At 71.7% G+C, this 56,717-nt stretch carries 51 protein-coding genes (2 of these 51 cut by a window edge); 29 read left to right on the forward strand and 22 right to left on the reverse strand.

The genetic code is table 11. The annotated features are described in order from the left end of the window. On the reverse strand, positions 1-403 hold the beginning of the coding sequence (locus tag LO931_RS08230; RefSeq protein WP_229052894.1) for an NADPH-dependent 2,4-dienoyl-CoA reductase. The gene continues 1,637 nt to the left of window position 1, outside the view; the window shows 403 of its 2,040 coding nt (coding positions 1-403); it begins with the start codon at positions 401-403; its stop codon lies beyond the left edge, outside the window. Between the two features lie 44 nt (positions 404-447). On the opposite strand from LO931_RS08230, the gene LO931_RS08235 reads away from it, so the two are divergent. Then, a complete protein-coding gene (locus LO931_RS08235; RefSeq protein ID WP_229052896.1) occupies positions 448-699 on the forward strand; it encodes an SCO4848 family membrane protein in 252 nt (83 codons plus the stop codon). Here the strand turns inward: LO931_RS08235 and LO931_RS08240 are convergent. Further along, positions 672-1,229: a PadR family transcriptional regulator gene (locus tag LO931_RS08240; RefSeq protein ID WP_229052898.1), complete on the reverse strand. Its 558-nt coding sequence runs from the start codon at positions 1,227-1,229 to the stop codon at positions 672-674. The genes LO931_RS08235 and LO931_RS08240 overlap by 28 nt on opposite strands. A 104-nt stretch (positions 1,230-1,333) precedes the next feature. Between LO931_RS08240 and LO931_RS08245 the strand changes: the two genes are divergently transcribed. From LO931_RS08245 to LO931_RS08265, 5 genes are all read left to right on the forward strand, one after another. Then, a complete protein-coding gene (locus LO931_RS08245; RefSeq protein ID WP_229052900.1) occupies positions 1,334-2,002 on the forward strand; it encodes an EcsC family protein in 669 nt (222 codons plus the stop codon). Between the two features lie 70 nt (positions 2,003-2,072). After that, positions 2,073-3,032, forward strand: a complete 960-nt coding sequence (locus tag LO931_RS08250) for a phosphotransferase (RefSeq protein WP_229052902.1) — start codon at positions 2,073-2,075, stop codon at positions 3,030-3,032. After that, positions 3,025-3,690: a leucyl/phenylalanyl-tRNA--protein transferase gene (gene aat / locus LO931_RS08255; RefSeq protein ID WP_229052903.1), complete on the forward strand. Its 666-nt coding sequence runs from the start codon at positions 3,025-3,027 to the stop codon at positions 3,688-3,690. The genes LO931_RS08250 and aat overlap by 8 nt, the downstream gene beginning before the upstream one ends. Positions 3,691-3,799: 109 nt before the next feature. Beyond that, positions 3,800-4,072, forward strand: a complete 273-nt coding sequence (locus tag LO931_RS08260; RefSeq protein ID WP_229053115.1) for an HU family DNA-binding protein — start codon at positions 3,800-3,802, stop codon at positions 4,070-4,072. Between the two features lie 254 nt (positions 4,073-4,326). Then, positions 4,327-4,737, forward strand: a complete 411-nt coding sequence (locus tag LO931_RS08265; protein ID WP_229052904.1) for an ATP-binding protein — start codon at positions 4,327-4,329, stop codon at positions 4,735-4,737. Between the two features lie 3 nt (positions 4,738-4,740). On the opposite strand, the gene LO931_RS08270 is transcribed toward LO931_RS08265, so the two are convergent. Then, positions 4,741-5,907, reverse strand: coding sequence for a nucleotide sugar dehydrogenase (locus tag LO931_RS08270; RefSeq protein WP_229052906.1), 1,167 nt, complete (start codon positions 5,905-5,907; stop codon positions 4,741-4,743). A 187-nt stretch (positions 5,908-6,094) separates the two neighbouring features. On the opposite strand from LO931_RS08270, the gene LO931_RS08275 reads away from it, so the two are divergent. Genes LO931_RS08275 through LO931_RS08285 form a run of 3 tightly spaced genes read left to right on the forward strand, consistent with a single transcriptional unit; the run spans position 6,095 to position 8,676 of the window. Next, complete coding sequence (locus tag LO931_RS08275; RefSeq protein ID WP_229052908.1) at positions 6,095-7,588, forward strand: MFS transporter; 1,494 nt, start codon at positions 6,095-6,097, stop codon at positions 7,586-7,588. Positions 7,589-7,615: 27 nt separating this feature from the next. Next, the gene (locus tag LO931_RS08280) at positions 7,616-8,464 is read left to right on the forward strand and encodes a DUF5926 family protein (protein ID WP_229052910.1); all 849 of its coding nucleotides are present in this window, start codon (positions 7,616-7,618) and stop codon (positions 8,462-8,464) included. A gap of 14 nt (positions 8,465-8,478) precedes the next feature. After that, entirely contained in the window at positions 8,479-8,676 is a 198-nt protein-coding gene (locus LO931_RS08285) for a hypothetical protein (RefSeq protein ID WP_229052911.1), read from the forward strand. A gap of 1 nt (position 8,677) precedes the next feature. Here the strand turns inward: LO931_RS08285 and LO931_RS08290 are convergent, their stop codons facing one another. Beyond that, positions 8,678-10,093, reverse strand: coding sequence for a hypothetical protein (locus tag LO931_RS08290; RefSeq protein ID WP_229052913.1), 1,416 nt, complete (start codon positions 10,091-10,093; stop codon positions 8,678-8,680). Between the two features lie 84 nt (positions 10,094-10,177). Further along, positions 10,178-10,795 (reverse strand): TetR/AcrR family transcriptional regulator, encoded by a 618-nt coding sequence (locus LO931_RS08295; protein ID WP_229052915.1) that lies wholly within the window; start codon positions 10,793-10,795, stop codon positions 10,178-10,180. Positions 10,796-10,882: 87 nt separating this feature from the next. Between LO931_RS08295 and LO931_RS08300 the strand changes: the two genes are divergently transcribed. From LO931_RS08300 to LO931_RS08320, 5 genes are all read left to right on the forward strand, one after another. Continuing rightward, a complete protein-coding gene (locus LO931_RS08300; RefSeq protein WP_229052917.1) occupies positions 10,883-11,857 on the forward strand; it encodes an ATP-binding cassette domain-containing protein in 975 nt (324 codons plus the stop codon). After that, positions 11,854-12,696: an ABC transporter permease gene (locus tag LO931_RS08305; RefSeq protein WP_229052922.1), complete on the forward strand. Its 843-nt coding sequence runs from the start codon at positions 11,854-11,856 to the stop codon at positions 12,694-12,696. The genes LO931_RS08300 and LO931_RS08305 overlap by 4 nt, the downstream gene beginning before the upstream one ends. 153 nt (positions 12,697-12,849) lie before the next feature. Then, positions 12,850-13,491, forward strand: coding sequence for a histidine phosphatase family protein (locus tag LO931_RS08310; protein WP_229052924.1), 642 nt, complete (start codon positions 12,850-12,852; stop codon positions 13,489-13,491). 26 nt (positions 13,492-13,517) lie between these two features. Next, on the forward strand, positions 13,518-14,333 hold the full coding sequence (locus LO931_RS08315) for an SDR family NAD(P)-dependent oxidoreductase (RefSeq protein WP_229052926.1): 816 nt from the start codon (positions 13,518-13,520) through the stop codon (positions 14,331-14,333). A gap of 1 nt (position 14,334) precedes the next feature. After that, complete coding sequence (locus tag LO931_RS08320; RefSeq protein WP_229052928.1) at positions 14,335-15,093, forward strand: SDR family oxidoreductase; 759 nt, start codon at positions 14,335-14,337, stop codon at positions 15,091-15,093. Positions 15,094-15,223: 130 nt separating this feature from the next. Here LO931_RS08320 and LO931_RS08325 read toward each other — a convergent pair whose 3' ends face one another. Further along, positions 15,224-16,114 (reverse strand): NAD-dependent epimerase/dehydratase family protein, encoded by an 891-nt coding sequence (locus tag LO931_RS08325; RefSeq protein WP_229052930.1) that lies wholly within the window; start codon positions 16,112-16,114, stop codon positions 15,224-15,226. Between the two features lie 122 nt (positions 16,115-16,236). Here LO931_RS08325 and LO931_RS08330 point away from each other — a divergent pair, with 122 nt between their 5' ends. Continuing rightward, positions 16,237-16,923, forward strand: a complete 687-nt coding sequence (locus tag LO931_RS08330) for a TetR/AcrR family transcriptional regulator (protein ID WP_229052932.1) — start codon at positions 16,237-16,239, stop codon at positions 16,921-16,923. A 142-nt stretch (positions 16,924-17,065) separates the two neighbouring features. On the opposite strand, the gene LO931_RS08335 is transcribed toward LO931_RS08330, so the two are convergent. The 7 genes from LO931_RS08335 to LO931_RS08365 all read right to left on the reverse strand — a co-directional run bounded on the left by LO931_RS08335 (position 17,066) and on the right by LO931_RS08365 (position 26,744). Further along, positions 17,066-18,178 (reverse strand): homoserine O-acetyltransferase, encoded by a 1,113-nt coding sequence (locus tag LO931_RS08335; protein ID WP_229052933.1) that lies wholly within the window; start codon positions 18,176-18,178, stop codon positions 17,066-17,068. Further along, on the reverse strand, positions 18,175-19,464 hold the full coding sequence (locus LO931_RS08340) for a bifunctional o-acetylhomoserine/o-acetylserine sulfhydrylase (RefSeq protein WP_229052934.1): 1,290 nt from the start codon (positions 19,462-19,464) through the stop codon (positions 18,175-18,177). The genes LO931_RS08335 and LO931_RS08340 overlap by 4 nt, the downstream gene beginning before the upstream one ends. Positions 19,465-19,579: 115 nt before the next feature. Further along, positions 19,580-20,263, reverse strand: coding sequence for a response regulator transcription factor (locus LO931_RS08345; RefSeq protein ID WP_229052935.1), 684 nt, complete (start codon positions 20,261-20,263; stop codon positions 19,580-19,582). Positions 20,264-20,273: 10 nt separating this feature from the next. Continuing rightward, the gene (locus LO931_RS08350) at positions 20,274-21,410 is read right to left on the reverse strand and encodes a sensor histidine kinase (protein WP_229052936.1); all 1,137 of its coding nucleotides are present in this window, start codon (positions 21,408-21,410) and stop codon (positions 20,274-20,276) included. 40 nt (positions 21,411-21,450) lie between these two features. Beyond that, a complete protein-coding gene (locus tag LO931_RS08355) occupies positions 21,451-23,550 on the reverse strand; it encodes an MMPL family transporter (RefSeq protein ID WP_229052937.1) in 2,100 nt (699 codons plus the stop codon). Positions 23,551-23,745: 195 nt separating this feature from the next. Then, positions 23,746-25,065, reverse strand: coding sequence for an ATP-dependent 6-phosphofructokinase (locus tag LO931_RS08360; protein ID WP_229052942.1), 1,320 nt, complete (start codon positions 25,063-25,065; stop codon positions 23,746-23,748). A 146-nt stretch (positions 25,066-25,211) separates the two neighbouring features. After that, the gene (locus LO931_RS08365; RefSeq protein WP_229052944.1) at positions 25,212-26,744 is read right to left on the reverse strand and encodes an NAD(P)/FAD-dependent oxidoreductase; all 1,533 of its coding nucleotides are present in this window, start codon (positions 26,742-26,744) and stop codon (positions 25,212-25,214) included. Positions 26,745-26,890: 146 nt separating this feature from the next. On the opposite strand from LO931_RS08365, the gene LO931_RS08370 reads away from it, so the two are divergent. Further along, positions 26,891-28,111 carry an alpha/beta hydrolase gene (locus tag LO931_RS08370; protein ID WP_229052945.1) on the forward strand — a complete coding sequence of 407 codons (1,221 nt, stop codon included), beginning with the start codon at positions 26,891-26,893 and terminating at the stop codon, positions 28,109-28,111. A gap of 69 nt (positions 28,112-28,180) precedes the next feature. On the opposite strand, the gene LO931_RS08375 is transcribed toward LO931_RS08370, so the two are convergent. After that, a complete protein-coding gene (locus LO931_RS08375; protein WP_229052947.1) occupies positions 28,181-30,025 on the reverse strand; it encodes a DUF3352 domain-containing protein in 1,845 nt (614 codons plus the stop codon). 158 nt (positions 30,026-30,183) lie between these two features. On the opposite strand from LO931_RS08375, the gene LO931_RS08380 reads away from it, so the two are divergent. From LO931_RS08380 to LO931_RS08415, 8 genes are all read left to right on the forward strand, one after another. Beyond that, positions 30,184-30,816 (forward strand): TetR/AcrR family transcriptional regulator, encoded by a 633-nt coding sequence (locus LO931_RS08380; protein WP_229052949.1) that lies wholly within the window; start codon positions 30,184-30,186, stop codon positions 30,814-30,816. A gap of 2 nt (positions 30,817-30,818) precedes the next feature. Beyond that, positions 30,819-31,604, forward strand: coding sequence for a TIGR03084 family metal-binding protein (locus tag LO931_RS08385; protein WP_229052951.1), 786 nt, complete (start codon positions 30,819-30,821; stop codon positions 31,602-31,604). Positions 31,605-31,727: 123 nt separating this feature from the next. Further along, positions 31,728-33,470 (forward strand): acyclic terpene utilization AtuA family protein, encoded by a 1,743-nt coding sequence (locus LO931_RS08390; protein ID WP_229052953.1) that lies wholly within the window; start codon positions 31,728-31,730, stop codon positions 33,468-33,470. After that, entirely contained in the window at positions 33,467-34,621 is a 1,155-nt protein-coding gene (locus tag LO931_RS08395) for an acyl-CoA dehydrogenase family protein (protein WP_229052954.1), read from the forward strand. Before LO931_RS08390 ends, LO931_RS08395 begins: the two co-directional genes overlap by 4 nt. Positions 34,622-34,685: 64 nt before the next feature. Beyond that, complete coding sequence (locus tag LO931_RS08400; RefSeq protein ID WP_229053116.1) at positions 34,686-36,221, forward strand: acyl-CoA carboxylase subunit beta; 1,536 nt, start codon at positions 34,686-34,688, stop codon at positions 36,219-36,221. A 43-nt stretch (positions 36,222-36,264) separates the two neighbouring features. Then, on the forward strand, positions 36,265-38,241 hold the full coding sequence (locus tag LO931_RS08405) for a biotin carboxylase N-terminal domain-containing protein (protein WP_229052955.1): 1,977 nt from the start codon (positions 36,265-36,267) through the stop codon (positions 38,239-38,241). Further along, positions 38,238-39,431 (forward strand): acyl-CoA dehydrogenase family protein, encoded by a 1,194-nt coding sequence (locus LO931_RS08410; protein ID WP_229052956.1) that lies wholly within the window; start codon positions 38,238-38,240, stop codon positions 39,429-39,431. Before LO931_RS08405 ends, LO931_RS08410 begins: the two co-directional genes overlap by 4 nt. A gap of 109 nt (positions 39,432-39,540) precedes the next feature. Then, positions 39,541-40,293: an enoyl-CoA hydratase-related protein gene (locus tag LO931_RS08415; RefSeq protein WP_229052957.1), complete on the forward strand. Its 753-nt coding sequence runs from the start codon at positions 39,541-39,543 to the stop codon at positions 40,291-40,293. Here LO931_RS08415 and LO931_RS08420 read toward each other — a convergent pair. Continuing rightward, complete coding sequence (locus LO931_RS08420; RefSeq protein ID WP_229052958.1) at positions 40,274-41,482, reverse strand: RNA polymerase sigma factor; 1,209 nt, start codon at positions 41,480-41,482, stop codon at positions 40,274-40,276. The two genes, LO931_RS08415 and LO931_RS08420, sit on opposite strands and share 20 nt — an antisense overlap. Further along, positions 41,464-41,841 (reverse strand): YciI family protein, encoded by a 378-nt coding sequence (locus LO931_RS08425; protein ID WP_229052959.1) that lies wholly within the window; start codon positions 41,839-41,841, stop codon positions 41,464-41,466. Before LO931_RS08425 ends, LO931_RS08420 begins: the two co-directional genes overlap by 19 nt. A 265-nt stretch (positions 41,842-42,106) precedes the next feature. On the opposite strand from LO931_RS08425, the gene LO931_RS08430 reads away from it, so the two are divergent. The 3 genes from LO931_RS08430 to LO931_RS08440 all read left to right on the forward strand — a co-directional run bounded on the left by LO931_RS08430 (position 42,107) and on the right by LO931_RS08440 (position 46,512). Next, positions 42,107-42,685, forward strand: coding sequence for a Uma2 family endonuclease (locus tag LO931_RS08430; RefSeq protein WP_229052960.1), 579 nt, complete (start codon positions 42,107-42,109; stop codon positions 42,683-42,685). Between the two features lie 87 nt (positions 42,686-42,772). Beyond that, a complete protein-coding gene (locus LO931_RS08435) occupies positions 42,773-44,872 on the forward strand; it encodes a UvrD-helicase domain-containing protein (protein ID WP_229052961.1) in 2,100 nt (699 codons plus the stop codon). Further along, positions 44,869-46,512 (forward strand): metallophosphoesterase, encoded by a 1,644-nt coding sequence (locus tag LO931_RS08440; RefSeq protein ID WP_229052962.1) that lies wholly within the window; start codon positions 44,869-44,871, stop codon positions 46,510-46,512. Before LO931_RS08435 ends, LO931_RS08440 begins: the two co-directional genes overlap by 4 nt. Positions 46,513-46,593: 81 nt before the next feature. On the opposite strand, the gene LO931_RS08445 is transcribed toward LO931_RS08440, so the two are convergent. After that, positions 46,594-47,391, reverse strand: a complete 798-nt coding sequence (locus LO931_RS08445) for a hypothetical protein (protein ID WP_229052963.1) — start codon at positions 47,389-47,391, stop codon at positions 46,594-46,596. Between the two features lie 343 nt (positions 47,392-47,734). Continuing rightward, positions 47,735-48,934 (reverse strand): ArgE/DapE family deacylase, encoded by a 1,200-nt coding sequence (locus LO931_RS08450; RefSeq protein WP_229052964.1) that lies wholly within the window; start codon positions 48,932-48,934, stop codon positions 47,735-47,737. A gap of 135 nt (positions 48,935-49,069) precedes the next feature. Between LO931_RS08450 and LO931_RS08455 the strand changes: the two genes are divergently transcribed. Further along, entirely contained in the window at positions 49,070-52,393 is a 3,324-nt protein-coding gene (locus tag LO931_RS08455; protein WP_229052965.1) for a putative Ig domain-containing protein, read from the forward strand. Positions 52,394-52,432: 39 nt separating this feature from the next. On the opposite strand, the gene LO931_RS08460 is transcribed toward LO931_RS08455, so the two are convergent. Together LO931_RS08460 and LO931_RS08465 are read right to left on the reverse strand one after the other, a co-directional pair. After that, positions 52,433-52,804, reverse strand: a complete 372-nt coding sequence (locus LO931_RS08460) for a type II toxin-antitoxin system death-on-curing family toxin (protein ID WP_229052966.1) — start codon at positions 52,802-52,804, stop codon at positions 52,433-52,435. After that, complete coding sequence (locus LO931_RS08465; RefSeq protein ID WP_229052967.1) at positions 52,801-53,004, reverse strand: hypothetical protein; 204 nt, start codon at positions 53,002-53,004, stop codon at positions 52,801-52,803. Before LO931_RS08465 ends, LO931_RS08460 begins: the two co-directional genes overlap by 4 nt. A gap of 183 nt (positions 53,005-53,187) precedes the next feature. Here LO931_RS08465 and LO931_RS08470 point away from each other — a divergent pair, with 183 nt between their 5' ends. Next, positions 53,188-55,083, forward strand: coding sequence for an anthranilate synthase family protein (locus LO931_RS08470; protein ID WP_229052968.1), 1,896 nt, complete (start codon positions 53,188-53,190; stop codon positions 55,081-55,083). Here LO931_RS08470 and LO931_RS08475 read toward each other — a convergent pair. Next, positions 55,080-56,000, reverse strand: coding sequence for a DMT family transporter (locus LO931_RS08475; protein WP_229052969.1), 921 nt, complete (start codon positions 55,998-56,000; stop codon positions 55,080-55,082). The genes LO931_RS08470 and LO931_RS08475 overlap by 4 nt on opposite strands. Positions 56,001-56,078: 78 nt before the next feature. Further along, positions 56,079-56,717 carry the 3' end of a S1C family serine protease gene (locus LO931_RS08480; RefSeq protein WP_229052970.1) on the reverse strand. Its footprint extends 882 nt past the window's final position, so 639 of the gene's 1,521 nt are visible here — the last part of the coding sequence; the start codon falls outside the window, past its right edge; the stop codon is at positions 56,079-56,081.

Here is a 56,717-nt window from a genome sequence, read left to right on the forward strand (position 1 = left end):
TGCTCAGCGCCCGCGGCTTGAACGGGGAGATCGGCGACTTGCGGGTCGAGGCCCCCTTGACGAAGGGGTGGTAGCCGTAGCGCCCGGCGTGCAGCACCTGCATCGCGATCTTGCCTCCGTGCTCGTGCACCGCCTCCGTGACGGGCTTGTGGCGGTCGGCGATGCGCGTGGAGTTCATCGTGCCGCCGAACGGCAGCAGCCAACCCGTGCGATTGGGCGAGATGCCGCCCGTGATCGACAGCGCGACCCCGCCCTTGGCGCGCTCGGCGAAGTACGCCGCCCACTTCGGGACGTCCTTCGCGCGGTCCTCCAGCTTGGAGTGGATCGAGCCCATGATGACGCGGTTGCGCAGCGTGGTGTGGCCCAGGTCGAGGGGGCTCAGCAGGTGGGGGTACTCGTTCATCGGGTCGTCTCCCGGCTCTGGGTGGGGTGCTGTTTCATGGGGGCGTGATCTCGAAGCTCTCGGCCTGGCTGCTGGTGGTGGCCGGCGTGTTCAACGTGGTGATCTGGCCGCGGTTCGCGAAGGCGATCGTCGACGACGACCGCGCGTGGGCCGGCGAGGCCTGGTCGAGCACGCCGCAGGCGTTCTTCTGGGTGCACGCCGTGCTGATCGGCACCGCGATGACGCTGGGCGTCATCGTGCTCGTGGTCGGCGTGCGCGCGCTGCGGAGTCATCGGGTCTCCTCCCCCGGCGCCTGAGGCACGAGCGCCTGAAGGATCTCCTCGCACCACTCGATGCCGCCGCGCTCGGCGCGCATGCCCCCGCTGAGCACGAGCCACGCGCCCAGCTGCTCGGCGGGCACCGCCGAGGGATCGGGGTAGTACCGAGCGGCACTCGCCTCGTAGCCGGCCAGGGTCGCGAGGTGGTCGGCCCGTCGCTGGCGCACGGTCGCGACGATCGCGTCGCGGTCACCGAACGGCAGGGCCCGCAGCTTCACCGCGAGGTCGCTGCGGAGCACCTCGGGGCCGGTGGGCGTGGTCGTGAAGGCCGCGAGCTCGTCGCGCCCCTCCCCCGTGATGGCGTAGACCTTCTTGTCGGGCCGACCGTCCTGCGCCACGAGGTGCGACTCGACGAGCTTGTCGGCCTCCATGCGGCCGAGCACCTTGTAGATCTGCTGGTGGCTGGCCTTCCAGAAGTGGCCGATCGAGGCGTCGAAGCGTCGCGCCAGCTCGTAGCCGCTGGCGGACCGTTCCGCGAGCGACACCAGGATCGCGTGCTCGAGGGCCATGGCGGCACGGTAGTACGCAACTCGATGCATGTGCAACCAGTTGCACATGCATCCCGCCGTCCGGTCACAGAGCGCCGTGGTGGTCCCGCTCCTAGACTCGCGGCATGGGAGTCGGGAAGAAGATGGCTGCGGCCGCCGGAGCACAGGCCGCGCCGAAGATCGGCTGGAGCTTCGTGCGCCAGGCACTCGACAAGGCCATCGACGGCGTCGGGCCCCTGAGGTCGGCCGCCGAGTCGGCCACGAGCCACATGGTCGACGCGCGCGGCGACGTCGAGCAGGCGATCACCACGCTGACCCGCACCCACGTCGCCCTCGCCGGCGCCCAGGGCTTCGTCACGAACCTCGGCGGCATCGCCACGGTGCCCGTCTCGGTGCCCGCGAACGTCGCCGGCGTGACGCTGCTCCAGGCCCACCTGGTGGCCGGCATCGCCCACCTGCGCGGTTACGACCTCGACGACCCCCGCGTGCGCAACGCGATCCTCGCGGCGATGCTCGGGGATGACAAGGTGCGTGACCTGGTCAAGCGCAAGAGCCTCCCGTCGCCGCCGATGGGTCTTGCGACCGCGCCGACCCACGACCCCGAGCTCGACCGACTGATCGCCGGGGAGCTGACCGGGGAGCTCATCGCCCGCACGGTCGGACGCCGTGCCGTCACCTTGATGGCGCGCCGCATCCCGGGCGTCGGCGGCGTCGTCGCGGGTGGCACCGACGCGTACCAGACCCGCCAGATCGGTCAGTACGCCGCGAAGGAGCTCAAGGACCGCCGCCTGTAGCTCCGCCGGTGGTCGCCGTCCACCTCGGCCAGCGGGGGCACCGAACCGCTCCGGGCAGTAGCGTCAGGGCATGGACCGCGCGTTCTCCGTCGAGGTCGCGCAGGCGCCGTGGCGCCGCGAGGTCGAGGCGTGGATCGCCGAGCACCTGCCCGGCGCGACGATCGAGTCGGTCGAGCAGCCCCGCATCCGGCCGTGGTCGACGCAGCTCCGGATCGAGACGAGCCGTGGCCGCCACTGGTTCAAGGCGCTCCCGCCGGGGGCCGCCTACGAGGCGGGCCTGCACGCGCTCCTGGCCGACCTGGCTCCCGACGACGTCTCGAAGCCCCTCGCGGTCGATGCGGCCCGCGGGTGGATCCTCGACGTCGACCACGGTCCGACGTGGCACGAGCAGCGAACCGCGACGACGGCCGACTGGCAGGCGCTCATGGCCGGGATCGCCCGGCTCCAGCAGCGGCTCGCGCGCCACGGCACGGCGATCCTCGCGACCGGACTGCCCGACTGCCGGCCGACCCGCACGGTCGACCTGTTCGACCGCTTCGTGATGCTGTTCGCCGAGCTCGACGTCGACCACCCGTGCCACCTCGACCAGGGCGTCGCGGCCGAGCTGCGCGAGCAGCGGCCGCGGGTCGCCGCTGCGGCCGGCCGTCTGCTCGACTCCGCCCTCCCGTCGACGTTCCAGCACGGCGACGTGCACACGAACAACGTGTTCGCGACGCCCGAGGGCCTGCGCCTGTTCGACTTCGGCGACGCCCAGTGGGCGCATGCCCTCGAGGTCCTGGCCGTGCCACGCGGCGTCATCGACGCCGACGAGGGCGACGTCGCCTGGGAGCCGGTCCTCGCGGCCTACGCCGCGGAGTGGGACCTGACGCCCGACGACCTGGTCGACGACCTCGCCGCGACGTGGACGACCCAGTCGGTGCACCGCTGCCTCACGTGGTGGCGCGCGCTCTCCAGCGCCTCGGCCTCGGAGTGGGCCGACTGGGGTGACGCGCCGGTGCACCACCTGACCCGCGTGCTGGCCCATGACTGAGCCGCAGCCGCTCCCGCCGTCCCCCTGGCAGTTCCCGGAGCCGGGCGATCCGGTGGAGCTCCCGCCGGTCGACTGCGTGGTCGGCGGGGCCGACCTGGAGCCGTCGACCGTGGTGGCCGCGTACCGGGCCGCCCTGTTCCCCATGGGCGACGACGGCGGTGCGCCCCTGTGGTGGTCGCCGATGCAGCGCGGCATCCTGTGGCCGGAGCAGCTGCACGTCAGCCGCTCCCTGCGCCGGGCGATGGGCCGGTTCACGACGACGGTCGACACGGCGTTCGAGGACGTCATCGACGCCTGCGCCGACCCGAGCCGTCCCGGCGCCTGGATCGACGAGCCGATCCGCGAGGCGTACGTCCGGCTGCACGAGCTGGGCTGGGCGCACTCGGTCGAGGTGTGGTCGGAGGACCAGCTCGTCGGCGGCCTCTACGGGCTCGAGATCGGCGACCTCTTCGCCGGGGAGTCGATGTTCCACCGCGCGACCGACGCCTCGAAGATCGCCCTCGTCGAGCTCTGTCGGCGGATGGCCGGCGGACTCGTCGACGTCCAGTGGCGGACCGACCACCTGGCCACGCTGGGGGTCGTCGAGGTGCCGCGCGAGGAGTACCGCCAGCTCGTCGTGCGCCACCGCGACCGCCGCTCACCGGACCGGTGGACCTGAAAAAGGCCGAAAATTCGGGCAACACGCAGGGCCCGGTGGTTGGCAGGGCCCACCCGCTCCCTAGACTGAGGCCGATCCAGATCCACCTTTTCTAGGAGCAGTTGTGGCTATTTCCCGCAGTGACCTCGTCGCGGCCCTCGCCGAGAAGTCCGGCACCACCAAGACGGTCGCCGACTCCGTGCTGTCGTCGTTCACCGACGTCCTCCTCGAGGCCGTCGCCGCTGGCGACAAGGTCTCGATCCCGGGCATCCTCTCGGTCGAGCGTGTCGAGCGCGCCGCCCGCACCGGTCGCAACCCCTCCACGGGCGAGACCATCGAGATCCCCGCCGGCTTCGGCGTGAAGGTCAGCGCCGGCTCGAAGCTCAAGGCCGCCGCCAAGTAACACCGCTTCACCGCACTGACGACGCCGCCGCACCCCCTGGGGTGCGGCGGCGTCGTCGTCCCGACCGGTTTTCAGGCGTGCACCGCCCGCTTCTCGCCCTGAGGACCCGGCACGCGGTATCGTTGAGCGATCAACATGGGGGTCCCCGACTTTCCATATGTCCAGGGCATGGCTAACTTGGACTATGGACAGGGAGCCCAACGGGCCATCCGCGAAGCTGCGGGTGACTCAGAAGACGAGGAAGCGAGGACCGGATGCAGCGTTCGCATGACGTGCTCCGCTTCCCCTTCGCGCGCTCCACTCCTGGCATCGCGCGCACGAAGCTCGCCGGGTTCCTGACGGTCAACCAGGTCCCGTCCGAGCGCATCGACGACGCGCTGATCGTGCTGAGCGAGATGCTCACCAACGCCGTGAGCCACGGCAAGCCCGGTGAGGACGGCACTATCGAGGTGACCTGGTCCATCGCCAAGGGGCTCCTGGAGATCAGTGTCCGCGACTACGGCATGGACTCCCGGCTGGAGCCGATCGACTTCGACCACGACTCGCTCAGCGGTCGCGGGCTCTCGATCATCAGCAGCATCGCCGACCGCTGGTGGGTCGACATCGCCGACGGCACCCGCGTCAACGCCGAGATGACGATCGACGCGGCCGCCGGCCGTTCCTGATCGTCAGTCCGACCCGAACAGGTCGCGGGTGTAGACCTTCTCGTCGACGTCGGCCAGCTCGCTCGTGCGACGGTTCACGACGATGACGTCGCTGCGGCGCTTGAACTCCTCCAGGTCCCGCAGCACCTCGGAACCGAAGAACGGCTCGTCCGGCAGCAGCGGCTCGAACACGACGACCTCCACGCCCTTGGCCTTGAGCCGCTTCATGACGCCCTGGATCGACGACATCCGGAAGTTGTCCGAGCCGGCCTTCATGACGAGCCGGTAGATGCCGACGGTGGTGGGTTCGCGGCGCAGGATGTCGGTCGCGACGAAGTCCTTGCGGGTCGTGTTCGCCTCGACGATCGCACTGATGAGGTTCTGCGGGACGTCGCGGTAGTTGGCCTGCAGCTGCCGGGTGTCCTTCGGCAGGCAGTAGCCCCCGTAGCCGAACGAGGGGTTGTTGTAGTGGTCGCCGATGCGCGGGTCCAGGCCCACGCCCTCGATGATCTGACGCGTGTCGAGGCCGTTGAGCGCCGCGTAGGTGTCGAGCTCGTTGAAGTACGCGACCCGGAGGGCGAGGTAGGTGTTGGCGAACAGCTTGATCGCCTCGGCCTCGGTGGACCCAGTGATGAGCACCGGCACGTTCGAGGCCACGGCACCCTCGACGAGCAGCTGGGCGAACTCCTTGCCCTCGGCGGTCTCGGAGCCGACGACGATGCGCGACGGGTGGAGGTTGTCGTGCAGCGCCCGACCCTCGCGCAGGAACTCCGGGGAGAAGATGATGGTGAGACCGGGGTGCTCGTCGCGCAGTCGCGCGGTGAAGCCGACCGGGACGGTCGACTTGATGACGATCGCCGCCCGCGGGCTCGCGGCACCGGCGGCGGCCACGACGGCCTCGACGGTGCTGGTGTCGAAGTAGTTGGTGCGCGGGTCGTAGTCGGTGGGCGTCGCGACGACGATGAAGTCGGCGTCCGCGTAGGCGGCCTCGGCGTCGAGCGTCGCGCTCAGGTCCAGGGGCCGCTCCGCGAGGTAGCGCTCGAGCTCGACGTCCTCGATGGGCGACTCGCGCCGGTTGATCTGGTCGATCTTGTGCGGATCGATGTCGACCGCGACGACCTGGTGGTTCTGGGCGAGCACCACCGCGTTGGACAGTCCGACGTACCCGGTACCGACGACGCAGATCTTCATGTCTCGAGACGTACCGGGCGGACGTGGAGCCCGTCCGACGAGCGCAACGATGCCGCGCGACCGCGCGGTGAACAGTGGGCGAGCACGTCGCGGGTGACCGTCGACACAATCGCTGGGGGAATAATGGTTGCCCTGCGAGACTTGTTCAGTTCGACACGTCCGCACTTCAGACAGGCTCTCCAGCACCGTGGAAACCGCTCGCCGCACGCCGTACCAGCTGACCTTCGCGATCCTCGCCGTGGCGGTGGGGTCCTTCGCGCTGATGCAGTCGATGACCGTGCCGGTCCTGCCCACGATCGAGGCCAAGTTCGAGGTCGAGCAGTCGACGGCCACGTGGGTGCTGACGGCCTACCTGCTGTCGGCCTCGGTCTTCACGCCCATCATCGGGCGCCTCGGCGACTCGGTCGGCAAGCACCGGATGCTCGTGTTCTCGATGGTGTTCCTGTCGCTGGGCTCCCTCACGGCGGCGCTGGCCCCGACGATCGAGGTCATGATCGCCGGCCGCGTCCTGACCGGCATCGGCGGCGGCGTGCTGCCCATCGCGTTCGGCATCATCCGCGACGAGTTCCCGCGCCAGCGGGTCGCGGGCGCCGCGGGCTTCGTGTCCTCGCTGATGGCCGTCGGCTTCGGCACGGGCATCGTGGTCGCCGGCCCCATCTCCGACGGTCTCGGGTTCCGCTGGCTCTTCTGGATCCCCTTCATCGTGACCTCCCTGGCGGCCCTGGCCGCCTGGCGCTTCGTGCCCGAGTCGCCGGTGCGCACGCCCGGTCGCATCCCCGTGCTGCCCGCCGTGCTGATGGCCGGTTGGCTCGTCGCGCTGCTGCTCGGCCTGAGCCAGGCCCCGCAGTGGGGCTGGGGCTCGCCCGCCGTCCTCGGCCTGGTGGCCGTCGCCGTCGTGCTGCTCGTCGCCTGGGTCTGGGTCGAGCACCACGAGACCGTGCCGCTGATCGACATGCGCATGATGCGTCTGAAGGGCGTCTGGACCGCCAACCTCGTGGCGCTGCTCGTCGGCTTCTCGATGTACGCGACGTTCGGCTTCCTGCCGCAGTTCCTGCAGACGCCCGAGTCGACCGGCTACGGCTTCGGCGCCACGACGGCCGTCTCGGGCTACCTGATCCTGCCGAACGCGGTCGCCTCGTTCATCTGCGGCATCGCCGCAGCCCCCTTGGCTCGCCGCCTCGGCGCGAAGACCGTGGTCGTCGCCGGTGGCGTCCTCGGTTCGCTCGGCATGGCCGGGCTCGTGGTCATGCACGACAGCGCCTGGCAGATCCTGCTCGTCAACGGCGTGGCGGGCTTCGGCATCGGCTTCGTCTTCTCGAGCCTCGCGCCGCTGATCCTCGCGGCCGTCCCCGCGCACCAGAGCGGCGTGGCCAGCGGCATGAACGCCAACATCCGCACGATCGGCGGCGCCATCGGCACGGCCGTGATGTCGACCATCGTCACGAGCCAGACCGCGTCCACCGGACTGCCCACCGAGACCGGCTACCTCACCGGGTTCGGCGTGCTCGCCGCGATGATGCTCGTCGCCGCGCTCGCGGGCCTGCTGATCCCGACGGTTCGCCGCAGCGCCGACGGTCCGGTCGGCGACGCCGATGCGGCGTCCGGCTCCTCGCAGGGTGACCTCGTCGAGGCTCCGCGCCAGGGGTCGGACAGTGGCGTGCGGGTCCCGGTGACCGCCTGACGGGGGACGGCCCCCTAGGCTCGCCCCATGGGCAAGAAGTCGCGCCGCAAGGGCGAGAAGAAGGCACGGATGCCGTACGTCGCACGCACCTTCGAGGGGCTGGCCGGCGAGCTGGACCTCGTGGCGCTGCGCGAGTTCGTGCCGTCGGCCACCGGCACCGTCACCCTCGCCGAGGGGGTCGAGGGCGCCGGTCGCGAGATCCAGGTGTGCTCGCTGCTCCCCGGCAACGGAGCGGGCCTGGTCCGTCCCGACGGTCAGATCTGGGTCGGCCTGCAGGTCCTGCACAACCACGGTGACATCAGCCGCGACTACGCCGGCATCATCGAGACGGCGCTGACGCTCGAGCCCGGACAGCCCGTCGCCGTGAGCGATCCCGGCGTCGGTCCGCGACTCCAGGAGCTGCTCGTCACCGACGCGCCCTTCGAGGTCACGGTGCATGAGGGCTTCGACTTCTGGCTCGAGGGCGTCGAGGCTGGCGACCAGGCTCGGGCGCTGCTCGAGCAGGCGAACGCGAGCGCCGCCCCCACCGTCAAGCTCGACGGCGTCGAGGCGGCCTACTGGACCCAGATGGGGGAGCGCCGCTTCCTCCGCTGGGTGCAGCCCCACGACGAGTCGACGCTGCTCGACGCGTTCGCCCGCCTGCACGCTGCGGGCGAGGACCACCTGGGCGAGGGTGTCCGTCTGATCGGCATGTTCCGCGCTCACGGTCTGCTCGTGCCGGTGTGGGAGACCGACGGTGAGGCGGCAGCGCTCGAGGAGCCCGCCGTCGCCCTGAAGGCTCGCATCGACGAGGCGCTCGCCGACACCAGCGACCTGACGGCCGAGCAGCGCGACGCCCGCAGCGGGCTCGCCAACCGCCAGCTGACGATCCGCTAGGCGGCGCCCCGCAGATGCGTGTGTGGATCGTGCGGGGCCTGCTGGTGGTCGTCCTGTCCGTCCTGCTCGTCTACGCCGTCGCCGGCAGCTCACGGATCAGTGGTCCCGTGCTGTTCACCCTCGTGGAGAACCGCCACGGCGTGCACGTGGGCGACGTCGTCGCGTTCGTCACGTGGTGCGTCGGCCTGGGGGCCGTCGCCCGCGTGAAGTAGGTCAGCCCCTCAGCGCACCGATGCCCAGCACCGCGGCGAGGCCGAGGGCGCTGCGCGGGTGGTACGCAGCCGTCCAGAGGCCGCCGTGCGCGGCACCCCGGTGCTCGTCCTGCCACGGCTCCTCGGACGGTGCCTGGTCGGCCCGCAGGTCGTGCACGAGCAGCGCCGCCATCAGCACGTTGGACGTGGCGGGGTCGAAGACCTCCACGCCGAAGCGGTGGGCGCCGGAGTAGGCCGCCGCGAGCGCCTTGTTCTTGAGGACGGAGCGCGTGCGGGTGGCCGGGGCGACGTTGAGCGACACGCGTGCGCCGGCCGCGATCGCGTCGGTGGCACGCCAGCGCTGCAGGCGCTTTGCGAGCGCGTAGTTCGGGCCCTGCTGCGGCACGAGCGCGTCGCACGTGCCGATCCGGGCGCCCGGCGCGTAGTGGCGCTGGAGGAGGCGTCCGCCGCTCACGACCCGCAGCGGGGCCCGGGTCAGCGAACGCCGACCGTACTTCTCCTCCGCGAGACGGATCTCGTCCTCCGCCACGACGTACACGTCGGTCGGCGTCGCCAGGAACGAGAGCCCGGTGTCGGGGCGGTGCTTCAGCAGGTGGGCGGCCAGGGCGTCCGCCGCCATCGAGACCAGCACGTGCGTGGCGCCGTCGGCGTAGCAGTAGTTGCCGAGGACGAGCCGGCCCGGCACGTGGTCGAGCCACTCCGCGATCGCCGGGAGGTCGACCAGCAGGTCTGCGCCGGTGTCGGCCGACGACTTCGTGACGATGCGCGCGGGCAGGTGCGTGCGTCCCGCGCCCTCGCGGGCCTGCTCGACGAGACGCTCCTGCAGGTCCTCGCGCGGCAGGTCGATCGCGACGGTCTCGGCGCCCCAGCGCTGCAGCGCGCGCAGCGGCCCCATCTCGGCACCCGCGCCCAGGACGACGACCGTGTCGCCCTCGAGGCGCAGCCACTCCGGGTTGGCCATGACGGTGCGCACGGCGTCCGCGCAGGACGGCGTGATGATGCCGTTGTCGAGCCAGGCGACGAGCTGCGCCTCGAGGGCCGCCCCTCGCAGGCGCTCGCCGCGATACGGGACCGAGAGCTCGGTCTCGGGCTCGGCGCCACCGTCGACGGGCGTGGTCTTGAGCATCTGGGCCAGCGGCGCGGAGTCGATCGCCTCGGTCAGGGGGCCGTCGCCGAAACGCATCTGGTCCTGGGCCGAGCGCAGCCCGTCGTGCGCGATGCGCCGTGCCGCGGCAGCGTCGCCGATGCCCGCCTCGACCGCCCGCACGTAGTGGGCCAGGTAGTTCCGTCGCCAGTTGGTCTCCTGCTCCACCGCGCGGGCGCCGACCGGATCGGCCTTCCTCAACGCGTCCGCCAGCACGTCGCGTGCGGTGGAGGTGGTGCTCTCGGTCGGAAAGCGCAGCCCGGCATCGGTCATGGTCGACTCCTTCTCCTCCAGGCACCGTAAGGAGGCAGTGGAGTTACTCGGAAGTTGAACTCCGTGTGACCGGGCCCACGTGCGTCACGTGGGCCGCTCGCGGCACACCCCGTCGATGATCGCCTCGACGACCCGGCGGGCCTGGCGGCGCACTTCCGCCGGCGGCAGCGCGGCGAGCGGCCCCCGGGTGGCGAGGCCGGCGAACCCGTGGACGGTCGCCCAGCACGCCCACCGCGCCCCGTCGCGGGCTGCGGCGCCGAGGAGGCCCGCCGCGACCATCTCGTCGAGCGCGTCGACCAGCATCCGGTACGGCGGCGCCTCGCGCGGGGCGGCGTCCTCGGGTCGGCTGCCCGGTGCGGGGAAGAACGCGACGGCGAACCACCCCGGCTCGCCGAGGGCGAAGTCGATGTAGCCGAGCCCGACCGCCCGGAGGCCGTCGATCGCCTGCGTGGCCCGGTCGCCCGTTCCGCTGCGGAGGGCGACCATGCGGTCGACCATCAGGTGCTGGATCCGCTGGCCGACGGCGTCCAGCAGCTCGCGTCGGTCCGCGAAGTGGCGGTAGGCCGCGTTGGGCGAGACGCCCACCGCGCGGGTGACCTCCCGCATGCGGAGCGCCTCGGGTCCCTCCTGCCGCGTCAGCGTCAGCCCGGCCTCGATCAGGGCCTCGCGCAGGTCTCCGTGGTGGTACGGGCGATCACCCACCGCCATTGACCTCACCACCCTCGACTCCCTAGGCTGGGTCCATCCTAGTGTGTACGGTGTCCACATTGCCACGCGGAAGGTGTGCCCATGAGTGACTTCGCGATCGAGACCACCGGTCTCGTGAAGGTCTTCGGCGAGCACCGCGCCGTCGACGGCGTCGACCTGCAGGTGGCCCCGGGAGGCGTCTACGGCGTGCTCGGGCCCAACGGCGCCGGCAAGACCACGACGATCCGCATGCTCGCCACGCTGCTCAAGCCCGACGGCGGGTCGGCCCGGGTGCTCGGGCACGACGTCGTCACCGAGTCGCACCAGGTCCGCTCCCGCGTCGCCATGACCGGCCAGTTCGCCTCGCTCGACGAGGACCTGACCGGCCTGGAGAACCTCGTCATGCTCGCCAAGCTCTACGGCTACCGCGGCACGGCGGCCCGCGACCGCGCCGACCAGCTGCTCGACGCCTTCGACCTGACCGAGGCGGGCACCAAGCAGGTCAAGAGCTACTCCGGCGGCATGCGTCGACGCATCGACATCGCCGGCAGCATCGTGGTGCGTCCCGACCTGATGTTCCTCGACGAGCCCACCACGGGTCTCGACCCTCGCAGTCGCAACCAGGTCTGGGACATCGTGCGGGCCTTGGTCGGGGCCGGCACCACGGTGCTGCTCACGACCCAGTACCTCGACGAGGCCGACCAGCTGGCCGACCGCATCGCCGTGATCGACCGCGGCAAGGTCATCGCCGAGGGAACCACGGGTGAGCTCAAGGCCTCCGTCGGCACGGGCGCGCTGCGCATCCGCGTGGCCGACCCGGCCGACCGCGACCGCGCGGGCGTGCTGCTCGCCGAGGCCCTCGGCGGCGAGCCCGTCACGGAGAAGGATCCCTACGCGCTCAGCCTCAACGTCTCCTCGCCCGGTGACGTCCCGGCCGCGCTCGTGCGGGTGCGCGAGCACGGCGTCGACGTCAGCGAGTTCTCGCTCGGCCAGCCCAGCCTCGACGAGGTGTTCCTCGCCCTCACCGGCGAGCACGTGGCCGATGTCGAGTCCACCGATTCGGAGGTCCCGGCATGACCACCACTCCCACGTCCGCAGCAGCGGCGTCGATGGACGCCAAGGTGCGCGAGGCGGTCGGCAGTGCCGACCGGCCCGAGCCCGTCGGCCCGGTCGCGTCGTCGCTGATCTTCACGCACCGCGCGCTGCTCAAGATCAAGCACGTCCCCGAGCAGCTCTTCGACGTCACGATGTTCCCGATCCTGTTCACGCTGATGTTCACCTACATCTTCGGCGGCGCGATCGCGGGCTCCACGGGTCAGTACCTGGAGTACCTGGCGCCCGGCATCCTCGTGCAGACCGTCGTCATGATCACGATGTACACCGCGATGACGATCAACAACGACATCAAGAAGGGCGTCTTCGACCGCATCCGGTCGCTGCCCGTCTGGCGCCCGTCGCTCATGGTCGGCGCGCTGCTGGGCGACACCCTGCGCTACACGATGGCCTCGGCCGTGATCCTCGTCGTCACGATGCTGATCGGCTACCGCCCGCCGGGCGGCGTCGCGGGGGTCGTCACCGCCGTGCTGCTCCTGCTGCTGTTCTGCTTCAGCGTCAGCTGGATCTGGACCCTGCTCGGCATGAAGCTGCGCAGCCCGGAGTCGGTCATGGGCGTCTCGATGATGGTGCTGTTCCCGCTCACGTTCCTGTCGAACGTGTTCGTGCCGATCGACACGATGCCCGACTGGCTGCAGCCGGTCGTCGAGCACAACCCGGTCTCGATCCTGGTCGACGCGGTGCGCAGCCTCATGGTCGGTGACCCGCACGGCGGCTCGATCCTGCAGGTGCTGGTCATCTCCGGCGTCCTCGTCGCGATCTTCGGCCCCCTCACGATGCGCGCCTACTCCCGCAAGAGCTGACCACCCGCGGATTCCCACGAGACCGCTCGAATCCCGCGTCGAGCGCACGAAACTTCGTGCGCCCGACGCGGGATTCGTGGGTGGGGGCACCTCCCAGCACGAAGTGCGAGGGGGACACCCAGGAATCCGCAGGCCCCCCGCTAGCCTCGGGATGTGGGAGCCATTCATCTGATCCGGCACGGGCAGGCCTCGTGGGAGTCCGACGACTACGACCAGCTCTCCGAGCTCGGCTACCGGCAGGCGTCCTGGCTGGGCCAGTCGTGGGAGTCGTCCGGGTTCGCGCCGACGTGGTCGGTCGCGGGATCGCTCAAGCGGCACGCGCAGACCGCGGTCGGCGTCATCGACGCGATCGACGGCGACCTCTACGACGTCGACCCGGGCTGGAACGAGTACGACCACCTCGCGCTGACGGGCGCGTCGTCGACGGCCGACCGACCGAGCGACCCCAAGGAGTTCCAGCGCCAGCTCGACGCATCGCTCGAGGCGTGGGTCGGCGGCACCGGGTCGGCCGCGGGGGAGTCGTTCGACGAGTTCGAGACCCGCGTGCTGGGTGCCCTGGCCGTCGCCGGCGAGAACGCCGGGTCGGGGCAGGCGGTCGCCTCGTTCACCTCGGGCGGCCCCATCGCCCTCGTGGCCTCGCACCTGCTGGCGGGCGACGCGTCGCTGTTCATCACCCTCAACCGCGTCGTGGTCAACGCCTCAGTCACGACCGTCATGGTCGGCCGTGGCGGCACCCGCCTGCTGACCTTCAACGAGCACACGCACGTTCCGAAGGACGGCATCACCTTTCGCTGAGTTCAGATACCGGTAGTATCTGAAACATGACGACCTTCACCACGGGCACGCGCGTGCTCGTCACCGGCGCCTCCTCGGGCCTCGGCCTCGCCTTCGCCCAGCAGCTCGCGGCCTCGGGCTGCCGCGTCCTCGCCACCGACGTCCACGCCGAGGCGCCCGCCGAGCTGGCCGACCTGGACGGCGTCGACTACTTGACGCTCGACGTCACGCAGGACGCGCACTGGGACCGCGCCCACACCTGGGTCGTGGAGAACTTCGAGGGCCTCGACGTGCTGTTCAACAACGCGGGCGTCGCGGCCGGCGGACGCATCGAGCTGTCCGAGATCGACCAGTGGCAGTGGATCATCGACATCAACGTGCTGGGCGTCGTGCGCGGGTGCAAGACGTTCGTGCCGCTGTTCAAGGAGCAGGGTGCGGGGCACATCGTGAACACCGCGTCGGCTGCGGGCCTCGTGCACGCCCCCGGCATGAGCGAGTACAACGCGGTCAAGGCTGCGGTGGTCGCCCTCAGCGAGACCCTGCGGCACGAGCTCGACCCGTTCGACATCAAGGTCAGCGTCGTCTGCCCGACCTTCTTCAAGACCAACCTCGGTGACTCGATGCGCGGCAAGGACGAGGCGGCGCTGAAAGCGGCCTCGAAGCTGATCAACGGTTCCAGCCGCACCGCCGACGGCATCGCCCGCGAGGTGCTCAAGCAGGTGCGGCGCAACGCCTACCTGATCCTGCCCGACCGCGACGCGATCATGGCGTACCACGCGAAGCGCGTGGCCCGTCCGGTCTACGACCGGATGATGTTCAAGGCCGCTGCGAAGCTGGCCGCCCGGACCACCAGGAAGGCCTGACGTGCGTCGCACCATCCTCATCACCGGAGCCAGCTCCGGACTCGGGGCCGAGATGGCTCGCCAGTTCGCCGCGAAGGGTCACGACCTGGCCATCACGGCGCGGCGCACCGACCGTCTCGAGGAGCTCCGCGCCGAGATCGCGGCCGCTCACCCGGAGGTGAAGGTCTCGGTCCACGCGCTCGACGTGAACGACCACGACCAGGTCTTCGCGGTGTTCACGGCGGCCGCCCGCGAGCTGGGTGGCCTCGACCGCGTGATCGTGAACGCCGGTCTCGGCAAGGGCGGGCGCATCGGCACCGGCAAGTTCGAGGCCAACAAGGAGACCGCGGAGACGAACTTCATCGCGGCGCTCGCCCAGTGCGAGGCGGCGATGGAGCACTTCTACGAGCGCAAGGCCGGGCACCTGGTGCTGATCTCCAGCGTCTCGGCGATGCGCGGCATGCCGGGCTCGATGACCTCCTACGCCGCCACGAAGGCCGCCGTCGCGCACCTCGCGGAGGGCATCCGCATAGACCTGGTCAACCGCAAGGGGCACGACATCGCCGTCTCGACGATCTACCCGGGCTACATCGCCTCGGAGATGAACGAGAAGGTGGAGCAGGAGCAGAAGCTCATGGTCGACACCGCCACGGGCGTGCGCGCGATGGTCAAGGCCATCGACAAGGAGGTCGACGACGCCCCGGTGCCCGCCTGGCCCTGGCTCCCGCTGGGACAGGTGCTCAAGCACGCGCCCCGGGGCATTGCCCGCCGTCTGGTCTAGTACGCCCGCGCGGTTTCCCACGAGACCGCTCGAATCCCGCGTCGCGCGCACGAAGCTTCGTGTGCTCGACGCGGGATTGCTGGGTTGACCCAGGAAGTTTCCGACGGTCTCGTGGGAAACCGCGCCGGGGTCAGGCGGCGACCGTCGCCTTGGCGACGACGTCGAGCGGCGTCGCGTCGACACCGAGCTCGTCCCGCGTCGCCGAGAAGTCCATGCGGAGGGGCTCGGTGAACAGGTAGCCGGTCTGCGCGATCGTGCGCGTCTCGCGGTGCACGAGACCGACGGCGCGCATGACGCCCATCGGCACCGGGCTGATCTTCGGGAGGTCGACGCCGCCGGCCGCGGCGTACGCCTCGACCAGCTCGCGCTGGGTCGCGTGGATCGCGGGGGCGACCACGATCGGCGCGCTGGGACGCGCGCCCGTCGCCACCATCGTCGCGGCGAGGTCCGGCAGGTAGGTCCAGGCGTGGACCGTGTCGACGTGGCCCACGGGCCGCACCGTCCTCCCGGCGAGCGTCGGCTCCCACATGCGCGGCCCGGCGTGGGACTGACCGACGCCGGGGCCGATGAAGTCGCCCGCGACCACGCTGACGGTCGTGGCGGGTGACGCGGCGCGCTGGGCGAGCAGCGTCTTCCGCACCTCGCCGAGTGGGCTGCGGGGCGCGATGCGGCTGCTCGCGCTCACGGGGGCAGAGGCATCGAAGGCGTAGAGGCTCTCGGGGAACACGACGGTCGTGCCGGCGGCGGCAGCCGCCTCCAGCACCGTGCGCTCGAGGGGCGGGAGCTCCTTCTTCCAGGCGTCGTCGCGGTAGGCGGAGGCGTGGAGGCAGAGGTACAGGACGTCGACGTCCTCGAGGGCCGCGCGAAGCGCCGTGCCGTCCGTCGCGTCGAGCGGGACGGTCGTGAGGTCGGCAGGTCCGCGACCGGAGCGGGTGGCGACGGTGGCGTCGGCGCCCGCGGCGATGAGCTGTCGAGCAACGTGGGGGCCGATCTGTCCGGCGCCGATGACGAGGTGCTTCATGGTGTCTCCTGGATCAAAGTGTGAGCGGTGCTCTCGGTTTGAGTCTGCACCGATCTCACATAGAAAGCAAGAGCACTGCTCACATTTGTCAGGTGCGGTCTCGGATGCGTTAGCGTGAGGGCATGGAGACGCCCCGCCAGAGAGCCCGCAAGCAGACGATGGACGACATCGTCCGCCTCGGCCGGGAGCAGCTGGCAACGGTCACGCCGACGGAGCTCTCGCTGCGGGGGATCGCCCGCGAGCTGGGCATCGTGTCGTCGGCCATCTACCGCTACGTGAAGGACCGCGACGAGCTGCTGACGCTGCTCATCGTCGATGCCTACGACGAGCTGGGCGCCACGGTGGAGGACGCCGTGGCGGCCGCCTCGCGGCGCTCACCGCGGGCGCGTGCGCTGGTGGCCTGCCAGGCCGTGCGCGCGTGGGCGCTGCGGGAGCCGTCACGGTTCGCGCTGCTGTTCGGCACGCCCGTTCCGGGGTACGCCGCGCCGGCCGACCGCACGGTCGAACCGGGCACCCGGGTGCCGGCGGTGCTGCTCGCGCTCCTGGAGGAGGCGCATCGCTCCGGCGAGCTGGAACCGCCCTCCGGGCCCCTGCCCCGCCCGGTCCGCCGGGACATGGAGGAGATCCGGCGCGAGTACGGCCTCACCGTGCCGTCCGCGTCGCTCGCCCGTGGCATCGGCCTGTGGTCGGCCCTCGTGGGTGCCGTCTCGTTCGAGGTCTTCGACCAGTACGGCCCCGACACCTTCGCCGACCCCGGTGCCTTTTTCGACCTCCACCTGGAGTCCCTCATCACCGCCGTCGGCTTCTAGCCCGTACCCCTCGCGAGAGACCTTGTTACCCCTCGCGAGTGAGCTTGTCTGTGGGCAGGAGGAAACTTCACGCTCCTGTGCACCAACAAAGTCTCTCGCCGGCGGTAACAAAGTCTCTCGCGAGCGGTCATTCGGGGAGGGGTCAGCCGAGGAGCTTGCGGGCGAGTGCTCCGACCTGGGCGGTCTCGACGAGGAAGCCGTCGTGGCCGTGGAGGGAGTTGACGACCTCGAGGCGCTTGCTGCGGGCGATGCCCTCGGAGAGCACCTGCTGCTGACCGAGCGGGTACAGCCGGTCGGAGTCGATGCCGGCGACGACCGTGCGCGCCGTGATCCGGCCGAGGGCCGGCTCGACGCCCCCGCGCCCGCGGCCGACGTCGTGGCTGTCCATCGCCCGGGTCAGCGCGAGGTACGAGCCCGCGTCGAAGCGGCGCACGAGCTTGGCGCCGTGATGGGCCAGGTAGGAGGTGACGGCGAACCGTCCGTCGTCCTGCACCTCTCGGCCGAAGCGCTGCGCGAGCTCCGGCTCGCTGCGGTAGGCGACATGGGCGATGCGTCGGGCCAGCTCGAGGCCGGCGGCGGGCCCTTGCTCCTGGCCGTAGAAGTCACCGCCGTTGAAGTGCGGGTCGGAGGTGATCGCGAGCTGCTGGTTGGACGAGCCGGCGATCTGCTCGGCCGAGGCCCAGGGCGAGGTCGCCAGCAGGAACAGGCGCACGACCCGGTCGGGCACCGTGATGGCCCACTCCAGTGCACGCATGCCTCCGGCGGACCCGCCGATCACGGCCTGCCAGCGGTCGATGCCGAGCGCGTCGGCCACGGCGATCTCGGCGGTGACCTGGTCGCGCACCGTGATCGCGGGGAACCGGCTGCCCCACGGCGTGCCGTCGGGGGAGGTGCTGGCCGGGCCGGTGGTGCCCTGGCAGCCGCCGAGGATGTTGGTGGCCACGACGAACCAGCGGTCGGTGTCGATCGCGAGGCCGGGGCCGACGAGGCCGTCCCACCAGCCCGGCGACGGGTGGCCGGGGCCGACCGGGCCGACGACGTGGGAGTCGCCGGTCAGCGCGTGCTCGACGAGCACGGCGTTGTCGCCCGTGAACGTCCCCCACGTCTCGTAGGCGACCCGCACCGCGGGCAGCTGGTCGCCCGACTCGAGGACGATCCGATCAATGTCGACAAATCGACGTGAACCGACAGGATCTCCCTCCCGCCACGCACCGGTGACGGGAGGGAGATCCAGGGGTGTCGGAGCTGGTGTCACTTGGCGGCGCGGAATCCGGCGTCGAGGTCGGCGAGGATGTCGTCGATGCCCTCCAGGCCGACGGCCAGGCGGATCAGGCCGGGGGTCACGCCGGTGGCGGCGTGCTCCTCGGGCGAGCCCTGCGAGTGGGTCGTGCTCGCCGGGTGGATCGCGAGGCTGCGCACGTCGCCGATGTTGGCGACGTGGCTGAACAGCTCGAGCGAGTCGATGAACGCCTTGCCGGCCTCCAGGCCACCCGGGAGCTCGAACGTCAGCACCGCGCCGGAACCCTTCGGCGTGTACTTGTCGGCGAGCTCCTTGTACGGGCTGCTGGGCAGGCTCGCCCAGGTGACCTTCGAGACGTCCTCGCGCGCCTCGAGCCACTCCGCGACCTTGCGGGTGTTCTCGATGTGCCGCTCCAGGCGCAGGCTCAGGGTCTCGAGGCCCTGGGCCAGCAGGAAGGCGTTGAACGGGGCGATCGCCGCGCCGACGTTGCGCAGGTACTGCACGCGCAGCTTGGCGATGTAGGCGGCCGGTCCGAGGGCCTCGGCGAACACGAGACCGTGGTAGCTCGGGTCGGCGGTCGTGAAGCCGGGGAACTTGTCGCCGTGGGCGCCGTAGTCGAACGTGCCGCCGTCGATGACGACGCCCGCGATCGCGGTGCCGTGGCCGCCGATGTACTTCGTGGCCGAGTGCACCACGGTGTCGACGCCGTGCTTCAGCGGGTTGAGCAGGTACGGCGTCGCGACGGTGTTGTCGACGATGAACGGGACGCCCGTCTCCTTGGCGACGGCCGAGATGGCCTCGAGGTCGAGGATGTCGCCCTTGGGGTTGCCGACGGTCTCGCCGAAGAAGGCCTTCGTGTTGTCCTGCACGGCCGCACGCCAGGCGTCGGGGTTGTTGTTGTCCTCGACGAAGGTCACGGTGATGCCGAGCTTCGGGAACGTGTGCCGTAGCAGGCTGTCGGTGCCGCCGTAGAGGCTGGCCGACGCGACGATGTGGTCGCCGGCCTCGGCCACGTTGGTCAGCGCGCCGGTCGTGGCGGCCTGGCCCGAGGCGAACAGCAGGGCGCCGACGCCACCCTCGAGGGCGGCGAGCCGCTCCTCGACGACGGTCTGGGTCGGGTTGATGATGCGCGTGTAGATGTTGCCCGGCTCGGCGAGGCTGAACAGCGCCGCGGCGTGGTCGGTGTCGCGGAACTGGAACGACGTCGTCTGGTAGATCGGCAGCGCACGCGCGCCGGTCGCGGGGTCCGGCACCTGGCCGGCGTGGATCTGCTTGGTCTCGAACGACCAGTTCTCGCTCATGAAGGCTCCTGTGGGGCTCGGGTGCTGCTAGGTCTCCCTCGACAGTGGCACGCCCTCGCCGAATCGCGAGAGGGTCTCGCATGGTGGACCCGGCGACCGACACGTGAACGGTCGACTACGCGTCGCGACCCACCAGGCCGGACTCGTAGGCCACGACGACGAGCTGCGCCCGGTCGCGCACGCCGAGCTTCTGGAACAGCCGGGCCACGTGGGTCTTCGTGGTCAGCGGCGAGACCACGAGCTGTGCCGCCATCTCGGAGTTCGACATCCCGCGCCCCACGAGGGTGAGGATCTCGCGCTCGCGCGGCGTGAGCGGGGCGATGCGGGGGTCGGCGTCCAGGGCCGCGCCGGCGGCGGACGCCGCCCCGACGGGCGCGGCGGCGAACGCCTCGATCACGGTGCGCGTGACGCTCGGCGCGAGCAGCGCCTCACCGGCAGCCACGAGCCGTACGGCCTCGATCAGGGCGACCGGCTCGACGTCCTTCAGCAGGAAGCCGGACGCACCGGCGCGCAGCGCGCCGAACACGTACTCGTCGAGCTCGAACGTCGTCAGCACCAGCACGCGGGTGCCGGCCAACGCGGGATCGGCGCAGATCTGCGCCGTCGCCTGCAGCCCGTCGAGCACCGGCATGCGCACGTCCATCAGGACGACGTCGGGGCGGTGCGTGCGGGCCAGCTCGACCGCCTGCGACCCGTCGACGGCCTCGCCGACGACCTGCAGGTCGGGCTCGGAGTCGAGCAGTGCGCGGAACCCGGCGCGGACGAGGTGCTGGTCGTCGGCGAGCAGGACGCGGATCACGGGACCCACCTCACGGGGCACCCACCGGGATGCGGGCGGCGACGTGCCAGCCGCCGTCGTCGGCCGGCCCCGCCGTGACGGACCCGCCCAGTGCGGCGGCGCGTGCGTGCATGCCCGTGATGCCGTTGCCGTGTGGGCTGGCGACCGACCCGCGACCGTCGTCGTGCACGTCGACCTCGACGGTGTCGTCGACCGCGCGCACCGTGACCGTCGTGCGCCGCGGACGCGCGTGGCGCAGCACGTTGGTCAGTGCCTCCTGCACGATGCGGAACGCGGCCTCGTCGACCTCGGGCGGCAGCAGCTCGACCCCGGGCTCGACGCTCGTGTCGACGTGGATGCCGGCGGCGCGCAGACCGGTCGCGAGCTCGTCGATGCGGGGGAGCCGGGCCGTGGGGGCGACGGGTGCGTCGAGGTCGTCGCCGCGCACCACCTCCAGGGCCGAGCGGAGGTCGCTGAGCGCCTCGCCGCTCACCCGCTTGATGTCGAGCAGGCTCGCGCGGGCCTGTTCCGTGTCGCGGTCGAGCAGGTGCGCCGCGACCCCGGCCTGCACGTTGATCGCGACCATCGAGTGGGTCACGACGTCGTGGAGGTCGCGGGCGATGCGCAGACGCTCCTCACCGATGCGGCGCATCGTCTCCTCCTCCCGCTTCTGGTCGGCCATGGCGGCGCGCTCCTCCAGCGAGCACAGGTAGGCGCGGTAGTTGCTGACCGCCAGCCCGGCGAGCAGGGGGACGACGACGATGACCAGGTTCTTGACCGTCTCGAAGTGCAGCAGCCCGTGGTCGCTGTGGATCGAGATCGTCGCGACCACGGTCGCGCTCGCGGCGACCCAGGCCGCCAGGACCTGCACCCGCGACCCGCGCAGCGCCAGGGCGTAGGCCGTGACGACGCTCGGGAAGGGGATGGTCTGGTAGATGTCGACCGCGGCGAACAGCGGGAACAGCAGCAGCAGGCAGGCCGCGAACGCCACTCCCGGGGCCCGCCGGCGGAGCATGACCGGTGCCGCGGCGGCGACGATCGCGAAGGCCCCGACCGGCGACAACCCGCCATCCACCTTGGTGGAGATGATGGCCTCGACGAACATCGCGGTGGCGAGCGCGGTCGTGAGGGCCAGGTCGACGGCGACCGCCCGGGCTCGGGTCGTCATGGTTTGACGGTAGTGCCGGGCCCGGGCGGTGTCATCGTCCTCAGGGAGTACGTGCCGGCTCGGGCAGCGCGACCGGGGCCGGGGCCGCGACCACCGGCGACTCGCCCTCGCTGAGCCCGATGCGGTCGTGCAGCCGGCGCAGGGCGGGCGGCGACCACCAGTTCCAGCGACCCATCAGCGCCATGAGGCTCGGCACCAGCAGCGAGCGCACGATGAACGCGTCCACCAGCACGCCGACCGCAGTGGCGACGCCGATCTGCTGGATGAACGAGATCGAGCTCGTGCTGAAGGCTCCGATCGCCACCGCCAGCAGGATGGCCGCGGCCGTCACCACGCTGCCGGTGCGGCCCAGCCCGACGGCCACCGCCTCCCGCTCCGGCACCCCGCTGTCGCGAGCCTCCTTGATGCGTCCGAGCAGGAACACGCCGTAGTCGGTCGAGAGCGCGAAGACCAGGGCTGCGGCGACCAGGAAGTCGGTGGGTTCGATGCCGCCGTTCGACGTGTAGCCCAGCAGCTCGGTGAACCGCCCGTCCTGGTAGACGAAGATCAGGGCGCCCAGCGCCGTGCCGACCGTCAGCACGTTCATCACGACGGCCTTGATCGGCAGGATCACCGACCCGGTCATGAGCCAGAGCACGAGCACGGTGAGCACCAGGAGCATCCCGAGGGCGAGGGGGAGACGGTCGCCGATCGCGGCCTGCTGGTCGACGAACTCCGCCGCCGCGCCACCGACCTCGACGGTGCCGTCCGCGGGCAGGTCCCGCAGCTCGGCCACGACGCCCTGGGCCGTGTCGCCCTGGGGTGGCCCGTCGGCCGTGACCGCGAGCTGCCAGGTGGTGTCGTCGAGCTGGACGGGCTCGGCCACGGCGTCGACGCCCGTCAGGTCGGCGGCCTCCGCGGCGAAGTCCTCGGCGCCTGCCGCCGTGGTGTCCGAGAGGGCGACGACGACCGGGTCGGAGGTGTCGCCGGCGGCGTCCAGGCGGTCCGCGACGGTGCGGGCGCTCTGCCCCTCGGGGATCACGGTGCTGTCGATCGGGGTCCACTCGACGCGCAGCGCCGGCAGGGCGAGCGCCAGCATGACGAGCGTCGTGACGATCGCGATCCCGCCGGGTCGGCGCATGACGGCGTGCGAGAAGCGGTACCAGCGGGTCTCGCCGGCCACGCCGTCCGCGCGCTTCTTCCGTGCGAGCTTCGCGCCCCACAGGGCGAGGAGGGCGGGGGTCACGAGCAGCGCGGCCGCCCCGGCGACGACGGCCACCGCGGCGCCGGCGATGCCCATCGTCACGAGGAACCCGAGCGGGAACACGGTCAGCGTCGCGAGGGCGACGGCGACGGTCGCCGCGGAGAAGACGACGGTGCGGCCGGCCGTGCGCATCGTGGTGCGGATGGCTCCTGCGGTCGGGCCCTGGCGTTCCAGCTCCTCGCGGTACCGGGTGACGAGGAACAGCGTGTAGTCGATCGCCAGACCGAGGCCGAGTCCGATCACGAGGTTGAGCGCGAACACGCTGAGGCCGTAGACCTGGTTGATCCCGGCGAGCACCAGGAACGTGCCGAGCACCGTCGTGAGCCCGACGATGAGCGGGAGCCAGGCGGCGCGGCCTCGGAAGAAGAGGATCGACAGCACGACGAGGATCGGCAGGGCGAGCAGCTCGGCCCGGGCCAGGTCCTCACCGATCGCCTCGCTGATCTGGAAGAACGCGACGTCCGGCCCGCCGACCTCGATGCCGGGCTCGTCGCCGAACAGCTCGACCGCGTCCGCGGCCACGGTGTCGGTGTTCGCGTCACCCTCGAGCGTCGCCAGGACCAGCGCGGTCGAGGTGTCGGGGCCGGCGCCCGGCGGCGCCTCGGCCCGGGCGACCCCTGGAAGGTCGGACAGCCGGGCGGCGACCTCGTCGGCGCTGGTCTGCGCGTCTGCGTCGACCAGCACGACGATGCCGGGCCCGGCGGCCGCGCCGGTCGCGTCGGTCAGGCGGTCCATCGCGGCGGCCGACTCGGCGCCGTCGGGGACGAAGCCGCCGTCGCTGTCCAGGGCGCCCGCGACGGACCCTCCGAACACGCCGGCGACGACCAGGAACAGGACGAGGGCCGCAAGCGTGCGGCGGGGGTGGGCGCTGATGCGCTCGGTGAGTGAGAGTGACATGCGTCGAGCCTGTCGGCGCCGGCTCGACACCGCGTCGCCCCGGGAGACGACCTCTCGCCCCCGTCTGAGCCGGTGGGCGTACACCCGGCGGAGTACCTGCTCCGCCCCGTGAGGTGCGCCCTTCGAGGCTCGTCCCTCGCACCTCAGGACCCGGAACGAGCCTCGAAAGGGGTTCCTCAACGACCCGGTGGAGGCTCAGGTCATGTCGTGGGGCTGCGACGTCGACTCCAGGACGCTGAGCCAGAGGTCGCCGTCGGGGGAGACGCCGTGCGTGCGGTGCGTGACGTAGGCGATCGGCACGTGCACGAAGCGGTGTCGCCGCCGCCCGACGACCAGGTCGGTGCGTCCGGCCATGCCCGCGTGCACCGCGGTCTGCGCGAGGCGGGCGCAGTAGACCGAGTCGGCGGGGTCCGCCGGCACCGAGCGGATGAAGTAGCCCGGGTCGAAGTAGCGGAACAGCGCCTCCGCGCCACGGCCCTCGAAGTCGGCGCCGATCCGCTCGCGCAGGAGGCGGCCGATGTCGGCGAGCCTCTTGTTGCCCGAGGCGTCACGGGCGTCGGCGTCGGGCAGGTGCTCCTGGCCCGCGCCCTCCGCGACGACCAGGACCGCGTGACCCTGGGCCTCGACGGTGCGGCGGACGTGCGCGAGCAGGCCGTTCTCGCCGTCGAGCTCGAACGGCACCTCGGGGATCAGCACGAAGTCGGCGTCGTGGTTGGCGATCGCCGAGTAGCAGGCGATGAAGCCGGCGTGCCGGCCCATGACCTTGACCAGGCCGATGCCGTTGATCGCTGCCTCGGCCTCGATCTTCGCGGCCTTGATCGACTGGGCCGCGCGGGAGTACGCGGTCTGGAAGCCGAAGCTCTGGCCGATGTGCGGGATGTCGTTGTCGATCGTCTTCGGCACGCCGACGACCGCGATCCCGGCGTCACGGGCGAGCGCCTCCTGCGCGATGCGGTGGGCGCCGTGCAGCGAGCCGTCGCCGCCGATGACGAAGAGGATGTCGATCCGGCGGCGCTGCAGCGTGTCGACCATGACGCCGATGTCCTGCGCGCCGCGGGACGTGCCCAGCACCGTGCCGCCGCGCTCGTGGATCGTCTGGACGAACTCGGGCGTGAGGTGGATCGGGGCGAGCCCGTGCTCGGGCACGAGGCCGGCGAACCCGTTGCGGAACCCGGTCACGTCGGTCACGCCGTAGTGCTCGTGCAGCTCCAGCACCAGGGCGCGGATGACGTCGTTGAGGCCGGGGCACAGTCCGCCGCACGTCACGATGCCGACGCGGGTCTTCTCGGGCGCGAAGAAGATGTCGGCGCGGGGGCCACCGGTCTCGAACGAGGGCATCTCGTCGAGCGGCAGGCCGCGGGAGCGCACGAGCTCGACGGTGTCGTCGAACAGGATGCGGTCGTCCTCGCCCACGTAGTACTGGTTCGTGGCCCGACCGCCCACGTAGGACGCGAGCGGCGACGGCACCGTGCACTCGCCGAGCCGGGTCACCTGCAGGTCCGCGAGCGTCACCATGCCCTCGACCCTATCGAGCCCCGGACCGCTCCCGAGAGAGTTCGTTACCCCTCGCGAGTGAGTTTGTTGGTGCACAGGAGCGAGTTCGTCACTCCTGTCCACCAACAAGGTCTCTCGCCACCGGTAACAAAGTCTCTCGCGAGGGGTCAGGCGGCGATGGTGTAGTCGGTGAGGGGGAAGCGGCCGGCCTCGCGGAAGGCGTTGAGGGTCGAGGTCGGTCGCAGCAGCGTGGCCTCGCCGTGCTGGTTGAAGTAGTAGCTCCGCGACGTGCCGCAGCTGCCGTGCGCGAAGACCGACGACCCGACCTGCCGGCGCACCTGGTCGAGGAAGCGCGCGTTGGCCTCCTCGGTGACCTCGAAGCGGGTGGCACCGCGGCGGTCGACCTCGGTCAGCAGCCGGTCGATGTGCTTCATCTGCGACTCGATCGTCGTGAAGTACGACAGCCCCGAGTACGACCACGGCGAGTTCAGGCTGAAGAAGTTCGGGAAGCCCGGGACGCTGACGCCCTCGTACGCCTGGAAGCGCTCGGACCGCCAGAACGCGCCGAGGTCCCGGCCGCCGACGCCCTCGATCGTGAACGCCGGGAAGTTCGCGTCCCACAGGTCGAAGCCCGTCGCGAGCACGAGGGTGTCGATGTCGCGGCGGCGGCCGTCGGTCGTGACGATGCCGCGCTCGTCGACGTGGTCGATCGAGGTCGTCTCCAGCTCGACGTGCCGGGCGTTGAACGTGGGGAAGTAGGTGTTCGAGAACGTGGGCCGCTTGCAGCCGAAGGAGTAGTCGGGCGTGAGCTGGCGACGCAGGTCGGGGTCCCTGACCTGGCGGTGCAGGTGACGGGTGGCGGCAGACGCCGCGGCGCGGTTGAAGGCACTGAACCGCTGGTAGCGCAGCACGCCCGTGACCATGATCGCCTCGAGGATCGCGCTGCCGAACCCGCGAGCGATGCGCTGCGTGAGCGGCACGGAGGCGAACAGCCGCTGCACGGCGCGCGGCACCGGTCCGTCGAGCTTCGGCGTGACCCAGATCGCCGTCCGCTGGTAGACGGTGAGGTGGTTCGCGACGCGGGCCACCTCGGGCACGAGCTGCACGGAGGTCGCGCCGGTGCCGATCACCGCGACGTCCTCGCCGGTCAGGTCGTGGTCGGCGTCCCAGGCCGCCGTGTGGATGACCTTCCCCGCGAACGTCTCGACGCCGGGGATGTCGGGGAGTCGCGGCTGCGACAGGAAGCCCGTCGCCGTCAGGAGCAGGCGGGCCCGCACCGTGACGCCGTCGGTCTGCGTGACGACCCACGTGGAGGTGGCGTCGTCCCACGTCGCGCGCTCGACCGTGACGCCGAAGCGCATGTACGGACGCAGCTGGAACAGCGCCGCGACGTGGTCGGCGTACTTCTTGAGCTCGGCGCCGGGGGCGTAGAGCCGCGACCAGTACGGGTTGGGCGCGAAGGAGTAGGAGTACGTGGCCGACGGGATGTCGACCGCGATGCCCGGGTATCGGTTGACGTGCCAGGTGCCACCGAGGTCGTCCTCGCGCTCCAGGACCACGAGGTCGTGCCGCCCTCGCTCGCGCAGCGCGATCGCGGCACCCATCCCGCCGAACCCCGCGCCGACGATGACGGCGTCGTGGACGTGCTCGGGCTGGGGACGGCGCCGGCGCTTCTTCGTGGTCTGGGTCACGTCTGCCATGGGCCCACCGTCCCAGATACCGTCGGTATCCCGCAAGGGACCAGGCGTGAATGATGCCGCTGACCTGCGGAGACGTCGGCGTGGCGACGTGTGAGATACATCCCTGTATCCGTGCATTTCCGTCAGCGGTGGCTACCGTGGAGGGCATGGCGACTGAGTTCAGGAAGCGGCAGGCGAGCGTGCTCGACCGCACCTCCGCCCCCCGCGACGGAGCCCTGCGCGTCGTGCGCCGCGGACGTGGCCCGATCCAGGTCGTCCACGAGAGCGCGATCGTGCACGAGGCCCCGACCCTGCGGGCCCGGCTGCTGGCGCGCGGGCTGCGTCTGGTCGCGAAGCCGGTCCTCGCCCTGCTGCCGTTCACCGACCGCACCCTGGCCGTGATCCACCGGCTCGACGGGCTGTCCGCCCGCCGGCCGCACTCGCCCCACGTCGAGAGCCGCGAGTACCGCCTGGGCGGGGTGCACGTCGAGGCGATGCACCACCGGTACGGACCCCCGAGCGAGATGACGGTCCTCTACTTCCACGGCGGCGGCTTCTTCTCGGGAAGCATCGAGACCCACCGCCGAGTGTGCGAGCGCCTCGCGCTCGCGACCGGCGCCACCGTGGTCTCGGTCGACTACGTCCAGCTGCCCGACGGTGTCGTGGCCGACTCGGTCGACGACGCCGTCACGGCCTACGGAGCCCTCCTGGAGGAGACCGAGCACCCCGGCAAGGTCGTCGTCGCGGGCGACTCCGCCGGCGGCTACCTGGCGATGAAGGTCGCCGAGATCGCCACGCGCCGCGGATGGGAGCGGCCCGCCGCGATCATCGGCTTCTCGCCGCTGCTCAGCCTCGACCCGGAACGCCTCGACAAGGGCATCGAGCGCGTCAGCCGCATGAACGACGCCTACCTGCCGCTGCGCCGCATTCCTGTGGTGCGCCGGCGGTGGCTGCCCGAGGAGAGCGCGATCGAGGGCTGCGACTCGCCGCTCGAAGCGGCCGAGCTGATCGACTCGCCGACCTTCCTGGTGGCGGTCGAGGACGAGATCCTGCGCCCCGAGGTGGAGGCGATGGCCGTGCAGCTGTCGGCCCGAGGGGTCGAGGTCGAGACGCACCTGTGGCGCGGCCAGGTGCACGCGTTCCCGGTGCTGGCCGACGTGCTCGAGGAGAGCCGCGAGGCCGTGCGGCTCGCCGGACGGTTCGCCCGGCTCGCCGTCGGTGAGGACGTCGCGCCCGAGCCCGACGTGACCGAGCAGGACCACGTCACCGAGGAGCCGATCGACGCGGAGGTCGTCCCGGGCTCGCCCGTCGCGCCGGCCCAGCCGGCCCAGCCGGCGCCGTCACGCCGCCGCTGGTGGCAGTTCTGGCGCCGCACCCACGCGGGTTGAACCGGCCGGGGTCCCGGGGCTCAGGCGCCGGAGCGCCGGCGCACCTCGACCACCGGAGGTCCGGCCCCCTCAGTCCTGCGGCGTGAAGCTGAGCTTCGCGCTGTAGCTCACGACGTTGTCGGACTCGAGCCAGGCCGTCAGGCCGAAGGCCTTCAGGAAGGTCAGGTCGTCGAGCTCGTCGGCGGGCGCCCCGAGGGCCTTGAACGCGTCGAGCAGGGCGTCGATGTCGACGTACGCGCCGCCGAGGGGGCGGTCGTGCTCCTCGATCACGCTCGAGAACTCCTCGGTGCCGCTCAGGCCGTCGTCGTCCTGGAGCTTCTCGGTCGCCTCGTCGTTCGTGCCCAGGACCGCGCCGTCGTCGGTCGGCGTGACCTCCAGCGGGATGCCCGCGTAGTCGACGAGCTTCTCGAGCACGTCGGCCACGTCGCCGTCCGAGCGGAACTCGATGCCGGCCTGGATGATCTCCAGCGCCTCCTCGAGGTCGTCGGCCCGCTGCAGGTCGTCGATGCCCTCGGACCCGAGGTAGACGTTGAGCTCGTTGCCGAGCAGCGTCTCGAGATCCTCGGGCAAGGTCAGGTCGGTCTCGTCCTCGAACTCCTCCAGGAGGTCCTCGAAGGTCGGGCCGGGGACGCACTCCTGGGTGTCGAAGTCCTCCTCGCCCGGCTCGACCGGGTTGGCCGGGTCGGTGGGGTTGGCCGGGTCGGTCGGCTCGAGCGGGTCGGCCGGCTCGACGTCGGGCGTGAAGCACGAGTCGAAGTCGCTGAAGCCGAAGAACAGCTCCCCGAGCGGCAGGATCGTCTCGTAGAGGTTGTCGGCGAGGCGGCCGGCGCCGATCACCGAGAGGCCGATCATCGTGTCCTCCGGCAGCCCGGCGAGGCTCTCGGCCTCGGGCGAGTCGATGTCGCGCGTCAGCGTGGAGGTGCCGGCGGCCTCGAGGGAGTCGTCGCTCGCGCGGATCGTGAACGCGGTCGTGTCCAGGATGCCGTAGGCGTCGAGGAACTCCTCCAGGTCTGCCGGGGCGTCGTCACCGAGCTCCTCGATGGCCTCCTCGGCCTTCATGACCAGGGCGCCCTGGTCGTACCAGGCCGACACGACGCCGTCCTCGCCGAGCGTGTCCATGTCGGAGGCGAACTTGTCGTTGTCGCCCGCGAGGGTGCCCTCGTCGGCCGCGGCGTCGATGGCCTCGGCGCTGTCCTGGCTGATCGTCACGAGCGCGTAGCCGTCGCGGAAGACGATGCCCGGCTCGTCGACGTCCTCGCCGAGCTCGTCGGAGAGGTCCTCGAGGATGCCGCAGTCGGACGCGAGCTTCGTGAGGCCGTCACGCGCCTTGTCCTCATCGGTCACCTGCACGACGAGCACGGCGTTCTCGGCGACGCTGAGGGTCGTCTCGGCCTCGTCGTCGGTGACGTCGAAGCCGCCCACCAGCGCGAGGCCGACGCGCTCCCCGATCCAGGGCTTGACGTCGTCGTCGTAGTCGACGCCACAGGCCTCGTCGAGGCCGAACCACTCGGTGAAGGCGACCTCGCGGAGGTCGGCCTGGGAGTCGACGTCCTCGAGCCCGAGCTCCTGCTTGACCTGCGGCACGCGGTCGATCAGGTCGAGGAGGGCGATCTTCTGGCTGGCGGACGGGTCGAGGTCGAGGCGCGCGTACGCGATCGTGTTCGACGGCAGCACGTCGGCCGGCTGGGGACCACCGCCGCCCAGCGTCTTGTCGTAGACGACCCAGGCGCCGAAGGCGGCACCCGCCACGAGCACGAGGCCGAGCACGCCGAAACCGATCTTGAGGCCGAGCGGCACGCCTCCGCCCGCGCCGCCGGCGCCGGCCGTGGTGCCCGTGCCGGCGCCGGGCGGGGGCGGCACGGTTCCGTACGAGGTCTCGGCGGGAGTGCCAGGCGGCGGAGGCAAGGTGCTCATCGAAAGGGTCCCCACGGTGCGATGGGGGCCGGAGGGCGCCGGCCCGGTCGTGACTGCCTGCCGCGACTGTCCCGCAGGATAGCCAAGTTCGACCTCCTCGCGTGCGAGCAGAAACCGGCACGCTTGACTGTTTCTGCGGCGCTCACCATGCTGTCCTGGTGTCCACCAGCCCTGACCCGGACGGATCCGGCCCCTCGTCGGCCGTGCGCGTGCCGCAGGGGGAGCGGACCCGGCTCATGCGGCTGCGGCTCATGGAGGCCACCGTCGAGTGCCTCGTCGAGCTCGGCTGGACGGGCACCACGACGACCGTCGTGAGCCAGCGTGCCGGCGTCAGCCGCGGTGCCCAGCTGCACCACTTCCCGAGCAAGCAGGACCTCGTCGTGGCGGCGGTCGACTTCCTCACCGAGCGGCGGCGGCTCGAGCTCGGCGTCACCGCGGCCGACCTGCCTGAGCAGGGGCGCACCCGGGCGGCGCTCGACCTGATCGCGGCCCAGTACGTCTCGCCCGTTTTCTTCGCGGCTCTCGAGCTCTGGGTCGCGGCCCGCACCGACGAGACCCTGCGCGAGGCCGTGGTGCGCCTCGAGCGGCGCTTCGGCCGCGACGCCCACGCCAACATGATCGAGCTGCTCGACATCGACGAGCGGCTCGGTCGCAACCGTCAGCTCGTGCAGGCGACGCTCGACCTCGCGCGCGGGCTCGGGCTCGCCGCCTCGCTGACCGACGACAGTGCCCGTCGGGCGTCGATCCTCGACGCCTGGGCCGAGACCCTCGACCGAGAGCTGGAGACCTGACGATGAGCAACCCCGTGATCGCCGACCTCGCCGCCGAGAGCGACCAGCTCGACGGGTGGGTCGCGGGTCTCGACGACGCCGGCTGGCAGACCGTGACGACGCCCGAGGGCTGGACCGTGGCTCACCAGGTCGCCCACCTGCTCTGGACCGACCGGGCGAGCCTCGCGGCCATCGCCGGCGGGGAGGAGTGGGAGCTCCTGGAGCGCGTGGCCCAGCAGGACCCCACGGGGTTCGTCGACAGCGAGACCGAGCGGCTCGTGGAGATCGCGCCGCAGTCGCTGCTGCACCACTGGCGCGACTCGCGGCAGCGTCTCGCCGACGCGCTCGAGGCCGTGCCGGCCGGCTCCAAGATCGCGTGGTTCGGTCCGCCGATGAGCGCCACGTCGATGGCGACCGCGCGGCACATGGAGACCTGGGCGCACGGTCAGGACGTCGCCGAGGCCCTCGGGATCGACGTGCCCCGCACCGATCGGGTCCGCAACGTGTGCCACCTGGGGGTGCGCACGCGCGGGTTCGCCTACCTCATGCGGGGCCTCGAGGCCCCGGACGCGGAGGTGCGCGTCGAGCTCACGGGCCCGTCGGGCGAGCAGTGGACCTGGGGACCGGAGGGCGCCGAGAACCGGGTGACGGGCGACGCGTGGGACTTCGCGCTGCTCGCGACCCGACGACGCCACCGCGTCGACGTCGACGTGCGTGCGGAGGGCGAGGCCGCCGACGGCTGGCTCGACGTGGTCCAGACCTTCGCGGGCCTCCCCGGCAACGACCCGCTCCCTCTGGCCGAGCGCTGACGCGTCAGGGCGCTCGCCGAGCTCGCAGCCACTCGACGAACGGGTGGCCCGGTTCGGGGTGGTTGCTCTTCCCCACAAACAATCAGGGTTGACTGTTTGTTGACGACGGGGCACGATGCGAGCGTGACGATTCGAGTCGGCAACTGCTCCGGGTACTACGGCGACCGCATCTCCGCGATGCGCGAGATGCTCGAGGGAGGCGACCTCGACTACCTGACGGGCGACTACCTCGCCGAGCTGACGATGCTGATCCTCGGCCGTGACCAGCTCAAGGACCCGTCGCGTGGCTACGCCCGCACCTTCCTGCGCCAGGTCACCGACTGCTTCTCGCTGGCGCAGGAGAAGGGCGTGAAGATCGTCGCCAACGCCGGCGGGGTGAACCCGGCCGGCCTCGCCGAGGCGCTCCGTGAGGCCGCGCAGGAACAGGGCCTCGACGTCGCCATCGCGCACGTGGAGGGCGACGACCTGCGTCACCGCACCGACGAGCTCGGCGGCGGCGACTGGGGTGACGTGCTCACCGCGAACGCCTACCTCGGCGCCTTCGGCATCGCCGCAGCCCTCGAGGCCGGCGCCGACGTCGTCGTGACCGGACGCGTCACCGACGCCTCGGTCGTGGTCGGCCCCGCGATCCACGCCCACGGCTGGAAGCGCGACGACCTGGACGCCCTGGCCGGGGCGGTCGTGGCGGGCCACGTCATCGAGTGCGGCACGCAGGCGACCGGTGGCAACTACAGCGGGTTCCGCGCGCTCGACCTGTCGGCACCGCTCGGCTTCCCGATCGCCGAGATCGACGCCGACGGCTCCTCCGTCATCACGAAGCACGAGAGCGCCGGCGGAGCGGTCACGGTCGACACGGTCACCGCCCAGCTCGTCTACGAGATCCAGGGCCCCGCCTACGGCAACCCCGACGTCGTGACGCACCTCGACTCGATCGAGCTGTCCCAGGAGGGCGACGACCGCGTGCGCATCAGCGGCGTCCGGGGCGCCCCGCCCCCGCCCACCACGAAGGTCTGCCTGAACGCGCTCGGCGGCTTCCGCAACACCGTCGCGTTCCAGCTCACCGGCCTCGACATCCCGGCGAAGGCCAGCTGGATCCGCGCCCAGATGGACGCGGCCCTCGCGGCCGACGCCCCCGACGAGGTCGAGTGGCACCTCGACCGCACCGACACGTTCGACCCGGCGACCCAGGCCCAGGCCACGTCGGTCCTGCACTGCCACGTGCGCAGCAGCCGCCCGGAGCCGGTCGGCCGATCCTTCAGCGACGCCGCCGTGCAGGTCGCGCTGGCGTCGTACCCCGGCTTCTACCTCATGGCGCCACCGTCGAAGGGCGCCCCGTTCGGCGAGTACCGCGCGGCCTACGTCCCGCAGGACACCGTTCCGCACGTGGTCGTCCTGCCCGACGGCTCCCACGTCGACATCGCCCCGCCGTCCGAGACGAGTCCGTTCGAGCCGAACGCCCGCGTGGACGAGCCCCCGCTCGCGTCGCCGCCTGCCGACACGGGCGAGACGCGCGCCGTGCCGCTGGGCGAGCTCGCGTACGCCCGCTCGGGCGACAAGGGAGGCAATGCGAACGTCGGCGTCTGGATCCCCGCCGGGCACCCGCAGCGCGACGCCGCCTACGGCTGGCTCGCCGCCGAGCTCACGCCGGAGCGCGTGCGCGAGCTGCTGCCCGAGGCCGCCGAGCTGGAGGTCGAGGTGCACGCACTCCCGCGGATCGCCGCGGTCAACGTCATCATCCACGGCCTGCTGGGCGCCGGGGTCGCGTCGTCGACCCGCCTCGACCCGCAGGCCAAGGCCGTCGGCGAGTGGCTCCGCGCCCGCGTGGTCAGCATCCCCGCCACCCTGATCCCGGTGGTGGGGGCATGAGCACGGTCTGGGAGACGCCCGAGCGCCTGGCGCTGCGTGGCGCGGTCGAGGACTTCACCCGCCGCGAGATCGTGCCGCACCTGCCGCAGTGGGAGGACGACGGTGAGCTGCCGCGCTCGCTGCACGCCACGACCGCGAAGGCCGGCTTCCTCGGCGTCGGCTACGACGAGGCGGTCGGCGGCGAGGGCGGCGACATCCTCGACGCCTGCGTCGTGACCGAGGCGATGCTCGCCGCGGGCGGATCGACCGGCCTCCAGGCCAGCCTCTTCACCCACAGCATTGCGGTGCCCCACATCATCGGCGCCGGAGATCCTGATCTGATCGACCGCTACGTCCGCCCCACGCTCGCCGGCGAGATGATCGGCTCGCTCGGCGTCACCGAGCCCGGCGGCGGCTCGGACGTCGCCGCGCTGCGCACCCGCGCCGTGCGCGACGGCGACCACTACGTCGTCAACGGGGCGAAGACGTTCATCACGTCCGGCGTCCGGTCCGACTTCGTGACCACGGCGGTCCGCACGGGCGGGGACGGCCACGGCGGCATCTCGCTGCTCGTGATCGACAAGGACACGCCGGGGTTCACCGTCAGCCGCAGTCTGCGCAAGATGGGCTGGCACTGCTCCGACACCGCAGAGCTCGCCTTCGACGACGTGCGCGTTCCCGTCGGCAACCTCGTGGGCGAGGAGAACGGTGGCTTCTACCTCGTCATGCAGCAGTTCGTCGGCGAGCGGCTCGGCCTGGCCGTGCAGGCCTACGCGACGGCGCAGCGCGCGCTCGACCTCGCCGTTGCGTACGCCCGCGAGCGGGAGACGTTCGGCAAGCCGCTCATCACCCGCCAGGTCATCCGGCACAAGCTCGTCGACATGCACACGCGCACCGCGGCCGCGCGGGAGCTGACCCGTCGTGCGATCGAGCGCGCGCTCGAGACCGACCGGTCGGACATGTCGCTGATCCTCGACGCGGTCGTCGCCAAGAACCAGGCCGTCGCGTGCGTCGAGTGGGTCGTCAACGAGTCGGTGCAGATCCACGGCGGCATGGGCTACATGCGCGAGTCCGAGATCGACCGGCACTACCGCGACGCCCGCATCCTCGGCATCGGCGGCGGTGCCACGGAGGTCATGAAGGACCTCGCATCCAAGCTCCTGGGCTACTGAGAGGTCACCCGTGAAGACAGCGATCGATCCGACCTCGGCGGCGTACGCCGAGAACCGTCAGGCCATGCTCGAGCGGGTCGACGACCTCGGCGAGCAGCACGCGAAGGCGCTCGCGGGAGGTGGCGAGAAGTACGTCGCTCGCCACCACCAGCGCGGCAAGCTCACGGCGCGCGAGCGCATCGAGCTGCTCGTCGACGAGGACACCCCGTTCCTCGAGCTCGGCGCCCTGGCGGGCTGGGGCACCGACTTCACGGTCGGCGGCTCGATCATCACGGGCATCGGCGTCGTCGAGGGCGTCGAGTGCATGATCGTCGCCAACGACCCCACCGTGAAGGGCGGATCGTCGAATCCCGTCACGGTCAAGAAGGGCTTCCGCGCGGCGCAGGTCGCGCACGATAACGGGCTGCCCACGATCAACCTCGTGGAGTCGGGCGGCGCCGACCTCCCGACGCAGAAGGACATCTTCATCCCCGGTGGTGCCAGCTTCCGCAACATCACCCGCGCGAGCGAGGACCGTCGGCCCACCGTGGCCCTGGTCTTCGGCAACTCGACCGCCGGCGGCGCGTACATCCCCGGCATGAGCGACTACGTCGTGATGGTCAAGGAGGGCGCCAAGGTGTTCCTCGGTGGTCCACCGCTGGTCAAGATGGCCACGGGGGAGGAGTCCGACGACGAGTCGCTGGGCGGCGCCGAGATGCATTCGCGCACCTCAGGCCTGTCGGACTACCTCGCCCAGGACGAGCACGACGCGATCCGCCTGGGTCGCCAGATCGTGCGGCGGCTGAACTGGCGCAAGAAGGGACGGGTCCCGTCGGCCGAGTTCGCCGAGCCGGTCCTCGACCAGGAGGACCTCCTCGGCATCGTGCCGACGGACCTCAAGATCCCGTTCGACCCGCGTGAGGTCATCGGCCGTCTCGTCGACGGGAGCGAGTTCGACGAGTTCAAGCCGCTCTACGGATCGAGCCTCGTGACGGGGTTCGCCGAGCTGCACGGGCACCCCATCGGCATCCTCGCGAACGCCCAGGGCGTGCTCTTCAGCCAGGAGGCGCAGAAGGCCGCGCAGTTCATCCAGCTCGCGAACCAGATCGACACGCCCCTGCTGTTCCTGCACAACACGACGGGCTACATGGTCGGCGCGGAGTACGAGCAGGGCGGCATCATCAAGCACGGCGCGCAGATGATCAACGCCGTCTCGAACTCGAGGGTTCCGCACCTGTCCGTCGTGATGGGCTCGTCCTACGGCGCCGGCCACTACGGCATGAGCGGGCGCGCGTACGACCCGCGCTTCATGTTCAGCTGGGTCGGCGCGAAGTCGGCCGTGATGGGCCCGGCGCAGCTCGCGGGCGTGATGGAGATCGTGGCGCGCCAGTCGGCCGAGTCGAAGGGACAGGTCTTCGACGCGGAGGGCTTCGAGCCGGTCAAGGCGATGGTCGAGCAGCAGATCGAGGAGCAGTCGATCGCGTACTTCACGTCAGGCATGGGCTACGACGACGGCGTGATCGACCCGCGCGACACCCGCGCGATCCTCGGGATCTGCCTGTCCGTGATCGCGAACACCGAGATCAAGGGCGCCGACGGCTACGGCGTGTTCCGGCTCTGATCGCCATGACCGTCCACGTCAGCCCGCATCAAGGAGCGTCTTCATGATTCGCAGTGTCCTGGTCGCGAACCGCGGCGAGATCGCCCGGCGCGTGTTCCGCACCTGCCGCGAGCTCGGCATCCGCACGGTCGCGGTGCACTCCGACGCGGACGCCGAGGCGCCGTTCGTCGCCGAGGCCGACGTCGCGGTGCGCCTGCCCGGCAACGCCGCGAGCGAGACGTACCTGCGGGGTGACCTGGTGATCGCCGCTGCGCGATCGGTCGGCGCCGACGCGATCCACCCCGGCTACGGCTTCCTCTCCGAGAACGCCGACTTCGCGCGCCAGGTCGCCGAGGCCGGGCTCACGTGGATCGGTCCGACGCCGGAGTCGATCGACGCGATGGGCAGCAAGATCCGCGCGAAGGAGCTCATGGCCGCTGCCGGGGTGCCGATCCTCGACGTCGATCCGGCCACCGCGACGGCCCGCGACTTCCCGCTGCTCGTGAAGGCGTCGGCCGGTGGCGGTGGCCGCGGCATGCGGGTCGTGGAGAAGGCCGAGGACCTCGAGCGAGAGCTCGCGGCAGCCCGGGCCGAGGCGGAGTCGGCGTTCGGCGACGGCACGGTCTTCGTCGAGCCGTACCTGCCGACCGCGCGCCACGTCGAGGTGCAGGTCATGGCCGACACCCACGGCACGATCTGGATCCTCGGTGACCGCGACTGCTCGATCCAGCGCCGGCACCAGAAGGTGGTCGAGGAGGCACCGGCTCCGGGACTCACGGACCTCACGCGCGAGGCGCTGCACACCGCGGCTCGCAACGCCGCGAAGGCGGTCGACTACGTGGGCGCCGGCACGGTCGAGTTCCTCGTGGCGAGCGTCCCGGTCAGCGGGCGGGAGTCGGCGGGGGTCCCGGGCCACGGGCGGGAAAACGACACCGAGCAGCGGCCGTTCTTCCTCGAGATGAACACGCGCCTGCAGGTCGAGCACCCCGTGACCGAGCAGGTCTTCGGGCTCGACCTCGTGGCCGCGCAGATCCTCGTGGCCGAGGGCAGCGCGCTCGGCGAGCCGCCGGCCGGTCCCGACGGACACTCGATCGAGGTCCGGCTGTACGCCGAGGACGCCGCTGACGACTGGTCGCCGCAGACGGGCGTCCTGCGCGCCTTCGAGGTGCCGGACGGCGTGCGCGCCGACTCGGCCGTCGAGTCCGGCTCGGTCGTCTCGCACTTCTACGACCCGATGATCGCGAAGGTCGTGGCCCACGGTGCCGACCGTCGCCAGGCGATCCGCAAGCTCGACGACGCCCTGCGGCGCACGCGCCTGCACGGCCTGGTGACCAACCGCGACCTGCTGCGAGGCGTGCTCGCCGACGACGAGTTCGTCGTGGGTCACGTGCACACCGCGCTGCTCGCCGAACGCATCGAGGCGTGGACGGCTCCGGCCCTGACCGGCGACCAGCGCGACCGGCTCGTGCTCGCAGCCGCACTGGCCCAGGCGCGGCTCTCCTCCACGACGTCGCCGGTGCTGGGCCGGGTGCCCACGGCCTTCCGCAACGTCCCGAGTCAGCCGCGCACCCGCCGGTACCGGGTCGGGGACGACGAGGTCGAGGTCGCCTACACCGCCACCGTGCGAGGCCTGGCCAGCACGCTCGCCACCGTCGTCTCGGCCGAGCCGCACCGAGTCGTGCTCGAGGTCGACGGGGTCTCCGAGACCTACGACGTCGCGATCGGACCCGACTGGGTCGACGTCGACGGGCCGCACGGCTCGCTCGACCTCGTGCCGGTGCCGACGTTCGTCGACCCGGCCGACGTCGTCGCCGAGGGCTCGCTGCTCGCACCGATGCCGGCCTCGGTCATGAGCGTCGCGGTCGAGCAGGGGCAGAACGTCAGCAAGGGCGACACGATCGTCGTCCTCGAGGCCATGAAGATGCAGCACACCATCGCGGCGCCGGTCGACGGCGTCGTGACCGAGCTGTCGGCAACCGCCGGACAGCAGGTCGAGTCGGGCGCCGTCCTGGCCGTCATCGAGACCGAGGAGCAGTCATGAGCGTGACCACCGAGACCACGGAGACCACCGCGGCGTTCAGCGAGACCCGGGAGCGGGGCGAGCTGCGCAAGGCCGTCGCGCAGCTCGGCGCGAAGTACGGGGAGTCGTACTTCTACGCCGCCGCCAAGGAGGGTCGCAAGACCACCGAGCTGTGGCAGGAGGCCGGCAAGCTCGGCTACCTGGGCGTCTCGATCCCCGAGGAGTTCGGAGGTGGCGGGGGCGACATCGGCGACCTCGCGGCGGTGTGCGAGGAGCTGGCGACCGCCGGCTGCCCGCTGCTGCTGATGGTCGTCAGCCCGGCCATCGTCGGCACCACGATCGCGCAGTACGGCACGCAGGAGCAGAAGGAGCGGTACCTGCCCGGGCTCGCCGACGGCAGCGCGACCTACGCCTTCAGCATCACCGAGCCCGACGCCGGCTCGAACTCGCACAACATCGTGACCAACGCCGCGAAGGCCGAGGACGGCAGCTGGGTGCTGAACGGTCGCAAGACCTACATCTCCGGCGTCGACGAGGCGAGCCACCTGCTCGTCGTCGCGCGACGGTCGGACGCGAAGACCGGCAAGCTCAAGCCCGCGCTGTTCATGGTGCCGACCGACGCCGAGGGATTCACGGCCCAGGTCATCGACATGGGCGTGATCAGCCCCGAGAAGCAGTTCACGCTGTTCTTCGACGACGTTCGCATCCCGGCCGACGCCCTGATCGGCTCGGAGGACGCGGGTCTCGAGCAGCTGTTCGCCGGCCTGAACCCCGAGCGCATCATGGCGGCCTCGATGGCCACCGGCACGGCGCGCTGGGCCATCCGCAAGGCCGTCGCCTACGCCAAGGACCGCGAGGTCTGGGGCAAGCCCATCGGCGCGCACCAGGCCATCTCGCACCCGCTCGCGCGGCTGCACATCGACGTCGAGATGTCGCGCCTGCTGACGCAGAAGGCGGCCGCCCTGTACGCCGCGGGCGACCTCCTCGGCGCGGGCGAGGCCGCCAACATGGCCAAGGTCGCGGCGGGCGAGGCCGCGGCCAAGGCCGTCGACCAGGCCATCCAGACGCATGGCGGCAACGGGCTCGCGAACGAGTACGGGCTCGTGCAGGCGGTCGCGTCGTCGCGCCTGTCGAACATCGCCCCGGTGAGCAAGGAGATGGCGCTCAACTTCGTGGCGCAGTTCTCCCTCGGCCTGCCCAAGAGCTACTGACCGGCCGCGCTCGTTCCTCGCGCTCATCCTCGGTGCTCGCTGGAGCTCGCACCGAGCCGGTCCCCGGGCTTCGCCCGGCCATGGTCACCACATCGCCCCCGGAGGTCTGATGTCTTCTGAACTGGTCCACCTCGACGTCGCCGACGGCGTCGCGACGATCACGCTCGACAGCGAGCACAACCGCAACGCGCTGAGCCGACAGCTCGTCACCGAGCTCCGCGAGCACCTCGCGGCGGCCGAGGGCGACCCCGAGGCCAAGGTCGTCGTGATCCGGTCGGCGCACCGGGTGTTCTGCTCGGGCGCCGACCTCTCGGAGGCGGCCACGGGCAGCATGGAGGAGGGCGCCCGCGCGATCATCGACCTGCAGCGGCGCATCACGACGTCGGTCAAGCCCGTCGTCGTCGTGCTCGCGGGGCCGGTGCGCGCGGGGGGTCTCGGCATCGTCGGCGCGGCCGACCTGGTGCTGGCGGCCGAGTCGGTCACGTTCGCGCTGACGGAGGTGCGCCTGGCGGTCGCGCCGGCGGTCATCTCGGTGACCCTGCTCGAGCGGTTCACGTCGCGCACCGCGGCCGACCTCTTCCTCACGGGACGCACGTTCAGCGCAGCCGAGGCGGTCGCGGCCGGCCTCGTCACGCGCACGGTTCCGGACGCGGAGCTCGAGGTCGCCCTGGCGGAGCTGCTGGCCGGCCTGTCGCTCGGCTACCCGCAGGGCTTCCGCGAGACCAAGGCGCTGCTCAACCACGACGTCGTGGCGCGCATCGACGCTCTCGGTGACGACGTCGCGGCCCTGTCCGCGCGACTGTTCGGCAGCGACGAGGCGCGCGAGGCGATGCTCGCGTTCCTCAACCGCGCGAAGGGCTGACGCGACCGAGCAGGTAGGTCGTCACCCGCGGGTTGTCGCTGAGGGCGGCGGCTCGCAGGAGGGCCGGGGCCGCGTCCTGCGTGCGTCCGGCGCGGGTCAGCAGCTCGGCGCGCACCGCGTGCCACGGCTGGAAGTCGGACTCGCCGATCCCGTCGAGCAGGGCGAGGCCGGCCGCCGGGTCCTCGAGCCGGCCGACGACACCGGCGTGGGCCACGCGGGCGCCGAGGGTCGGGGACACCAGCAGGAGTGCCTCGTAGAGCGTGCGCAACGCCAGCCAGTCGGTGATCGCGGTGCGGCGTCGGTCGGCGTGGACCGCGCTGATCGCGGCCTCCAGCACGAAGCGGCCGGGTGGACCGTCGCTCGCCGCGCGGCGCAGGTAGGCCTCGCCCTCGGCCGCCAGGTCGGCGTCCCACGTCGACGGGTCCTGCTCGTCGAGCGGGACGTACGCGGCGTCGCGGGGGCGGGACCGAGACAGCGCGAGCGTCGTGAGGGCTGCCAGCCCCCAGGCCTCCGGCTCGTCCTCCAGGAGCGCCGCGAGCGTGACGGCGAGGTACTGGGCCTCCCCGGCAAGGTCGTCCTCGCGTGCTCCCGCGGCGGCACAGCCGTACACCGCCTCGAGCACCGCCGGGAGTCGCTCGGCGAGCACGGACCGGTCGGGCACCACGAACGGCACGCGGTTCGCGCGGATGCGCTTCTTGGCGCGGACCAGGCGCTGCGCCATGGTCGCCGTCGGCACCGCGAACAGGCGGGCGACGTCGACGGCCTCCAGGCCGAGAACGGTCTGGAGCATCAACGGGGACCGCACCGCGGGGTCGATCGCGGGATGGGCGCACACCAAGAGGAGCTCGAGCCGCTTGTCGCCGATCGCCTCGAGGTCGAGGTCGGCCGGGCCGGCGGCGTCGGTGCGCGGGTCGCCGGCGTGCTCGAGCGGTCGGCCCGTGCGGTGCGCGGCGGACTTCCAGACGTCGCGCTGGCGGTTGCGGGCCACGGTCAGGATCCATCCCTCGGGGTTGTCGGGGACGCCTCTCGCGGGCCAGCGCCGCAGCGCCTCCTCGAGGGCACCGGCGAGGGCGTCCTCGGCGAGCGCGACGTCACCCGTCGACGCCGCGAGCCGGGCCAGCAACCGCCCGTAGGAGGTGCGGGCCACGTGCTCCGCGGCGTCCGACGGACTCAGGTGTTCGGCACCCATCGGCCGTCCACGGTGTGGGTGGCGCCGGGCCGGATCTCGACCACGCCCCACTGCACCGACGGGGCCTGGCCCGCCCAGTGCAGCGCGGCGTCCAGGTCAGGGACGTCGATCACGAAAGTGCCCCCGAGCTGCTCCTTCGTGTCGGCGAAGGGTCCGTCCTGCACGCGCAGGGTGCCGTCGACCGCCGTCACCGTCGTCGTCATCGACGACGGCTGCAGGACCTCGGCGGCCAGGAGCACACCTGCGGAGTGCAGCGCGTCGGCGTAGGCGGCGAAGGCGCGCTGGCCCTCGGCCAGAGCCTCCTCCCCGAGCGACTCCGCGTCACCCTCGGGGTAGTGCAGCAGCAGCGTGTACCTCATCGGTCCCCCTCGACGTCGTGGTCGGCGGTGACGACGCGCACCGTCGTCGTCATCGATCGTCGCATCAGCGTGATGACCTGTCTCATCATGTTTCCCTTCGTCGGTCGCCCTCGGTGGGCGGCTTCTGCAGGAGTGACGACCGGCGCCCGTCCTGATCGACACGGGGGACGAAACTTTTCTCTGCTGACCTGTGGACGGCCGTTCGCGCGGGTGGCTCGGGTGTCGGAGGCTCGAGGCATGGTGGAGTCGACGGAGGTGGGGGACCATGAGTGCCATGGAGACGATGCGGGTTCCCGGTCCCTGGACCGTGGCCGATCGCGACGCCCTGCCCGATGACGGGAAGCGGCACGAGCTCATCGACGGGGTGCTCTACGTGAACGCCGCCCCGCGACCCGCACACCAGGGGATCGTGCTGCAGCTGGCGACCCTTCTGCTGGCAGAGGCCCCCACGCACCTGAAGGTGCACGTCGCGCCGCTCGACGTCGTGCTCGCCGACGACACGGTGGTCGAGCCCGACGTGCTCGTGGCGCCGGCCGTGGCGTTCAACGACCTCCACCTTCCCGGCCCTCCGCTCCTCGCGGTCGAGGTGCTCTCGCCCTCGACCCGCCGCGTCGACCTGCTGATCAAGAAGGAGCGGTACGAGCGTGCGGGCATCGCGTCCTACTGGGTCATCGACACCGACACCCTCGAGCTGACCGTGCACGAGCTGACGCAGGGTGGTCGGGGGCAGGGTGATCAGGGTCGGGGCGACTACGTCGAGGTCGCCCGCGTGGGGGCCGACGACACCTGGACCGCGACCCGTCCGTTCGCGGTCACGATCACGCCCCGCGACCTGCGCTACTGAGCCGTCCGGCCGTTCATCCGCGCGCGACGCGGGCGTCGGTCCGGGCTACTACACTGGACTGCTCGCCCTGAACGTCTGAGGAGACCGGTGACCTCACCTGCTGCTGCCCAACGCGAGATCGCGTCCGAGCAGTCCTACGTCGACACCGTCTACGAACGGCTCGACGCCTCCGCCGACGTCGCTCGCGCCCTCGTCAAGGAGGGCTTCGAGCGGGGGCACGTGGGCCACGAGGGGGGTCTGGTCGAGCGCGACGCGATGGTCTTCCAGGCCACGCGCCGGCTCTCGGCCCTCAACGCGGCGCACGACGGGCTCGTGTTCGGCCGCCTCGACCTCGGTACCGGCGAGTCCCGCTACATCGGCCGCATCGGCGTGCGCGACGCCGAGCGCGAGATCCTGCTGATCGACTGGCGCGCCCCCGCGGCATCGGTGTTCTACCAGGCCACGGCCGCCGATCCGGCCGGTGTCGTGCGTCGGCGCGTGCTGCGCTGCTCCGGCAGCACCGTGATCGGCATCGAGGACGACCTCCTCGACGCGGAGTCGGCGCCGGCCGACATGGTCGTCGTCGGCGAGGGCGCTCTGCTGGCCAGCATGTCGCGCGCCCGCGACGCCCGCATGCACTCCGTCGTCGCCACGATCCAGAAGGAGCAGGACGACGCCATCCGCGCACCCAGCCGTGGTGCCACGATCATCGGTGGTGGTCCGGGCACGGGCAAGACCGTCGTCGCCCTGCACCGTGCCGCGTACCTGCTCTACACCGACCGCCGCCGGTTCGAGTCCGGTGGCGTGCTCGTCGTCGGCCCGTCGGGCGTCTTCATGGCCTACATCGAGCGGGTGCTCCCGAGCCTCGGCGAGACCAGCGTGACGCTGCGCTCGCTCGGCGAGGTCGTCGACGGCGTCAAGGCCGCCCGGCACGACGAGCCGGTGGCCGCGGCGGCCAAGGGCTCGCAGCGCATGATGCGGGTGCTGCGACGCCTCGCCACCGAGGGGTCGCCCACCACCCCCACCTCGTTCCGCTACTTCTACAAGGACGACGTCCTGCGCCTCGACGAGAAGCGTCTCGCGGGCCTGCGCCGTCACCTCCTGCACCAGTCGACCTACAACCGGGTCGTGCCGCGGGCTCCTGCCGTGCTGGCCGACGCGCTCTGGCAGCAGGTGCGCGGCGAGCGGGCGCGCGAGGAGGGTCGCGAGGGCTTTCTCGACGTGCTCGTCGACGACCACCGCTTCGTCGACTTCGTCGAGGCGTGGTGGCCCGAGCGCGACGCGGTCGAGCTCTGGCGCGGCCTGCCGACCCGCATCGCCGAGGTCGCGCAGGGAGCCTTCCGTCGCGACGAGCTCGACGCGCTGCGGGCCTCGTGGGACGGCCGCGATCCCAGCATCGAGGACGTCCCGCTGATCGACGAGCTCCGCTACCTCCTCGGCGAGGTGCCGCCCACCGTCGACGAGGACGTCGACGTGCCCAAGCAGCTTATGAGCTTCGAGCGGCGCGAGCGCGAGGACGTCCGGTCGACCCGCTCGATCGAGGACGACGGCTACGCGCACGTGCTGATCGACGAGGCGCAGGACCTCTCGCCCATGCAGTGGCGCATGGTCGGCCGTCGAGGTCGCCACGCCAGCTGGACCATCGTCGGCGACGCCGCTCAGTCGTCGTGGCCCGTGCCGGCCGAGGCCGAGCAGGCGCGCATCGACGCCCTCGAGGGCAAGCCCGAGCACCGGTTCCGGCTGTCGACCAACTACCGCAACTCCGCCGAGATCTACGAGCTCGCCGCCGACGTCGCGCGGCGGGCCATCCCCGGAGCCGACCTCGCCGACGGCGTCCGCCGCACGGGCGAGCAGCCGGCACACCTCGAGGTCCCGGCCGCCGGAGTCGCCACCGCGGTGCGGGAGGAGGCCGAGAAGCTGCTCGCGCGCGTCGAGGGCTCGGTGGCCGTCGTGGCGCCGCTGGCCCTGAGGGCCGCACTCGAGCGCGAGCTCGCACCCACCCTCGCGTCGCACGACCGGCTCCGGCTGCTCGACGCGCTCGAGACCAAGGGACTCGAGTTCGACGCCGTGGTGGCGGCCGAGCCCGACGTGCTGATCGGCGAGTCCGAGGCGGGGTGGCGCACGTTCTACGTCGTGCTCACCCGCGCCACCCAGATGCTCACGACCGTCGGGTCGACGTCCCGGTGGAGGACGGAGGAGCCCGCGTGAAGCTCCGCAAGCCCCAGCTTCGCAAGCCCCACCTGCGCACGGTGGCGTCGCGCCTGCTCGCGCTCGTGGTCCTGGTCGTGGTCGTCGCGCCGGTCGGCGTGGTGGTCGCGCGCACGACCTTCGAGTCCTCGGAGCGCTCGATCTCCATCGGCGCGCACCAGGCGACGCTGCGGCCGAACTACTCCGGCGAGATCGTCGTCGACTTCGGGCCGCTCCTGCCGCTGGCGAAGCTGCCGATCGAGGACGCGCAGCTCGACATCGGTGCCCGCATCCAGCTCGGCGACGCCGACGTCGCCTCGCTCGACGAGCTGCTGGCGCGCGACGCGGTCATCGCCTCGCAGCCCGACGGCGAGATCGCGTCGGTCGAGGCGGCGCTGCGCGACATGTGGATCGACTCCGCCCTGCGCGGGGCCGGGGTGTCCGCGGCCCTCGCGGCGGTGCTCGCCGCGGGCTGGTGGAGCATCGGTGCAGCGCGTCGGGCCGAGATCGTCGCGGGTCTGCGGAACCCGACGCCGCGTCGTCTGGTCGCCGGCGGCACGGCCGCCGTCGTGCTCGTCGGCGGTCTCGTGGTCGCGGTGCGCTCCGACCCGACCTCCGTGAGCGACGACGTGTCGTGGGTCAAGATCGCCGAGGTCTTCCCGAACCTGCCGAGCGACCCCATCCTGGAGCGCCTCGAGCTGTCCGACGGTGCCGCGCTGCGCAGTGGCGAGTCGCTGATCGAGGGCGCCATCCGCACCTACCAGGAGTCCAGCGCGTTCTTCGACCGGTTGGCCGAGACGGCGAAGGACGTCGAGGTCCGTCAGCCGGAGGAGGGGCAGACCGTCGCGCTCGTCGTGACCGACCGGCACGACAACGTCGCGGTCGACCCGACGGCTCGGCAGATCGCCGAGAACGCCGGCGCCACGATGCTGCTCGACCTGGGTGACGACACCTCCAACGGGGCGTCGTGGGAGGAGTTCAGCATCAACTCCCTCGCGCGCGAGTTCGAGGACTTCGAGATCGTCGCCGTCGCGGGCAACCACGACCAGGGTGACAACATCGCGAAGCACATGGAGGAGAAGGGCTTCCAGCTGCTCAAGGGCGAGCCGGTCACGATCGACGGCGTCCGCTTCATAGGCGACAGCGACCCGCGCTCCTCCGGCCTGACCAAGGGCTACACGGGCGACGAGGACGACAACATCGCCGCGATCAAGGAGCAGGACCAGGCGCTCACCGAGGCCGCGTGCGACGACGGCGAGGTCGCGGTCGCGCTGGTGCACAGCGCGGCGGCGGCGCGCGAGCTCTCGGAGTCGGGCTGTGTCGACCTGATCCTGTCGGGGCACCTGCACCGCCAGGTCGGTCCCGACGTCGTGGTCAGCGACGACGGCGAGTCGACCGTCACGCTCACGACGGGCACCACCGGCGGCGCGATCTACGCCTTCGCCCTCGGCACCGGGCTCCGCCGCGAGGCGCAGATGACGCTCGTGACGTTCGAGAACGGCGTGCCGGTCGGGCTGCAGCTCGTCGACATCGACACCGGCGGCGGCATCACGCCGCAGGAGTACGTCACGCTCGAGCAGCTCCGGTCCGAGCAGGCCCCCACCGACCCCTCGACCTCCCCCACCGACGCCCCCGAACCCGGCCCCGAGACCGTCGAGTAACCCCCGAGCGGTGAGTTACGCGCCAAATTGCCTCCCGGCGGTGACTGCTGCGCCGAATTGGCATCCGTTTTGGCGGCTGTCTCACCGCTGAGGTGGGAACGGGTGGGCCGGGATTCGTGTGAAGAGCTGGCGCCAGCGTTTGCCGAAGTCGGGCGGCGGACCGTCGTACCCGCCCTTGACCAACGCGTCGTACACGCGGCGAACACTCGAGACGAGATTGCGGCCCGTCTCCTTCGTGAGCTGGACGTATCGGAGCTGAAGGTCCCGGATGTCCGCATACCGCTCGATGTCACGCAGGTACTGACGTCGATCGGTCTGGTGGTGCCCGCCTTCGTACTCGGCGATGGTGTGCCACTCCAGCCAGGCCCAGTCGGCCACGGCGACGACGCGACCACCAGCGGTGATCTCGACGTTGAGGTCGGGCTTGGGCAGGCCGGCAAACTTCATCGCCGCCCGATGACGGGACTCCTCGACTGACCACGACCTGGCGTCGAGGTGGGGTGCGATGGTGACGGCCTGGGCTGAACCCGCTCGCCAGTCGTCGAAGCGAGCGAGGGCCAGCAGGCCGGAGACGCTCATGTGCCCTTCGCGCAACAGCCAGTCACCGACGACGATGGCATCGATCGTGATGGCTTCGGAGCAGTAGGCGACGAAGGCCGCCGTTGGTGTCACGGACACGTCGTCGGCCGGTGGCATGCGTTCGGTGCGGTGCAACATGATGCGCTCGGTGGCGATGTGGTGGTCACGGGCGACAACGAAGTGCAGCGGGAACGCCGGTCCGTGGTCCAGGCCGAGGTGTTGGATGCGAGTGATCCCCGTGAGCCGCGCGTCGGGCGGCAGCGTCAGGTGACCTGCTCTGATCCAGTCGCCGGGCGTCATGACGTGATGGATGTGAACCCAGACCCGTGGGAACAAGCGTCGGAAGGACGACCGCCGCAACATGTGGCTCGAGACCCCGGCGGCCCGAGCGTCCTGGCTCGTGAAGGGGCCGTTCAGGACTGCGGTCGGGATGCGCGGAGGGCGGGCCATGCGATCACCGGACCGCACCTCCGTGGACATGGCGAGTGGTCGCGGGCGACCTGTGGACGGAGGCGCCATCCACAACCGCCCATCACCGCCCGTCCCGAGCCGGGCGGTGACCCTTGCGCCACATTCGACCCGAGTTTGGCGCAAGGGTCACCGCTCTCGTCGTTTGGCGCGTAACTCACCGCTCCGGCGGGCGTCAGGTGCAGCGGGCCAGGATGAGGCGGGCGTAGGCCTCGGCGGCGGCGACGACGTCGTCGATGCGCACCTGCTCGTCGATCGCGTGGGCGTGCTCGATGTCGCCCGGGCCGAACTGCACCGTCGCGATGCCCGCGCCCTGGTAGAGCCGCAGGTCGGAGCCGTACGGGGCGCCGACGACCGCGGGCGAGCTGCCGACCGCGCCGACCACGTCGGCGAGGAACGCATCGCCCGTCGGCAGCGCGCCGGCCGCGAAGCGCCCGCCCGGCCACGTGACGACCGCAGGGTTCTCGCGCAGGAACGGGTGGTCGGCGGCACGGACGGCGGCCTCGAACGCCGCCTCCGCCTCCGCGAGCGACTCACCGGGCATCACACCGTGCCGCCCCTCGGCCACGAGCAGGTCCGGCACGGTGCTGGCCCACTCGCCGGCCCGCAGGATGCCGACGCTGATCGGCCACGGCGTCCCGGTGAACGGTGCCGGCGGGGCGGTGTTGCGCCGCGCCTCGAGGTCGCGCAGCGAGCGGTGGATCGACTCGAACACGTCGATCGCGCTGGTGCCCGCAGCGCGCATCGAGCCGTGCGTCGAGTGGCCCGGCACCTCGATGCGGAACGTCAGCGACCCGGCGTTGGCCGCGACGACCTGGTGCGCGGTCGGCTCGGCGATCAGGCAGGCATCACCCCCGTGCCCGCGGCGCAGCGTCGCGAACGTGCCGAGCCCGCCGTCCTCCTCGCCGATCACCGTGTGCACCGCGAACGGCCGCGCGAGCGGAGCCTCCAGCGCCGTGACGGCGCGGGCGGCGGCGATGATCGCGACGACCCCGCCCTTCATGTCGCACACGCCGCGTCCGAACCAGGAGCCGTCGACCTCGTGGAGGTGCCAGGGATCGGCGCCCGTCCACGTCTCGGGGTCGCCCGAAGGCACGACGTCGAGGTGTCCGTTCAGCACGAGGGCCGGGTCGCCAGGTCCGGAGACGCCCACGCACCCCCACGCCTCCTCGCGCTCGACCTCCTCGCCCGGGTAGTCCGGGTCGGCGCGGAGCTCGTCGAGCTCGAGCCGCCACAGGTCGACGTCGAGTCCCAGGCCCTGCAGGGTCGCCGCGCTCCACCGCTGCGCCATGACCTCGCCCTCGGAGCCGCCGACCGAGTCGATGCTGACGAGCTGCGCGAGGTCGCGCCTGATCAGGTCGACGTCGATGTCCATGCCTCCAGTCTGTCAGCGCCCCAGTGCCCACCGCCCAGCGCGTCGAACGAGGCGGACGGGGTGGAGATGTCCCGGCGTTCCAGGGACTGGGGCCCGCGGTCCGTGCTTGAATGCGGCGTGCGTAACCGCCAAACGATGCGTTCCCTGCTGAGCCACTTGCTGTCGACGTGCCTCGTCGCCCTCGCTGCAGTCGCGCTCCTGCCGTCGCCTGCCGGAGCCGCGCCGGTCGTGGCGGAGGTGGCGGTGGGCGGTTTCCTCGATGACGTGGTGGTCACCCCTGACGGGTCACGTGTGTACGTCTCGGACCTGTCCAACGACCGGGTCGCCGTCATCGACACCGGGTCCGGGTCCGTCATCGCCGGGATCCCCGTCGCGGTCCGGCCGTCCGGGCTGGCCGTCTCGGCGGACGGGAGCACGGTGTACGTGGGAAGCCTCGGCGGCGGGCTGGTCTCCGTCATCGCCACGGCGACCAACACCGTGACGAGCACCATCGCGACGGACCTCGACACGTACCGCCTGGAGCTGTCGCCCGACGGTTCCGCGCTGTACGTGAGTGACCTGTTCACGGGCACCGTGTCCGCGATCAGCACGGCGAGCGAGACGGTCGAGTGGTCGACGAGCGTGGGTGGCAACGTCCGAGGCGTGGGGGTCTCGCCGGACGGTTCCCGGGTCTTCCTCGCGGTCGAGGGGACGTCCAGCGTCGTCGCGGTCGACACGACGTCGCGCGCCGTGGTGGGGAGCGTGACACTCGCCGCGCAGCCGTACGGGATCACGGTGTCGCCGGACGGGTCCAGGCTCTACGTCGGCAGCTCCACCAGCGCCGGACTCACGGTGATCGACACCGCGCTGATCGGCACGGCCTCGAACCCGGTCGTGGCGACGGTGCCCACCGGTAGCGGCTCGCTCGAGTCGGCCCTCTCACCGGACGGCTCGGTCCTCTACGTCCCGGCGCTCGACAGCAGCCGGGTCGCCGTGGTGGACCTGGCGTCGAACACGTTCGCCGCCTCGTTGCCCGTCGGCCCCACCCCGTTCGGCATCGGCGTCTCACCGACGGATGGTCGGCTGTACGTGTCGGACTACGCCAGCGGGGTCGTGACGACCCTCGAGTACCTGCCGCTGTCCCCAGCGACGCAGAACCTGTCGTTGACGGTGGGGCAGGCGACGTCGTCAGCAGTCCTGGACGCCTCGGGCTTCCCGTCCCCGCCGAGGTACGGCGTCAGCCCGGCCCTGCCGCCGGGCCTGACGCTCGACCCCCTGACGGGGCGGATCAGCGGCGCTCCCACCGCGGCCCAGGCGGCGACGACGTACACGATCAGGGGCGCGGTGGCGCCGCAGTTCATGACGGCCCGGGTGACGATCAGCGTGGGGCCGTCGGTGGCGCCGTCGGTGGCGCCGGCCACCCAGTCGCGCTCGGCCACCGCGGGCACGGCGATCACGCCCACGACGCCCCTCACGGGAACCGGCTTCCCGGGCACGCCGACGTACTCGGTCAACCCCACGTTGCCGGCGGGCCTGAGCATGGACACCACGACGGGCGTCGTCACCGGCACCCCGACCACCGCGCAGGCGTCGACGGCGTACACGATCACCGGGACCTCCGGTTCCGTCTCCGCGACGTCGGTCCTCACGGTCGCCGTCGCTCCGGTGATCGCCCCGTCGACGCAGACCGTCTCGGCCTCGCTGGGCGAGGCGATCACGCCCACGTCGGTGACGCCGACGGGCTTCCCCGGCACGGTGACGTACTCGGTCTCGCCGGCCCTGCCGGCCGGCCTGTCGATCAGCTCCTCGACGGGAGCGATCAGCGGCACGCCGACCGCCGCCCAGGCGGCCTCGGACTACACCGTGACGGCCACCGACGGCACCTTCAGCGCCACAGCCGCGGTCTCGATCGCGGTGTCGTCGTTGACGCCGCCCACGCAGACCGTCACCGCGACCAACGGTGAGGCGATCACCCCGACCACCGCACTGACGCCGGCCGGCGGGTTCACCGGCACGGTGACGTACTCCGTGTCGCCGAGCCTGCCTGCGGGCCTGACGATCGACACGGCCACCGGCGTCGTCTCCGGCACGCCCACCGGAGACGCCCAGGCAGCCACGACCTACACGATCACCGGCACGGGAGCGATCTCCGGCACGGCGCGGGCGACGGTCTCGATCAGCGTCGCGCCGATCCTGGAGTGGGTCGACGTCGAGCTGCAGGGCACGGTCGGCGTCCCGCTGACGGCCACGACCCCGCCGACTCCGGTCGGCTTCCCCGACGCCGTCACCTACACCGTCTCGCCGGGGCTGCCGGCCGGCCTGTCGCTCGACCCCGACACCGGAGTCATCAGCGGCACGCCCACGGCGGCGCAGGAGTCGGCAGACTACGTGGTGACGGCGTCGGACGGCGACTTCAGCGCCGAGCGGACCGTCTCGATCCAGGTCGCCGGCGTCACCCCCGCGAGCCAGACCGTCTCGGCCACGCACGGCACGGCGATCACCGCCACCACGACGTTCATCGCGACCGGCTTCGCCGGAGCGGTGACCTACGCGGTCGCACCGTCCCTCCCGGCCGGCCTGACCCTGGACCCGGTGACGGGTGTCATCAGCGGGACGCCGACGGGGGCCGTCCAGGCGGCGACCGACTACACCGTCACGGCCCAGGGCGCTGACGCCGGCACGGCCACCGCGACGGTCGCGATCGGCGTCGCGGCGAGCGCGCCGGGCCCGGTCACGGCAGCCGCGGCCGCGCCAGGTGCGCATCAGGCGTTCGTGTCGTGGACGGCACCGACCGACGACGGTGGCAGCGGCCCGGTCACCTACACCGTGACCGCCGACTCCGGCGAGACCTGCACGACGTCCGGGACGTCGTGCGTCGTCACCGGTCTCGGCGAGGGCTCCGCGACCTTCACGGTCGTGGCCACCACGCCTGCCGGCTCGTCGTCCGGCGTCGTCACGGCACCCGTGACGATCGCGGCCACGGTGGTGCCGGCCGAGCTGCCCGCCGCGACCAGCGGACTTGGCGTCGAGCTCGTGGACGCTGCCGGGAACACCGTCACGTCGGTCAAGGCCGGCGAGCAGGTGACGGTCGAGGTCTCCGGCTTCGCGCCCGAGTCGCTCGTCGAGGTGAGCCTGTTCTCCGCCCCGGTGCTGCTCGGAGTGGTGCAGGTCGACGCGGCCGGCAACGGAACCCTCGTCGTGACGGTGCCGGCCGCGACCGCCGGTGGCGCGCACCACGTGGTGGCGACGGGCTTCACGCCGACCGGCGCCACGGGCCACGCCCTGGCCGACCTCTCGGTCGTCCCGCCGCCGGCGCCTCCGGCGGCGGGCCCCAGTGGCAGCTCGGTCAGCACCGGCGGTCGCCTGCCCGACACGGGCGCCCCGGCGCTCCCATCGATGTGGGACGGCATCCGCCTGGTGCTGCTCGGCAGCCTGGTGCTGCTGGCGGCCGCGGGGCTTCGCCGCCGCGAGGCCGTCTGAGGTCAGGCACCTGAGCCATCTGGCACCTGGCCCGCGGCGTCAGCCCGTCGCGGTCCAGGCGGCCAGGGCTGCCGCGCTGCGGTGGTAGTCGACACGTCCCTCGGCGATCCCGATCACGAGGTCGTAGGCCTCGTCGTCGGGCGCCTCGAGCCACACCCCGTTGACGTCGTACATGATGGCTGCGGCCAGCCAGCCGAGGCGCTTGTTGCCGTCGACGAGAGGGTGGTTGCTCACGATCGACTCCAGGAGCACCGCGACCTTCTCGTCGAGCGTGGGGTAGGCGTCCTCGCCGAAGACCGACGTTCTCGGACGGTGGCTCGCCGAGTCGAGCAGACCGACGTCGCGCACGGGGGGCAGCCCGTAACGCTCGGCGATCTGGAGGAGGTCGTCGAGAGTCAGGTAGTCGATCATTGGCCGAGGCGGTCGAGCAGGTCGCCGTAGCGCGCGACGACGCGGTCGGTCGAGTCGGCGATCCGATCGTGTCGGCTCAGTCGTGACGCGCTGTCGTGGATCGCGCGTGCGGCGGCCTCGTTCTTGCTGATGCCCTGGGCAGCGGCGAGCGCCGTGAGAGCGGCGTCCTGCTCGTCGGTGAGGCGAAGGGTCATGGCCATTTCTCCATGGTATCGGGGTGGTATCGGTGTCTCAAGACGCTACAGTCGCCGTGTGACCGTCCGACCGAACACCTGGTGGCGCCTTCCGTAGGGAAGGACTCTCGTCACGCACGCCCATCCCCACGTCTCGCGGGGTGGGCGTTTCTCGTCCCGGCCCCGGACTCACTCCCCTGAGGAAGCACCATGACCCAGCTCGACGACCTCCTGGCGCAGCCGGCCTTCGCCCTGATCCGCTCGCGCGAGTCCGACACCGTCACGCTGATCGGCGGCCCGCGTCTGGACGTGGAGTCGCTCGCCGACATCCCCGTCGTCTCCACCACGCCCCGCCCAGGGCCCGGGGCCCCGGCCGACGGAGTCTGGGACCACCTAGTGCTGGTGCCCTTCGCCCAGGTGCGCGAGCGCGGCTACGCGGCGCATCAGGACGGCACGCCGCTGAGCGTCATCCGCGCGGACCTGCAGTCCGAGATCGGCCTCGAACAGCTGCTGCAGCTCCTGCCGGACGCGCCCATCGAGTTCTCCGACCGCGGCGGCTTCGAGACCAGCGACGACGACTACGCGCAGGTCGTGCGGCAGATCATCGACGACGAGATCGGCCAGGGCGAGGGTGCGAACCTCGTGATCGGACGCCACTACCGCGCCCAGCTGGCGTCGTGGGGCCACGCCGAGGCGCTCACGGTGCTGCGTCGCCTGCTCGAGCGCGAGCGCGGCGCCTTCTGGACCTTCTGCATCTTCACGGGCGACCGCTACCTCGTGGGCGCGAGCCCGGAGCGGCACGTCAGCGTCGAGCACGGGGAGGTGCGGATGAACCCCATCAGCGGCACCTTCCGCCTGCGGGGGCTCGAGTCGCACGCGGCCCGCAAGACCGCGCTGCTGGAGTTCCTGCGCGACGAGAAGGAGATCTACGAGCTCTTCATGGTGGTGGACGAGGAGCTCAAGCAGATGTGCGACATCTGCCACGAGGGCGGCCTGGTGCTCGGCCCGTACCTCAAGCCGATGACGCACCTCGTGCACACCGAGTACCTGCTCTCGGGCCGCACCGATCGCGACGTCCGCGACGTGCTGCGCGACTCGATGTTCGCCGCCACGGTCACGGGGAGCCCGGTCGAGAACGCCTGTCGCCTGATCGAGCGCTACGAGCCCGAGGGCCGCGGCTACTACGCCTCGGTGGCGGCGCTGATCGGCCGCGACGCCGACGGCGGTCAGCGCGCCGACGCCCCGATCCTGATCCGCACGGCCGACGTGAGCCTCGAGGGCCGCCTCAAGGTGACGGCCGGCGCCACGCTGGTGCGCGACTCCGACCCCGACTACGAGACCGCCGAGACCTGGGCCAAGGCCGGCGGCATCCTCAGCGCGTTCGGCCTGGTCGACGCGGCCCCGGCGGCGACCGAGGGCTACGACGCCTTCACCCGGGAGGACGACGTGCTCATCGCGCTCGGCGCCCGCAACCAGCGGCTGAGCCAGTTCTGGCTGACGGACCAGTCGGGCGCCGCGCCCGAGGCGACGTTGCAGGGCAAGCGCGTCGTGGTCCTGGACGGCGAGGACGACTTCGTCAACATGCTGGGACACGTGTTCGGCGTGCTCGGCATGACCACCGACGTCGTCCGCCACGACCGGTACTCGCCCGGCGACCTGGACGGCTACGACCTCGTCGTGGTCGGACCCGGCCCGGGCGACCCGCGCGACACCGCCGACCCGAAGATCGCCGTGATCCACGGCGTCGTCGACGAGCTGTTGCGCGAAGAGCGGCCGTTCCTCGCGGTGTGCCTCGGCCACCAGGCGCTCGCGCACCGCATCGGCCTGGACCTGACGTTCAAGGACATCGTCTTCCAGGGCACGCAGAGCCGGTTGGAGGTGCTGGGTCGCACGGAGACGGTCGGCTTCTACAACACGTTCGTGGCGCGCGTGCCGGAGGCGGGCCTGCCGGCAGGGGTCACGGTCGAGCGCGACGAGCCCACGGGCGACATCCACCTGATCGCGGGGCCTCACTACCGCGGGGTGCAGTTCCACGCCGAGTCGGTGCTGACGCAGAACGGCTTCGGCATCCTGCGCGACCTCGTGCTGGACCTCGTCGGGCGCTAGGCGGGGGTGGGCACGGTGCGCCGGGGTCGCCAGCGCGTGATGCCGACGCCGACCAGGCAGAGCGCACCGCCGGCGAAGGCCAGGGCCGCCGGCACCTCGCCGAGCAGCACCCACGAGATGCCCGTGGCGACGACCGGCACGAGGTAGGTCGTCGAGGCGACCTGTCCGGCCGAGAGGCGCTTCATCGCGTAGGCCCACGTGGTGAAGCCGATGGCGGTGGGGAAGACGCCGAGGTAGACCAGCCACAGCACGTCGGTCGTGCCGGCGTCGCCCAGCTCGGAGACGAGGTCCGGGCCGTACGGCAGGCACACGACCGCGCCGATGCTGCACGCCATCCACACCGACATGCCCGGCGAGACGGTGGCCAGGGTGGGCTTCTGCGTCAGAGCACCGATCGCGTAGAGCACCGCGGCTGCGAGGCACAGGAGCACGCCGGCGGCGCTGGCCGTCTCGACGCCGTCGCCGCTGCGGGTGCTGACCGCGATCAGCGCGACGCCCGCGAAGGCCACGGCCATGCCGGCCAGCAGCGGCTTCGGGAAGCCCTCCTTCAGCAGCCAGCCCGCGAACAGCGCGATGAGGATCGGACCGACGTTGACGACGAGGGCGGCCGTGCCGGCGTCGAGGTAGGTCTCGCCGGCGTTGAGCACGACGTTGTAGGCGCCGAACCACACGACGCCGTAGACCACGACGAGGCCGAGCGTGCGCCCCCGGGGCAAGGAGAACCGCCACGGTCGCACGAGCACCGTGAGCGCCACGGCTCCGACGAGGAGGCGACCGAGCGCCATCGGACCCGGGTCGAAGGTGTCGGTGATCGCGCGGATGCCGACGAAGGCCGACGCCCACAGCACGACCGTGATCGCGAGTGCGCCGAGCGAGAGGTCGCGGCCGGTGGCGGCGGGAGCGGGGGAGGTGGCCACGCTCGAACGCTAGCCACCGCCACCGACACCCCGACAGGGGCGATCCGGCCGGGTGCCGTCGACTTCCTGCCGGGCGGGCTACTCCTCGGAGAGCTGGCCGCCGTCGGAGTCGAGCGTGACGTCGGCGGTCTGGGTCTTCCCGTCGCGCAGGAACGTGATCTCGACGGTGTCGCCCGGCTGGTGGCCGCGCACCGACGCGACGAGCGCGCTCGAGCTGGCGACCGGGATGCCGTTGAGGGCGGTGATGATGTCGCCCGCCTTGAGCCCGGCCTTGTCGCCAGCGCCGCCGGACTCGACCTCGCGGATCTCGGCGCCGATGCCGGTGAGCTCGTCCTCCTCGGTGGCCGGCGTGACCGTGACGCCGATCTTGGCGTGCTCGACGGTCTTGCCCTCGACGAGCTGCTGCGCGACGTTGCGGGCCAGGTCGATCGGGATCGCGAAGCCCAGGCCGATCGAGCCGGACGCGCTGGAGTTGGTGCGGATCGCGGAGTTGATGCCGATGACGTTGCCCGCCATGTCGATCAGCGGACCGCCGGAGTTGCCGGGGTTGATCGCCGCGTCGGTCTGCACCGCGGGGAACACCGTCGCGTTCTCGCCGGAGGCGTCGCTCGACTCGACGGGACGGTTCAGCGCGCTGACGATGCCGGTGGTGACGGTGCTCTCGAGGCCGAACGGCGAGCCGATCGCGATGACGTCCTGCCCGACGCGCAGGTCGGC

The organism is Aeromicrobium sp. Leaf350, assembly GCF_916858655.1.
GTDB lineage: Bacteria > Actinomycetota > Actinomycetes > Propionibacteriales > Nocardioidaceae > Aeromicrobium.

What these genes read in the sequence shown, in the direction of transcription:
- LO931_RS08240 (WP_229052898.1), bottom strand. Translation starts at nt 1,229, where the DNA reads ATGGCCCTCGAGCACGCGATCCTGGTGTCGCTCGCGGAACGGTCCGCC.
- LO931_RS08245 (WP_229052900.1), top strand. Translation starts at nt 1,334, where the DNA reads ATGGGAGTCGGGAAGAAGATGGCTGCGGCCGCCGGAGCACAGGCCGCG.
- LO931_RS08250 (WP_229052902.1), top strand. Translation starts at nt 2,073, where the DNA reads ATGGACCGCGCGTTCTCCGTCGAGGTCGCGCAGGCGCCGTGGCGCCGC.
- aat (WP_229052903.1), top strand. Translation starts at nt 3,025, where the DNA reads ATGACTGAGCCGCAGCCGCTCCCGCCGTCCCCCTGGCAGTTCCCGGAG.
- LO931_RS08265 (WP_229052904.1), top strand. Translation starts at nt 4,327, where the DNA reads ATGCAGCGTTCGCATGACGTGCTCCGCTTCCCCTTCGCGCGCTCCACT.
- LO931_RS08270 (WP_229052906.1), bottom strand. Translation starts at nt 5,907, where the DNA reads ATGAAGATCTGCGTCGTCGGTACCGGGTACGTCGGACTGTCCAACGCG.
- LO931_RS08280 (WP_229052910.1), top strand. Translation starts at nt 7,616, where the DNA reads ATGGGCAAGAAGTCGCGCCGCAAGGGCGAGAAGAAGGCACGGATGCCG.
- LO931_RS08285 (WP_229052911.1), top strand. Translation starts at nt 8,479, where the DNA reads ATGCGTGTGTGGATCGTGCGGGGCCTGCTGGTGGTCGTCCTGTCCGTC.
- LO931_RS08290 (WP_229052913.1), bottom strand. Translation starts at nt 10,093, where the DNA reads ATGACCGATGCCGGGCTGCGCTTTCCGACCGAGAGCACCACCTCCACC.
- LO931_RS08300 (WP_229052917.1), top strand. Translation starts at nt 10,883, where the DNA reads ATGAGTGACTTCGCGATCGAGACCACCGGTCTCGTGAAGGTCTTCGGC.
- LO931_RS08305 (WP_229052922.1), top strand. Translation starts at nt 11,854, where the DNA reads ATGACCACCACTCCCACGTCCGCAGCAGCGGCGTCGATGGACGCCAAG.
- LO931_RS08315 (WP_229052926.1), top strand. Translation starts at nt 13,518, where the DNA reads ATGACGACCTTCACCACGGGCACGCGCGTGCTCGTCACCGGCGCCTCC.
- LO931_RS08325 (WP_229052930.1), bottom strand. Translation starts at nt 16,114, where the DNA reads ATGAAGCACCTCGTCATCGGCGCCGGACAGATCGGCCCCCACGTTGCT.
- LO931_RS08330 (WP_229052932.1), top strand. Translation starts at nt 16,237, where the DNA reads ATGGAGACGCCCCGCCAGAGAGCCCGCAAGCAGACGATGGACGACATC.
- LO931_RS08340 (WP_229052934.1), bottom strand. Translation starts at nt 19,464, where the DNA reads ATGAGCGAGAACTGGTCGTTCGAGACCAAGCAGATCCACGCCGGCCAG.
- LO931_RS08350 (WP_229052936.1), bottom strand. Translation starts at nt 21,410, where the DNA reads ATGACGACCCGAGCCCGGGCGGTCGCCGTCGACCTGGCCCTCACGACC.
- LO931_RS08355 (WP_229052937.1), bottom strand. Translation starts at nt 23,550, where the DNA reads ATGTCACTCTCACTCACCGAGCGCATCAGCGCCCACCCCCGCCGCACG.
- LO931_RS08360 (WP_229052942.1), bottom strand. Translation starts at nt 25,065, where the DNA reads ATGGTGACGCTCGCGGACCTGCAGGTGACCCGGCTCGGCGAGTGCACG.
- LO931_RS08365 (WP_229052944.1), bottom strand. Translation starts at nt 26,744, where the DNA reads ATGGCAGACGTGACCCAGACCACGAAGAAGCGCCGGCGCCGTCCCCAG.
- LO931_RS08370 (WP_229052945.1), top strand. Translation starts at nt 26,891, where the DNA reads ATGGCGACTGAGTTCAGGAAGCGGCAGGCGAGCGTGCTCGACCGCACC.
- LO931_RS08375 (WP_229052947.1), bottom strand. Translation starts at nt 30,025, where the DNA reads ATGAGCACCTTGCCTCCGCCGCCTGGCACTCCCGCCGAGACCTCGTAC.
- LO931_RS08385 (WP_229052951.1), top strand. Translation starts at nt 30,819, where the DNA reads ATGAGCAACCCCGTGATCGCCGACCTCGCCGCCGAGAGCGACCAGCTC.
- LO931_RS08395 (WP_229052954.1), top strand. Translation starts at nt 33,467, where the DNA reads ATGAGCACGGTCTGGGAGACGCCCGAGCGCCTGGCGCTGCGTGGCGCG.
- LO931_RS08400 (WP_229053116.1), top strand. Translation starts at nt 34,686, where the DNA reads ATGCTCGAGCGGGTCGACGACCTCGGCGAGCAGCACGCGAAGGCGCTC.
- LO931_RS08405 (WP_229052955.1), top strand. Translation starts at nt 36,265, where the DNA reads ATGATTCGCAGTGTCCTGGTCGCGAACCGCGGCGAGATCGCCCGGCGC.
- LO931_RS08410 (WP_229052956.1), top strand. Translation starts at nt 38,238, where the DNA reads ATGAGCGTGACCACCGAGACCACGGAGACCACCGCGGCGTTCAGCGAG.
- LO931_RS08415 (WP_229052957.1), top strand. Translation starts at nt 39,541, where the DNA reads ATGTCTTCTGAACTGGTCCACCTCGACGTCGCCGACGGCGTCGCGACG.
- LO931_RS08420 (WP_229052958.1), bottom strand. Translation starts at nt 41,482, where the DNA reads ATGGGTGCCGAACACCTGAGTCCGTCGGACGCCGCGGAGCACGTGGCC.
- LO931_RS08425 (WP_229052959.1), bottom strand. Translation starts at nt 41,841, where the DNA reads ATGAGGTACACGCTGCTGCTGCACTACCCCGAGGGTGACGCGGAGTCG.
- LO931_RS08430 (WP_229052960.1), top strand. Translation starts at nt 42,107, where the DNA reads ATGAGTGCCATGGAGACGATGCGGGTTCCCGGTCCCTGGACCGTGGCC.
- LO931_RS08445 (WP_229052963.1), bottom strand. Translation starts at nt 47,391, where the DNA reads ATGACGCCCGGCGACTGGATCAGAGCAGGTCACCTGACGCTGCCGCCC.
- LO931_RS08450 (WP_229052964.1), bottom strand. Translation starts at nt 48,934, where the DNA reads ATGGACATCGACGTCGACCTGATCAGGCGCGACCTCGCGCAGCTCGTC.
- LO931_RS08455 (WP_229052965.1), top strand. Translation starts at nt 49,070, where the DNA reads ATGCGTTCCCTGCTGAGCCACTTGCTGTCGACGTGCCTCGTCGCCCTC.
- LO931_RS08460 (WP_229052966.1), bottom strand. Translation starts at nt 52,804, where the DNA reads ATGATCGACTACCTGACTCTCGACGACCTCCTCCAGATCGCCGAGCGT.
- LO931_RS08465 (WP_229052967.1), bottom strand. Translation starts at nt 53,004, where the DNA reads ATGGCCATGACCCTTCGCCTCACCGACGAGCAGGACGCCGCTCTCACG.
- LO931_RS08470 (WP_229052968.1), top strand. Translation starts at nt 53,188, where the DNA reads ATGACCCAGCTCGACGACCTCCTGGCGCAGCCGGCCTTCGCCCTGATC.